We start from the raw sequence: 44,258 nt of genomic DNA on the forward strand, positions 1-44,258 counted from the left end.
CCGGAGCAGAAGGCCCAGCCGCCGTCCCTGGGACTGGGGCCGTTCCCGGTGAGCAGCACCGCACCGACGTCGGGGCTCATCCGGGCATGGTCGAGAGCGCGATACAACTCGTCGACGGTGTGCGGCCGGAAGGCATTGCGTACCTCGGGGCGATCGAAGGCGATCCGTACCGTGCCCTGCTCGATGTGCCGGTGGTACGTGATGTCGGTGAGGTTCTCGAATCCCGGGACGGGCCGCCACAGCGTCGCATTGAAGGTCACGGGAGTGAACATACTGTTCCGGTTCCCGGCGTGGTGCAGACCCACCGCAGTTCGGCGCGGGGTTTTGCGCGTCACCCCGGAGTGACGGCGGCGGAATTCGGCCATCCGGCAAGCACGCTGATTGTTAGCGGGCGGGGTTGTCCGAAGCTCGGTCGGATGCTTGCTATCGGTACGGAGAGAACTCCGACCGATCGGTAACCGAAAGTGAAACGCTGCCAATCGATTGCGGAGGGCTTACAGTGCTGTTGCTGCTGAGGCAGTAGCAGCGCATTGGCATCGTGTGTGCGGGGACACCGGTGCGTATAGTTGCGTGCGCTCGTTCATCGAAAATCTATCCGGAGGAACCTGAAAGTGGTTGCAGCACTGTCTGAATCCCTGCTCGATGACGCCAAGCGTCCGGCCTTCATCGCCGACGCGGAGAAGGTTCTTGACGAGGAGGTGTCGGACAAGGGCGGCGCGTCGGGCCTCGTCGTCAAGGGCGGCTACGCCGCGATCAAGAAGGTCAGCCCTTCGATCGTGAGTGACGCACTGGAGTCCTTCGCGCCCAAGTTCGTCGAGCAGCTGGAGCCGTTCTGGGCGGAGTACAAGAACGGTGGCGCCGGGTCGTTCGCCGATCTGCTGGTCTCCAAGCAGGACGAGGTGGCCGACGCGCTGCTGTCGGTGACCGACGCGCGGGCCGAGGCGTCCTCGCGCCCGGCACTGACCAAGGTCTACAACTCCATGCGCTCGTCGGCGAAGAAGCATGTCGCCGAGGCCCTTCCGCGCCTGGGTAACCTGGTCCAGAAGCACGCTGGTTAATCAAGAGCGACCGGTTCGCGGCCCGGCGAGGGGCCGCGAACAGTCATGGTCCGCGGCACTGCCGCACGTGGACAGCGAATGCCCGCCGAGGTGGTTCGGGGGCACTCGCCTTCTTCCGGCCCGTGAGCCGGTTCAGCCCTGGGACCTGCCCACCCGCCAATAGCCGGTGAAAGTGATGTCCGCCTTGGGGATTTCGCGCTCCTGCGCCAGCTGCCGCCGCACTCCCGCGGCCAGCTTCTGCTCGCCCGCGACGAAGGCATAGACGCCCGCACCGGGCAGGTCCGCCCCGCGCACGGCTTCCGCCGCCAGTGCGCCGATCTCGCCGTGCGGATCCGTGCGGACCAGCCAGTTCACCTGTACGCCTTCGGGTTCGCCCAGTTCCTGCCGGTCCTCGGCGGATGGAAGCTCGAGATACGCCGCGCCCCTGGCATCCCGCGGCAGCGACCGCAGCACACCCGCGATCCCGGGTAGCGCGCTCTCGTCACCCACCAGCAGTGTCCAATCGCTGTGGTCGGGAGCCTGATACGTGATGCCCTCGTCCAGCAGGCCGACCTGGCAGCCGGGCGTGGCGCTGTTCGCCCACACGGAGGCGGGGCTGTCGTCACCGTGTGAGACGAAATCGATGTCGATCTCGGCCGTGCTGCCGAACTCCCCGAAACCGGCCGCTCGGTAATTCCGCACCGTGTAGTTGCGCGCCAGCGGACGGTGTTCCTTGCCCATCATCAGGTACTGCGCGAACCAGCCGAGGTTGCTCGCGGAGGTGGGCAGGCGCAGGTTGCCGTCGCGTCCGGGCATGAACAGCCGGAACCACTGGTCGTAGCCCATTGCGGTGAATCCCGCCAGGCCCGGGCCGCCGAGGGTGACGCGGACGAAATGGGGGCTGATCCGTTTGCTGGCCAGAACCTCCGCGGTGAGGATCTCACGGTGCTCGGGCTTGACATGCTTGCTGCGCTTTGCCATTGGCTTAGGTTAGCAAACCCTAACTTGCTGGCGCGGGTGTGAGCGGGCCGACGCAGCACGGCAGGCCGCTGTCTGAGAGGCTGGAGGCGTGAATCCTTCGACAGCCCAGGCGCACGTCGTCGTCGACGAGCTCGCGCGCGGCGGAGTGCGGGATGTCGTCCTGTGCCCCGGATCTCGAAATGCGCCGCTGGCCTTCGCATTACAGGCGGCCGACCAGGCCGGGCGGATCCGGCTGCACATGCGCATCGACGAGCGTTCCGCGGGTTTCCTGGCCGTCGGCCTGGCTGCCGCCGGCGGCCGCGCGGTGCCTGTCGTCATGACCTCCGGCACCGCCGTGGCCAATCTGGGCCCGGCCGTCCTCGAGGCCAACTACGCCCGCATCCCGCTGATCGTGCTGAGCGCGAACCGCCCGTACGAGATGCTCGGCACCGGGGCGAACCAGACCGTCGAGCAGTTCGGCCTCTTCGGCAGCCAGGTGCGCGCCGCCATCAGCCTGGGGCTGGCCGAGACCGAGCCCGGCGACGATCAGTACTCGAAGCAGAACAGCGTGTGGCGCTCCGCGGTCTGCCGCGTGCTGGCCGCCGCCCGCGGCACCCGCTCCGGCAATGCCGGGCCGGTGCACTTCGACATTCCGCTGCGCGAACCGCTGGTGCCGGACCTGGCCGCCGGTGACCTGCTACCCCCGGGCCGGCAGGACGAAGAGCCCTGGACGGCAACGCAATACGCGACCCTCGATGTCCCGCTGGACATCGATCTGACCCCGGACACCGTGGTCATCTCCGGTCACGGCGCGGGCCATCGCCCCGAACTCGCGGCCCTGCCCACGGTCGCCGAACCCACCGCGCCCATGCACGGCCCGGCGCTGCATCCGCTGGCACTGCCGCTGCTGCGGCCCCGGCAGGCCATCATCACCGGCCGGCCCACGCTGCACCGGCAGGTGTCGCGGGTGCTGTCGGACCCGGAGATCACCGTGTATGCGCTGACCACCGGCCCGCGCTGGCCCGATGTGTCCGGCAATGTGGTGGGCACCGGCACCCGCGCGGTCACCCACGGCGCGCCGCGGACGGAGTGGCTGGAGCTGTGCCGGGATCTGAACGAGAAGGCCGTCACCGTGGTGCGCGCGGAGCTGGCCGGACACCCGAAGCCGACGGGTCTGCATGTCGCGGCCGTGGTGATGGACACCCTGCACGACGGCGACCAGTTGCTGCTCGGCGCCTCGAACCCGGTCCGCGACGCCGCGCTGGTCTCCCAGCCGCGGCCCGGCGTCCGGGTGCTGTCCAACCGCGGCGTGGCCGGCATCGACGGCACCGTCTCGGCGGCGGTCGGCGCGGCCCTCACCCATCCGGGCCGCACCGTCGCGCTCATGGGCGACCTCACCTTCCTGCACGACGCGTCCGGCCTGCTCATCGGCCCGGGCGAGCCGCGGCCGGAGGACCTCACCATCGTGGTCGCCAATGACGACGGCGGCGGCATCTTCGAACTGCTCGAGCAGGGCGACCCGCAGTACGCGGGTGTATTCGAGCGGGTCTTCGGCACCCCCCACGGCATGGATCTGGCCGCGCTGTGCGCCGCCTACCGGATTCCGCACCGGCAGGTCGATCCGGTGGAGCTGGCCGTCGAGCTGACCAGAAACGCGCACGGGATCCGCGTGCTGGAGGTCGCCACCGAGCGGTCGAGCCTGCGAGAGCTGCACGCGACGGTGCGGGCGGGCGTATCGAATTAGGTTGGACGCGAACGGCGCCGGTCAGTACCCGCCGCCGGCCTCGTCGTCGTAGTCGTCGTCCAGAGGCACGGGGATCGCCTGTTCGACGAGGTCCCCTTCGGAGGCGGTCCAGCCATTGTCGTCGGCGGGAAGCGATGTGATCTCGGAATCCGATTCCGGCGTCTCGGAGTTCACGTCGTCCGCCGGATAGGCGGGAGTGCTCTGCTCTACGTAGTCGGCCTCGGGCACTGCGTCGATGCGATCGATCATCGCTGGCTCCTCTCTGCCGAGGTGGGCGGGCCGTGCGGCCGGGCACCTTCGAGCATCCCCCTGTTCCACCCCGGTCGGCAACCGTCCGGCAGCACTCGCCCGGCCTCACTCGCCCGGCAATGCCGCGTCCTCGGCGGGGTATTCGACCAGGGCCAGCACCCGGCCCGCCATGAACCGGGCGGTGCGGACGGAGCTGCCGGTTCGCGTCACTTCGCTGACTTCCACGATTCCCCGCGCGATGCGGGTCTCGATGCGCCGGCCCGCTCTGGTGGCAATGATTTCGTAGTTCCGAGATCCGTCGCCGGTGTCGACGACGATCTCCACGCGATCACCTTTCATCTATCAATTCTCCTCCCTACCAGCGTCTTTCGCTGCTGATACCGGCTAACGAACCGGTTGCGACGTCGCGCTGCAAGCACATTCCGGGCCACCGCGATGAATTCCGCGGCCCCGCCCCGTCCTTATCGGTGACCGGGCCGCACCGGGTGGTTCGGCATGTCCCCGGGAGGAACCATGACAGCTCCGGCATTCGATCTGGAGGCCGCGGCGGGTGCGGTGGAGGCGGTCGTCGCCGCCATCTCCGAGGCCGACTTCGACCGCCGCACACCGTCCGAGATCACCGTGCGCGACATGCTCGTTCACGTGGTGGGCTTCACCGAGGCCTTCCGGCAGGGCGCCACCAAGGAGATGATCGGCCGCTCCCAGCCGCCGGCGCCCGGGGTCGGGACGCTGCCCGAGGATTGGCGCGACCGGATTTCCGTGCAACTGAAGGCCCTGGTGGCCGCCTGGCGCGAGCCGGTGGCCTGGTCCGGCGAGACCGAGGTGGGCGGGGTGCTCGGGCCCGCGCAGCAGATGGCCATGTTCGCCCTGGACGAGTTGGTGATCCACGGCTGGGATCTGGCCCGCGCGACCGGGCAGTCCTACGATCCGTCCCCGGCCGATCTGGCCGTGCTGCTCGGCATGCTGCGCGATACGCCCCGCGAGGGGATTCCGGGGCTCTTCGGTCCCGTCGTCGACATTCCCGCGGAGGCTCCGCTGTTCGATCGCGTTCTCGGACTGACGGGCCGCGATCCGTCCTGGAGCCGGGACTGATCCGCGCCTCGGGGACGCGGCCCGCGGGCGCGGCGAGGGGTGGCGCGCGCGGGCCTCAGGTCGCGGACGTCCGTGCGTCCCGGTGCGCGGATGTCGCTGCGCCGGAGGCGAATACGCCCTGTTCCGCGGCGAGTGCGGCGGCCGTCGCCGCCGTGCTGATCGCCGCCTCGTCGACCGGATCGCCGCTGACCAGCAGACGGTAGTAGAGCGGGGCCGAGACGGCGGAAAGCACTGCGCGCGGATCGGTTCCGGGTGGGACCTCGCCGCGCGCGACGGCCGCCTCGACGCAGGGGGACCATTCGGTCAGCCGGGTGTCGTAGAAGGCGCGCAGGGCCGCGGCGGCGGTGTCGTCGCTGGTGGCGGCGGCGATGACGGCCCGGAAGAGGCGTCCCTGCCGGGCATCGGTGAGCGTCTTCCCGACCAGCCGCGCATTGGCGAGCAGGTCCCCGCGCAGGCTGCCGGTATCGCTGCGGGGGAGTGAGGTTTCGGCCATGTCGGCCAGCAGGTCGGCGACCAGTCCCGCCGGGGTGCGCCAGCGGCGGTAGACGGTGGTCTTGCCGACCTCGGCGTGCGCGGCCACCTCGGCGAGATCGAGGGTGGCGAAGCCGCGTTCGGCGAGCAGGTCACCGGCGGCGCGCAGCACGGACTCGCGGATGCGGGCGGTGCGCCCGCCCGGGCGGACCGAGCCGGGGGTCGGGTCGGCATGGTCCGCCGTGGGCGTCTCGCTGCCCTCTGCGCGGGTGTCGCGGCTCATAACGGTTCTCCAGTTCCATTTGTGGCGAGACGAGTGTAGCGTCGACCAGGTTAATGAAACTACAGTTCCGTTAGGAGTGCGGTCATGGAATACCGTCGGCTCGGCGCCTCGGGTCTGCTGGTTCCGGCATTGAGCTTCGGTGCGGGCACCTTCGGCGGCCGCGGCGAACTCTTCTCCGCCTGGGGTGACACCGACGCCCGGCAGGCCCGTCGCCTGGTGGACATCGGCTTGGACGCGGGCATCACCCTGTTCGACACCGCCGACGTCTACTCCGACGGCGCCTCGGAAGAGGTGCTGGGCGAGGCGATCCGGGGCCGCCGCGATCAGCTGCTGCTCTCCACCAAGGCCTCGCTGCCCACCGGTCCCGGCCCGTCCGACGCCGGATCCGGTCGCGCCCGGCTGATCTCGGCGGTCGAGGGCTCACTGAGGCGGCTCGGCACCGATCGCCTCGACCTGTTCCAGCTGCACGCCTTCGACGCGGGCACGCCGGTCGAGGAGGTGCTGGCGGCGCTCGACGAGCTGGTGCGCTCCGGCAAGATCCGCTATGTCGGCGCCTCCAATTTCGCGGGCTGGCAGCTCATGAAATCCCTTGCCGCCGCGGACCGGTACGGCTTCCCGCGCTATGTCGCGCACCAGGTCTACTACTCGTTGGTCGGCCGTGATTACGAGTGGGAACTGATGCCGCTCGGCCTGGATCAGGGGGTGGGCGCGGTGGTCTGGAGCCCGCTCGGCTGGGGCCGTCTCACCGGCAGAATCCGTCGCGGACAACCGCTTCCGGCCGGCAGCCGCCTGCACACCACCGCCGAGGCGGGTCCGCCGGTGCGCGACGAACTGCTCTACGACGTCGTGGACGTCCTCGACGAGATCGCCGCCGAAACCGGCCGCACGGTCCCGCAGATCGCCCTGAACTGGTTGCTGCGCCGGCCGAGCGTGGCCACGGTCATCGTGGGCGCGCGCAATGAGGAACAGCTGCGCCAGAATCTCGGAGCGGTCGGCTGGAGTCTCGACGCCGACCAGCTCGCCCGGCTGGACAAGGCGAGCGCGGTGACCCCGCCCTATCCCTATTACCCGTACTACCGGCTCCCGGACTTCGCCCGGCTCAATCCGCCGGCGGTGTAAGGGTTCACGGGTTCGGGAAGAGTCCCTGCGCGAGCACCGGCCAGGAGGTCTTCAGGTCGTCCTGCCAGTAACCCCAGATGTGGGTGCCGCTGCTGCGGAACTCGAATGTCGCCGGAATATTCAGGGATTCCAGGCGTTTCTGCAGAATCGCCGTGGACAGTTCGCAATTCGCCTCGATGAGGGAGCCCAGTGCCACGGTCTTGGGAGTGTCCGCGGGCGCTTCCATCCGGCCGCGCGCACCGGGCATGTCGAAGGCGCCCGGAATGCCGTTGCCGGTGGAGATGAAAAGGTTGGTACCGCGCAGTTTCTCGGCATTGAGGGTGGGGTCGTTGGCCACCCACAGTGGTCCGCCCTCGGGGCCCCACATGTTCTCGACCTTGCCGCCGCCGTAGAGCTCGGTGACCATCTTGATGGCTTCCCGGGCCATCGGCGTGATGGTCTGGAAGAAGCCGCTGTACACGGCCGCGCTACGGAACAGCCCGGGATTGAAGATGACCGAATTCAGTACGGGCAGACCGGCCATCGAGATGCCGGCGATGGCATTGTTGCCACTGCTGGTCAGTGCGGCCGTCATCAATGGCGGCAATTCCTTGCCCAGGTAGGTCGACCATTTGTTGACCCCGAGCGCGCGGTCGGGCTGGAGCCAGTCGGTGTACCAGCTGAATCTGCCGCCGATGATCTGCACGACATTGATGTTCTTGTCGCTCAGGAAGTCCAGTGCGTCGGTGCGCAATTGCCAGGTGGCGGCGTCCTCGCCGCCGCCGGCGCCATTGAGGAGGTAGAGGGTGGGCCGCGGCTCGGAGGTGTCCGCCGGGCGCAGCACCTCGACTGGGAAGGTCTGGTTCATGGCGGCGGAGTAGACGGTGAAGGTGACGTGGCGGTCGTCGGTGACGGCCACGCTCTTGATGAAGGAGCCGTCGTCGGTCTTCATATCCGGGACCGAGACACCGGGTGCGGTGGGATCGTCCGCAACGGCGGGTATGGGGCCCGACAAGCCCAGTGCGGCGACGGTCGCGAGCACCGCCACCGTCAATCGTCCGGTGACTCGACTGATCCGACGGTTCAAGGCACCTGCCCTCAGCGTTCCTGGCAACCGCCCCGGTGACGGCCCGCCCATCCACATGAGCCTGGACAGGCGAGTTACAAATACCACAGTTTCACATTTGTGGAGGCCGGAATCGGCGGACCGATGCCGCGGCGGGCAACCGGATCAGTACACGTCGCGTACGTAGCGCTTCTCGGCCACCAGCTGCTTCTTGAATGCCAGCGCGCCGTCCTCGCCGAGCTTGCCGTGAATGCGGGCAATCTTCAGCAGGGTGTCGTCCACATCCTTGGCCATGCGCGCGGCGTCACCGCACACATAGAAATGACCGCCCTCGCGCAACCACGCCCACAATTCCGCGCCGTGCTCGATCATCCGGTGCTGCACATAGATCCGCTCGCGCTGATCCCGGGAGAACGCCAGATCCAGCCGGGTCAGGAATCCCGAACGGAACATGTCCTCGAGTTCGGCGCGGTAATAGAAATTGTCCTTGGCGTGCTGATCGCCGAAGAACAGCCAATTGCGCCCCCGGCAGCCGAGGGCACGGCGCTCCTGGAGGAAACCGCGGAACGGCGCGATACCGGTACCCGGACCGACCATGATCATCGGCGCGTTCGGATCCAGCGGCGGCCGGAAATGCGGCGCCCGCTGCAGGAAGATCGGCACCTCCGCGTGGGCGCGATCGGCCAGGAACGTCGAACTCACCCCGCCGCGCCGAGCCGCCGAACCGATGGCCGTCGGGTCGCCGTAGCGCACCACGCCGACCGTCAGCTGCACCTCGCGCGGACTCACCAGCGGACTCGACGAAATCGAATACTGGCGCGGCTGCAGCTTTTTCAGCGTGCCCAGCCACTCGACCAGATCGGCCCGCACCGGGAAATCGCGCAGCACGTCGACCGCCTGCCGATCCCACAGATACCCGTCCAGCTCATTGCGATTGTCCCGGCGCAGCAGCTTGGCCAGCCGCGGGCTGGCATTGTGCTCGGCCACGAACGACAGCAGATCCGTGCTCACCCGCGTGATGTCGTAGTGCGTCCGCAGCGCCTCGGCCAGCGCCACCTCACGGTCCTCGACCTCGATGAGCCGCCGTCCCTCCAGACCGGCCACCGCCAGCCACTCCGCCACCAGCGCTTCACAATTCGCGGGCCGCACCCCGAGCGAATCCCCGACCTCGTAGGTCGCCTCGGGATCACTCAGATCGAAACCGAACTGCCGTACCTCTTTTCCGGAACCGCCCCGGGAAAGCAGTTCATTGCGGACCAATTTCGCCAGCACCGGCGAATTCCGGGTGAAGGGCGTGGCGGCGGTCGCGCGTGTCCGCCGCCCCGGCGCGAGGCCGGTGATCGTGTCGGATCCGGCCCGCGGTGCGGTGGACCCCGGCGTGATCGCATCGGACCGGTGCGGCCGCGCCGACCCGGCCGCGCCGAGTTGGCCGTCACTGCCGATGGGGGTGGAATTCGGGCCGAAACCGGGGGAACCCCACCCCGGCGGCACGTCGCCAGGCCGGGCGGCCGAACCATCCGAATTCTGAGCACCCGCTGCGGGCCCGCCGAACCCGGTGACGCCGCCCGACCGGTCGAGATTGCTGCCGCGGCCCGGTGTGGTACCGGCTCCACCGGCGGAACGGTCGTCCGGTCCCGAACCAGCCGACGTGGCGGCGTGGTCCGCGACCCGGGCGAGGACGTCGGCCACGGCGTCGAACCAGGCCGCGGACAGGTCCTCGTGATCGGGTTCGCTGTCGACGCGCGGCAACAGGCGAGTGGCTCCGCGCTTCTCGAACAGTTCGTCCAGTTTGCGGCCGTGGCCACAGAAGTCGTCGTACGAGGAATCGCCCAGCGCGAAGACCGCGTACCGCATGCCGGTCAGCCGGATCGCGCTGTCGTTCAGGCGTTCCCAGAAGTCCGCGCCATTGTCGGGCGGTCCGCCGTCGCCGAAGGTGCTGCTGATGACCAGCACATCACCCGTCAGGTCGGACAGTTCGGCGGAATCCATGTCCAGCAGGCGCGGTGTGAATCCCGAATCGGCCAGATAGGTCGCCAGGGCGGCGGCCAGTTCCTCCGCCGTCCCGGTCTGCGACGCCCACAGCACGGTCACCGTGCGCGTCGCCGCGGTCGTGGCCGCACCCGTGGTGTCCGACGGGCTGCTGCCCGCTGCACCGTCGAGCGCCGGTGAGTAGTGCTGCGCCCCACGCGAATACATGCCGCCCAGCAGTCCGTCGATCCACACCCGGCTGCGCTCCGAGATCGGCGCGGTCTCGGGCAGCACCGGGACGCCACTGACCGGCAGGCTCTGCAGCGCCGCGAGATATCCACCGAGATAGATGCGCTCGGTCTCGGTCAGCGTCGGTGCGACACCGGTCTCCAACCCGAGCATGAGCGCCAGGGGATGCGGTCCGCTCGCGGTACCGGGGGCGACAACAGCCGACCAGTCGGGTTCCCCGAAGCCCGCGATGAACGGTGCGCCGAAACCCGCCGGCACCGAACCGGTGAGGGCGGAGCCACTACCCGCCCCGGCCGGATAGAGGTCCGCGAACAACGGGTCGGCGTGCGCGGCGCGGCGGCCGCCGGCATCGGCGACGCGGCCGGTCAGCCCGCCCTCGCTGCCGGTGCCACTGGGCACCGCCGCGGTCAGGGCCGCCACCTTCCGCAGCCGGACCGCGCAGGCCTTGAACTCGGGTTGCAGGGAGATCGGGTCGACCGCGTCGTTGGTGACGGCATTGATGGTCAGGTATTCGCCCTGCTCGTCGTTCCAGTGGAACGGGGCGAAGCAGGTGCCGGGGAGGACACGGTCGCTCACCTGGACGGGCAGCACGGCGCGGCCGCGGCGGGAGGTGATTTCGAGCTGGTCGCCCGTGTGCACCTCGAGGCGGGCGGCGTCCCCGGGGTGGATTTCCAGGAAGGGCTTGCCATTGAGCTTGGTCAGTTTCGCCACCTTCCCGGTTTTGGTCATGGTGTGCCACTGGTGTTGCAGGCGGCCGGTATTGAGCACGAAGGGGTGATCCTCGTCCGGCATCTCGTCGGGCAGCAGGTGCGGGCGCGCCCAGAACACGGCCTTTCGGCTGGGTGTGGCGAATGCCAGTCGCGGGGTGTGCCCGTGCGCGTCGGTGTGCAGGGTCTGGCTGACCCCGTCATTCAGGTAGCGAATCGGGTTGCGGCGCTGGGTCGGATCGGGGCACGGCCACTGCGCGGGCCCGGCCCGCAGCCCGTCGTAGTCGATGCCGCGCAGGTCGTAGCCGGTGGCCGGGTTGGCGAATCGCCGGATCTCGTCGAAGATCTCGGCGCTGGAGGCGTATTCGAACCCGGGGAAGCCGAGCGCCGTCGCGACCTGCGCGATGAGCTGCCAGTCCGGGCGCGCGTCGCCGATCGGTTCCACCGACTGCTGCAGCAGGGTCAGGTTGCGTTCCGAGCTCACCTGCACCCCGTCGGCCTCGGCCCACAGGGTGGCGGGCAGCAGCAGGTCGGCGTAGGCGTTGGTGGCGGTGTCGGTGAACACGTCCTGGGCGATCACCAGCTCGGCGGTCTCCAGACCGGCGATGACGGTGCGCCGATTCGCCATGGAGGCAACGGGATTGCTGCACATGATCCAGCAGGCTTTGATCTTCCCGTCGGCCAGTTCCCGGAACATCTCGATGGAGCCGGGCCCGGCCTCGGCGCGAATGGTGCCCGGCGCCAGCCCCCATTCGGCCTCCACGAAGGCCCGGTCGGCGTCGGCGAGCACGCTGCGCTGTCCCGGCAATCCCGGTCCCATGTAACCCATTTCGCGCCCGCCCATGGCATTGGGCTGCCCGGTGAGCGAGAAGGGGCCGCTGCCGGTGCGGCAGATGGCGCCGGTGGCCAGGTGCAGGTTGATGATGGCGTTACTGGCCCAGGTGCCGTGCGTGGACTGGTTGATCCCCATGGTCCACAGCGACATCCATTCGCCGGCCGCACCGATCCAGGCGGCGGCGGTGCGGATGTCGGCCTCGGGGATGCCGGTCTCCTCGGACACCATCGACGGGGTGTATGCGGCGAGGAACTCGGGCATGCCCGCCCAGTTCTCGGTGTGCTCGGCGATGAATTCGGCGTCGATGTCGCCGTTCTCGACCAGCAGGTGCAGCAGCCCGTTCAGCAGCGCGAGATCCGTGCCCGGCTTGATCTGGAGGAACAGGTCGGCGCGCGCCGCGGTGTCGGTGCGCCGCGGATCCACCACGATCAGCTTGGCGCCCGCCTTCAGCCGGTCGGCCATGCGCAGGAACAGGATGGGGTGGCAGTCGGCCATATTCGCGCCGATGACGAAGAACAGGTCGGCATGATCGAGGTCGTCGTAGGACCCGGGCGGCCCGTCCGCGCCCAGCGACAGCTTGTACCCGCTGGCCGCGCTGGCCATGCACAGCCGCGAGTTGGCCTCCATGTGCACGGTGCGCAGGTGGCCCTTGGCGAGCTTGGTGGCCAGGTACTGGGCCTCGATCGACAGCTGGCCGGACACGTAGAGGGCGATGGCGTCCGGTCCGTCTGTGTCGAGAATCACGCGAAGCCGCTGTGCGGCTTCGTGAATCGCCTCGTCGACGGGCATGGGCACCGGCGGCTGGCCGCGTTCGGGCCGGCGGTAGGCGGTCTCCATGCGGCCGGGCGCGGCCATCAGTTCGGCGTGCGTATTGCCCTTGGTGCACAGCCGCCCGGCATTCACCGGGTGGTCCTTGTCGCCCTTCACCTTGGCGATCACGGGCAGTCCGTGCGTCCCGGGCTTGGTTTCGACGGTGATGCCGCAGCCCACCCCGCAGTACGAGCACGCGGTCCGGGTACTCGTCGGGGGAGTGGGCTGTTCCGGCATGGTTCCGAGTTAAGCCACCCCGGGTTGCAGCGGATTTACCGAACGTTATCGCCAGATGACAATCCACCTCACAGCCGTTTTTCGTGACCGTGAGGCCCAGGTCGGGACGCTGCCGTGAGCAACGCCACAGGTCAGCGCTCCGGACTCGGTTTCGCTCAGCCCAGCTTGTACGCCCGGTGCAGGGCCACGGCCCCGCCCGAGAGATTGCGCCACTGCACCGAGGACCATCCGGCGTCGGCGATCCGCAGCGCCAGCTGCGGCTGGTTCGGCCACTCCCGAATCGACTCGGCCAGATACACATAGGCGTCCGGATTGCTGGAGACAGCGCGCGCCAGCGGCGGCAGCGCCCGCATCAGGTACTCCATGTAGATGGTCCGGAAGGGTTCCCAGGTCGGTGTGGAGAACTCGGCCACCACCAGCCGCCCGCCGGGCTTGGTGACGCGCAGCATCTCGCGCAGCGCCAGATCCGGGTCGGCCACATTGCGCAGGCCGTAGGCGATGGTCACCGCGTCGAAGGAGTCGTCGGCGAAGGGCAGTGCCATGGCATCGGCGGCGACCATGGGCACATTGCGGTGCCGTCCGGCCGACAGCATGCCCTGAGAGAAGTCCGCGGCCAGCACCCACGCGCCCGACTTGGCCAGGTCCAGGGTGGAGACGCCGGTCCCCGCCGCCAGATCCAGCACCCGCTCGCCGGGCCGCAGGCCCAGTGCCTTGCGCGTCACCCAGCGCCAATACCTGTCCTGGCCAACGGAGATCACCGAATTGGTCAGGTCGTACCGCTTGGCAACACCGTCGAACATGGATGCGACGTCGCGCGGCTGCTTGTCCAGCTGGGCCCGAAACGATGCTCTGTTAATTTTGCCCTCCGCTTCGCTCCGGGCGGGTTCGTGGCCCCGGAGGTCTCGATTCTTCCCTCCTCCGCTCCTCCGCTTCGCTCCCCGTCTCGCTCCAAGGCGCTGGCCTATGGAGCCGCAGTCCAGAATCGAGACGGGCCGCGAACCTGTGGGTGGTGGCCGGGTTCTTCTACCGCCGCAGCTTAGTTCGCAGTTTTGCTCGCAACGCGCCCAGCCACCGGGTCGGGGGCGAGCCGAGGAGCCACAGCACGGGGATGGCGACGGCCCAGGAGACCACGATGACCGACAGCGCCGGGATGATCGCAACACGCGCATCGCGACCCGCCACGCGTACGAGATCGGGATCACTGCGCCGGTATTCGACATTGATGCGTTCGCCGACGGTCAGTTTGGTGGGGTACAGCACCCCGGTCTTCGGATTGTGCGTCTCGCCGTCGGGCGTCACGAAGATGACCGCGGACCGCAGCGTGCCCGCCGAGAGGACTTCAGCGCTGGTCACGCCCTTGTCGGAGTTGATCAGGTGGTCGTCGCGCCAGGCCGCCAGCACCAGCAGCACAGCCAGGAAGCTGATGGTGGCCGCGGCGATCACGACCCCGATCCGAGCCCTCCGCAACCGAACCGCCCGCCGCTGTTCAGCGCTATGAGACTGGCTAGTTTCCGACACTTCAGCAGGCTATTCCATCGCTGGGCTACGGTCTTCGCCATGTCCCGAAAATTCAGCTTCACCGTGCAGTACAGCGTTCCGGTCGAAGAGCTTCACCGGGCACTGATCAATGACGAGATGTGGCAGGCCCGCTTCGCCGAGGCGACCACCGCCACACTCGAGCTCACCCACCCGGACGGCCCGGGCACCATCCGGATCCGCATGACCGAGAAGGTGTCCGAGGACCAGATTCCCGGCATCGTCAAGAAGGTTCTCAAGAGCGAGCTCATGCTCGAGCGCACCGACACCTGGGGCCCGCTCGCGGACGGCGTCGCCAAGGGCGGCTTCAGCGGCCGCTCGGGCGGCATCACCACCAATCTGGCGGGCGCGTTCGAATTGCGACCCATCGCCGGAGGCTCCGAGATCGAGGCCACCGGCACGGTGGACGTGAAAGTCCCGCTGGTCGGCGGGGCCATCGAACCGCTGGTCGAGAACCTGTTCAAGAAGATCATCCACAGCGAGCGCAAGTCCGTCGAATCCTGGTTCGCCGCGCAGGACGCCTGATCCCGGTAAACCGTGGATGCGGGGGTGGTCCCGCATCCACGAGAGGTGTTCGATTGCCCTCCGCTTCGCTCCCCCGCTCCGAGCGTGGGATGCGGAGCGCAGTCCAGACCGAGCCGGGCCGCGAACGTTCAGCGGTCATTATCGAGCGAACGTTCAGCGGTCATTCGAGAGGCGTCGTCCCTCGTCCGGCTCATTGTCGGTGCCTGGTTTACTGTGGGCCGAACTGGGCCGTGGCGGGGTCGAATTCGCGGGGTTCGACGAGGACCAGCCAGTTGCCGGAGTTGTCGCGGATGATGGCTTCGACGCCGTAGGGGCGTTCCGAAGGCGGCTGCACGAACTCCACGTTCTTGGCGGTGAGTTCTTCGAAGGCCTTCTGGCAGTTGTCGGTTCGCAGGCCCAGCGCGCCGTGCGTGCCGTTGGCCATGGACCGCCGGATGGCCTCGGCCAGATTGTCGTCCAGCGGGGGACCGGGGATCATCAGCGTGATCTCGAGCTCCGGATGGTTCGGGTGCACCACGGTCACCCAGCGGAAGCCGTTGTCGCCCATGGTCACATCGCTGGCTTCCACGAAACCCAGCTTCTCGATGTACCACTGCTTCGCGGCGGTCTGATCGATCACGTACACGGTCACGAGCGAGACATTGGTGATGGTCGTCATGCCTAGAGCCTATGGACGGCCGGCCCGCGCGGGCTTCTCCGAAATTGCGCGTTTCCGTGCCGGGCGGATTCGCGTCCCGATAGCCGAGTTCACACACTCGGAACCTCGGTGAGCCTGCCGTAACAGCCGCGCAATGGATCGGAAAGCCGAGATCAACATTCGGTGACCACCCTCGAATCGGAAAAAAGCTCGTGACGAGCCCGAACGAGGAGTGCCGGTGGTTCAAGTCGAAACACCCGCGGCCAATGCGGTCGCCGCGTCGAAAGAGACGCTGGAGGATTACACGCTGCGGTTCGCACCCCGCAGCTACCGCAAATGGAGTCCGGCGGTGGTCGGAGTCTCGGCGCTCGGCGGCATCGCCTACCTGGCCGACTTCTCGATCGGCGCGAACATCGGCATCGCCAACGGCACCGGCAACGCCCTGCTGGGCATCGGCATCTTCGCAATCGTGGTCATGCTCACCGGCTTCCCGCTGGCCTACTACGCGGCGCGCTACAACATCGACCTGGACCTGATCACCCGTGGCAGCGGCTTCGGTTACTACGGGTCGGTGGTGACGAACATCGTGTTCGCCTCCTTCACCTTCATCTTCTTCGCCCTCGAGGGCTCGATCATGGCGCAGGGCCTGAAACTCGGCCTGCACGTGCCGCTGCCGATCGGCTACCTGGTGTCCACGGTGATGATCTTCCCGCTGGTCATCTACGGCATGAACACCCTGGCCAAGCTGCAGGTGTGGACCACTCCGCTGTGGCTGATCCTGATGGTGCTGCCGTTCGGCTTCCTGCTGGTGCGCCACCCGGACTCGGTCGGCGCCTTCCTGTCCTACGGCGGCCAGGACGGCAAGGGCGTGAGCCTGTCCGGCGCGCTGCTGGCCGCCGGCGTCTGCCTCTCGCTCATCGCCCAGATCGCCGAGCAGATCGACTACCTGCGCTTCATGCCGCCCCGGACCCCGGAGAACGCCCGTAGGTGGTGGGGCTGGATGCTGCTGGCCGGACCCGGTTGGGTGCTCTTCGGCGCCATCAAGCAGGTGGTCGGCCTGTTCCTGGCGGTCTACCTGATCGCGAATCTGCCCGGCGCGCAGAACATCGCCAACCAGCCGGTGCACCAGTTCCTCGAGATCTACCGCGACATGATGCCGTCCTGGCTGGCCATGACCCTGGCCGTGGCGCTGGTCGTCATCAGCCAGATCAAGATCAATGTGACCAATGCGTATTCGGGTTCGCTGGCGTGGACCAACTCCTTCACTCGCGTCACCAAGACCTACCCGGGCCGCATCGTCTTCCTCGGCCTGAACCTGGCCATCGCGTTGATCCTGATGGAAGCCAACATGTTCGACTTCCTCAACAACATCCTCGGCTTCTACGCAAACTGCGGCATCGCCTGGATCGTCACCGTCGCAACGGATATCGCGATCAACAAGTACGTGCTGAAGATCTCGCCCAAGGAGCCGGAGTTCCGGCGCGGCATGCTCTACGACTTCAACCCGGTCGGCCTGGTCGGTTTCGGGCTGTCGGCGGTGCTGTCGATCATGACCTTCTTCGGCATCTTCGGCGAGACCCTGAAACCGTACTCGCCCATTGTGGCCGTGGTGGTTTCGTTCCTGGCGACCCCGCTGACCGCGATCCTCACCAAGGGCGAGTACTACCTGCGCCGCGACCACGACGGCATCGAGCTGCCCATGTTCGACGAGCACGGCAACCCGTCGGGGGAGACCCTCACCTGCGCCGTCACCGGCATGGAATTCGAGCGCCCCGACATGATCGCCTCGGCGGTCCCGGGACCCGAGGGCGAGATCCAGTACATCAGCTCGCTGGCGCTCTCGACGGACAAGACCGGCACTCATGTCCTGCCGTCGAAATAGCTGCTACACAGGCGGTTTCCGATCCGAGAGACCGTGCATGAAGATGTAGCAACCCGGGATATGGGGTGCGCCCTCGGCCGCGAATTTCGCTTGATACTCCGAGGGCGACATCCCCACCAGCTCGGTGAATTTGCTGCTGAACGACCCGAGACTGCTGTAGCCGACGAGCATGCAGGCCTCGGTCACCGTCACGTTGGTGGCGCGCAACAGATCCTGTGCCCGCTCGATCCGGCGCTCGGCCAGATACACCGCGGGCGTCTTGCCGTATGTCGCCGCGAAACATCGCAGGAAGTGAAACTTCGACACCCCCGCGGCCGCCGCCAGACTGTCCAGATCCAACGGCTCCGCGTAGTGCCGGTCGGCCAGATCCCGCGCTCGCCGCAGATGCGGCAGCAGCCCTTCGGGAACCGGCCGGGCGCTCACGAGAACGGCTGGATCTTGTCGATACGCAGAGAGGCCCGGCCCGCACCCCGCCACAGCCGGGCGGTCAGGTCCACGTCCTCGTCGGTGACCAGATTGCCCATCACCCGGACCGCGGTGCGCTGCAACAGCTTCGACCGCATCATCGGCGGCCCGCCCAGCGGCACCGTGCGCGGGTGGGTGGCCAGCCCCGCCAGCCGCCGCGCCACCGAATAGGTGCGGCCGTAGCGTTCCCGCAGCAGCTCCGGCCAGATATGGGTCAGATCGTGCTGGTCCAGGATTCCGGCGAGCATGTGCCCGCCCTCCAGACCGTAGTCGATGCCCTCGCCATTGAGCGGGTTCACGCATCCGGCCGCGTCGCCCACCAGCGCCCAGTTGCGCCCGGCCAGATTCGACACCGCGCCGCCCATGGGCAGCAGCGCCGACGCCACCGCCCGCGCCTCGCCCTCGAATCCCCACTCCGCGCGGCGTTCCGAAACATAGTGCTGCAGCAGTGGTTTCAAGGCGATATGCGACGGACGCTTTTCGGTGGCCAGCGAGCCGACGCCGATATTCACCTCGCCATTGCCGAGCGGGAAAACCCAGCCGTATCCGGGAATCAATTCCCCGTTCGCACTCCGCAATTCGAGATGTGAGGTGATCCACTCGTCGTCACTGCGCTCGGACTTGATGTAGGCGCGCGCCGCGGTCCCGTACGCGTACCGGCGATGCCAGGTGCGGCCCAGCAGTTTTCCGACGGGGGAGCGTACGCCGTCGGCGACGATGAGGATGTCGCACGACACCGCCCGCAGGCCGGCGTCGGTCTTGACGGTCACCCCGGTGACCCGGTCGCCCTCGCGGGCCACCTCCACCACTTTGACCCCGTCCACCATCCGCACGCCGGACTTGATCGCGGTCTCGCGCAGCTTGTCGTCGAGTTCGGTTCGCGGAACGGCGCTTCCATAGCTGGGGAACGACCCGTCCGGCCAGGGCAGCAGCGCCTCCCGCCCGAACCCGGCCATCCGCAGGCCGCGATTGACCGTGTGCGCCCGCACCCAGTCGCCCAGCCCGAGATGCTCGAGTTCGGCGGTGGCACGCGGGGTCAGCCCGTCACCGCAGGTCTTGTCGCGCGGGAACACCGCGGAATCGGTCAGCAGCACATCCCGGCCCATCCGCGCGGCCCAGGCGGCCGCCGCAGACCCGGCAGGCCCCGCCCCGACCACCAGGACCTCGGCGTGCGCCGGCAGAGCGGTGTCTGATTTGGCCTCCGTTTCGCTCCGGGCGGGTGCTGTGTCTAATTTGCCTCCGCTGCGCTCCGGCGGGTTCGCGGCCCTGGAGGTCTCGTTCTTCCCTCCCTCCGCTCCTCCGCTGCGCTCCCCCGCTCCGCTCAGTCCAGAACGAGACGGGCCGCGAACCTGCAGGCGCGGCATACTCGGGTCGTCATCCGGTGAGCGCATGGCGTCAATACTTGCAGCACATCACAATCGCTGTCGACGCGGTCCGCCTCCACCGCGGATCCCCCAACACGGACTGACTGCCCGAACAAGATCCGCCCAAAGGTTCGCGGCCGTCTCGATTCTGGACCGCGGCTGGAATAGACCTCCGCCTTGGAGCGGGGGAGCGAAGCGGAGGAGCGGAGGAGGGAAGAATCGAGACTTCAGGTCCGCGAACCTCGCCCGGAGCGAAGCGGAGGGCAATCGAACACAGTGTTTCGTGCGTCGCACTACGGTGGTGTCCATAGGGGGTGATCGGTCCACACGCTAGGTTCTTTGGCGTGGGGTCGGACGCGGCACTGGGAGATGAAATGAGCGCATCAGCTGTGAGCGAGGAGAGCACCGTGGTCGCGGGGGTGGATCTGGGCGATCCCGAGCTCGCGGCGACCGTGCGCAAGGGCCTGATCGAGGTCGAGGATCTGCTGATCACCGAGCTGTCCGACGGCGAGGAGTTCCTGCAGGAAGCGGCGCTGCATCTGGCCAAGGCCGGCGGTAAGCGGTTCCGTCCCCTGTTCACCATCCTGACCGGTCAGCTGGGCCCCGACCCGACCAGCCCCGACCTGGTCACCGCCGGCACCGTGGTGGAGCTCGTGCACCTGGCCACCCTGTACCACGACGACGTCATGGACGAGGCGTCCATGCGCCGCGGCGCGCCCAGCGTGAACTCGCGCTGGGGCAACAGCGTCGCCATCCTGGCCGGCGACTACCTGTTCGCCCACGCGTCGCGACTGGTCTCCACCCTCGGCCCGGACGCGGTCCGCATCATTGCCGAGACCTTCGCCGAGCTGGTCACCGGCCAGATGCGCGAGACCATCGGCGCCCGGCAGTCCCAGGACCCGGTCGAGCACTACCTGCGCGTGGTCTGGGAGAAGACCGGTTCGCTGATCGCCGCCGCCGGCCGTTTCGGCGGCACCTTCTCCGGCGCGGATCGCGACCACGTGGAGCGGCTGGCCCGCCTCGGCGACGCCGTGGGCACGGCCTTCCAGATCGCCGACGACATCATCGACATCTCCTCGGTGTCCGAGCAGTCCGGCAAGACCCCCGGCACCGACCTGCGCGAGGGCGTCCACACCCTGCCGGTCCTCTACGCCCTGCGCGACGAGGGCGCCGAGGGCGACCGCCTGCGCAAGCTGCTGGCCCGCCCGCTGGAGACCGACGCCGAGGTCGACGAGGCCCTGTACCTGCTGTCCCGCTCCCGCGGCCTGGTGCTGGCCAAGGAGAAGCTGCACGGCTACGCCGACATCGCCCACGCCGAACTTTCGGCTCTCCCCGCCGGCCCGGCCAACGAGGCCCTCGAGCACCTGGTCCGCTACACCATCGAACGCGTCGGCTGATCCGAAACCCATCAGTCGAACAACTGGGAACTTCAACGCGGCTCGAGATCGTTGACCTGGTGTAACGGAACGACTGATTTGGTGAGGATCCGGGTAACTCACCGGGTACGCCCAGAACTGGTTCGGTGCCCAGCGTGAGTCCGGTTGCCAAGTCTCCGGGCACCCAACTGCCGGCAAAAGTCGCGGAGAGGCGGGTAAGCATGCATGGGCACGGGTATGCGAACGGGTTGAAGACGTTCGGGCTGCTGGTAGGGATGTCGGCGCTGATCGTGTTCGCGGGAGCGATGTTCCGCAATCCCACGATCCTGATCCTGTCGATCGTGCTGGCCCTGGGCATGAACGCCTACGCCTACTTCAACAGCGACAAGCTGGCGTTGAAGGCCATGCACGCGCAGCCGGTGACGGAGCTGGAAGCCCCGGCCATGTATCGCATCGTGCGCGAGTTGGCCACGGCCGCACGGCAACCCATGCCGCGCCTCTACATCAGCCCCACCAATGCGCCGAATGCCTTTGCCACCGGCCGCAATCCGCGCAATGCCGCGGTCTGCTGCACTACCGGCATCCTGCAGCTCCTCGACGAGCGGGAACTGCGCGCGGTGCTGGGGCACGAACTGTCGCACGTCTACAACCGCGACATCCTGATCTCGTCGGTGGCCGGCGCGCTCGCCTCGGTCATTTCCGGCCTGGCGAACCTGGCCTTCTTCGCGGGCGCCTTCGGCGGCAGCCGGGACGGCGAGGGCCCGAATATCATTGGCATCCTGCTGGTTTCGCTGCTGGGCCCGATCGCGGCCTCGCTCATCAAACTCGCCGTCTCCCGCTCCCGGGAGTACCAGGCCGACCAGGACGGCGCCGAACTCACCGGCGACCCGCTGGCCCTCGCGTCGGCCCTGCGCAAGCTGGAACGCGGCACCCAGGCCGCCCCGCTGCCCCCCGAACCCCAGCTGACCGCTCAGTCGCACCTGATGATCGCCAACCCGTTCCGCAACGGCGATCGGATGGCCCGCTGGTTCTCCACCCACCCCCCGATGGCGGACCGTATCGCCCGCCTCGAGGAGATGGCTGGTGGAAACCGCAATTACTAGCGGTAGTTCACGAACTGCAGGGCGATATCGAAGTCGCCGCCCTTCAGCAGCGAGATGACCGCCTGCAGATCGTCGCGGCTCTTGCTGCTGACCCGCAGTTCCTCGCCCTGGATCTGCGCCTTGACGCCCTTGGGGCCTTCGTCGCGGATCTTCTTGGCGATCTTCTTCGCATTCTCCGTGGTGATGCCCTGCACCAGGGTTCCTGTGATCTTGTACACCTTGCCGGAGGCCTGCGGATCACCCGCGTCGAACGCCTTGAGTGAGATGTCGCGGCGAATCAGCTTCTCCTTGAACACATCCAGGGCGGCCTTGACGCGATCCTCCGACTCGGCGCTGAGGATGATCTTCTCCTCGCCCGACCATTCGATGCTCGCACCGGTGCCCCGGAAGTCGTAGCGCTGGCTCAGCTCCTTGGCGGCCTGGTTCAGGGCGTTGTCCACCTCCTGGCGATCGATCTTGCTGACGACATCGAACGACGAATCCGCCACACTCTTCTCCTGTCCGAGACTCGGATATTCGGGATGTTCCACGCCGACGCTAGCCCCTTCGGCATGGCTGTATCCAGCCGGTTTGCATTCCGGGCGTGGGTTCGTTGTATTCTGCTGGAGCGCTGCAAGGCGTACCCCGGCGGATTGCCCGAGCGGCCAAAGGGAGCTGACTGTAAATCAGCCGCGTAATGCTTCGGAGGTTCAAATCCTTCATCCGCCACCAGAGAGCCCCGTGGATAAGAGTCCACGGGGCTCTTTTTTGGCCTCCGCTTCGCTTCGGCGGGTTCGCGGCCCTGCAAGCTCGATTCTTCCCTCCTCCGCTCCTCCGCTTCGCTCCCCCGCTCCGTCAGTCCAGAATCGAGCCGGGCCGCGAACGTTTGGGTGGCCGCTCCGTCCGCTTCGCTCCCGCGCTTCGTCGGTCCGGAATTGAGCCGGGCTGCGAACCTTTGGGTGGCTCAAAACTGCTCTGACCACACGGTTTGGATAGTCGGCGAGGATGTGTGTAATCTCGTTCAAGTCGTCAGCGCCCCGGCCGAGACCGGAGCAAGACAGACACGCCCCCTTAGCTCAGTCGGCAGAGCGTTTCCATGGTAAGGAAAAGGTCAACGGTTCGATTCCGTTAGGGGGCTCGCCGGATTGCCGGTGGTGACCGACTCGGCGTCTCGTTGCAGGACCCGGGACCTTCCCGCCGTCAGTACCGACAACAGATGGCGGTGTAGCTCAGTCGGTAGAGCAAACGACTCATAATCGTTGTGTCGCCGGTTCAAGTCCGGCCATCGCTACATACTGATATCCCAATCAGGCTGACCGGAAAGAAGGCAATCGTGGCCGCGAAGTCCACTGATATCCGGCCAAAGATCACCTTGGCCTGCGAGCAGTGCAAGCACCGCAACTACATCACCAAGAAGAACCGGCGCAACGACCCGGACCGCCTCGAGCTGAAGAAATTCTGCCCGAACTGCGGTACCCACCGGGCGCACCGAGAGTCTCGCTAACTTAAACCCGCGCGATCTACCGCGTGGATGACAGTGCCGGATCGGCAGGTCACTTAGTCTCTTAGAAAGAGACAGTGGCGCCGGTCCGGCATTTGGCGTATATAGCGGTGGTTCAGCGCTCTCGCCCGATCCCGTTCCGGGGATCAGATAGGGACTTCCTGCCGTGACGAGCAACATCGACATTGACACCGAGGCCGACATGGTCGATTCCAGCGAGGTCTTCGACCCCGCCGCACACGCTGCCGCCATGGTCGGCCACCACTACCGCGTCGACGACTACTACGAGGTCGGTCGCGAGAAGGTGCGTGAGTACGCCCGCGCGGTGCAGGACTACCACCCGGTCCACTGGGACGAGGACATCGCCAAGAGCCACGGTCACGACGGGCTGGTCGCCCCCCTCACCTTCATCTCGCTGGTCGGAATCCTGGCCCAGCGCAGGCTCTTCGAGCAGATCATCACCGGCTACGACCTGAGCCAGATCATGCAGACCGATCAGATCCTGGAGTTCCACCGGCCCATCCGGGCCGGCGACCAGCTGTCCTGCATCGTCTACCTGCACTCCTTCCGGCAGGCCTTCGGCGGCGACATCATCGTCACCCGCAACGATGTGGTCGCCCAGAACGACGAGCTGGTCCTCACCACCTACACCACCCTCATCGGCCGCAGCGGCGGTGACATCGATCCCAATATGGGTGCCGCCGTACGCAACGTGCTCATGCACGGCGTCGGCCCGGAGGAGCGTCCGGAGCACCACCCGCGCACCGCCGACGTGCCGCCGCCCCCGCCGCCGGCCGAGATCGCGACCACCGGCACGATCGTCGCGAGCAAGCACGTCCGCCGCTTCGAGGATGTGACCGTCGGCGCCGAACTGCCCGCGCGCGTGGTTCGTCTCACCCGCGGTGATCTGGTGAACTACGCCGGCGTCTCCGGCGACGCCAACCCGATCCACTGGAGCGACGATGTCGTGAAGCTGGTCGGCCTGGAAAACGTTGTGGCGCACGGCATGCTGACCATGGGCCTGGGCGGCGGCTTCGTCACCTCGTGGCTCGGCGACCCGGGCGCGGTCAAGGAGTACAACGTCCGCTTCACCAGCCCCGTCTACGTCCCGATCGACCGTCCCGCGGAGATCGAGTACACCGGCAAGGTCAAGTCCGTAGACCCGGAGACCCGCACCGCCGTCGTCGCCATCGTGGCGAAGTCGGAGGGGCGCAAGATCTTCGGCCGCGCCACCGCAACGGTGCAGCTGGCCTGACTCTCGACCCGAGGTACGCTGCGACACCCCGATTGGCGGTCGCCACGCGGGGTAACGTACACTCGGGAATCTGGGGTCACCAGCCGATGCGCGCTGCTCCGAGGAGCGGCGCGCGTGTTGTGTGAAAACCCGTGTACAACTGAATAGAACAGTGGCTGGATTCGTTACCCCGTCCAGCCGAAGGGGCGTAGCTCAACTGGCAGAGCAGCGGTCTCCAAAACCGCAGGTTGCAGGTTCAAGTCCTGTCGCCCCTGCCCTGGATGCCGACGTAGAGAGGATCGACGTGAGCGACGAGCGGGACACTCGCCACGAAGATGGCGATGACACCGCCGCGGTGGCTCGGCCGAGCGGCAAGCGGTCCGCCCGGCGCACGCGCGCCGCGTCGTCGAGCGCCGTCGCGACGATCGACCGACCGTCGGACTCGACCAAGGCAACCACCAAGCAGTCCGGCAAGGACAAGAAGGCCGGGCGAGGCGGTACGGGCAATCCGTTCAAGCGCCTGGTGAAGTTCCTCAAGGAAGTCATCGCGGAACTTCGCAAGGTCATCTGGCCCAACCGCAAGCAGATGGTCACCTATACGAGCGTTGTCCTGGTGTTCGTGATTTTTATCGTCGCGTACATCAGCGGGTTGGATCTGGCGTTCATCAAGGGTGTCAACTGGCTCTTCGGCTAGGCGGCACGATGACCGCATCTGACCGTCGCGGCCGGTGAGCGGCCCCCCGGGCAGAGGCGGGGAGCGGGACCATCCGCCGGGCGTATTGTCCCGGCGCGCAGAGGATTACGTGACGACTAAGGAAGCGAGTGCCCCAGTGAGCACCCCGGAGAACGGCACAACCGAGGAATTCCCGGTGGATGACGTGGTGATCGAAGAGACCACCGCGGACGTCGAGGACGCTGAGGGCTTCGCCGACGAGGCCGAGACTTTTGCCGCCGACGCGGAGGCTGGCGAGTTCGCCGCCGATGCCGAGGAGGACGAGCCCGCCCGCCCCGCCGCCGAGCTCTCCGACGAGCCCGCCGATCCGGTCGCCGAGATGACGGCCGCGCTCCGGCGCGCGCCCGGTGACTGGTACGTCGTCCACTCCTACGCCGGCTACGAGAACAAGGTGAAGACCAATCTCGAGACCCGCGTGCAGAACCTTGGTCTCGAGGACTACATCTTCCAGGTCGAGGTGCCGACCGAAGAGGTCACCGAGATCAAGAACGGCCAGAAGAAGAACGTCAACCGCAAGGTGTTGCCGGGCTACATCCTGGTCCGCATGGAGCTGAACGACGAGTCCTGGGGCGCGGTGCGCAACACCCCCGGTGTCACCGGTTTCGTCGGCGCCACCTCGCGGCCCTCGCCGCTCACCATTCCCGAAGTGGTGAAGTTCCTGGTCCCGGCCGCGCAGCAGAAGAAGGCCGCCCCGGCCGCCGCCGCTGCCGCCGCCGCGGCCCCCGGCGAGGCCCCGATCGTGAAGCCGGTCATCGAGGTCGACTTCGAGGTCGGCGAGTCGGTGACCGTCATGGACGGCCCGTTCGCGACCCTCCCGGCCAGCATCTCCGAGGTCAATGCCGAGCAGCAGAAGCTCAAGGTGCTGGTCTCGATCTTCGGCCGCGAGACTCCGGTCGAACTGGGTTTCACGCAGGTCGCCAAGATTTAAGTGCGTCAGGGCGGTGGCCCGGCCCTCTTCCGGGCCGGTGTCACCGCCTTTTTCGCGTTCGCATAGACTTGACGGGTTGTGCCGCGGGCGTCCGCGCCCGGGCGCACGGTCCGGAGAAGGCTTACGGGAATCCGTAAGGAACCTAACCCAAGGAAGAAAGATGCCCCCGAAGAAGAAGAAGGTCGCTGGGCTCATCAAGCTCCAGATCCAGGCCGGCCAGGCCAACCCGGCTCCGCCGGTCGGTCCGGCGCTGGGTCAGCACGGCGTCAACATCATGGAGTTCTGCAAGGCGTACAACGCGGCGACCGAGTCGCAGCGTGGCAACGTCATCCCGGTCGAGATCACGGTCTACGAAGACCGCTCGTTCGACTTCAAGCTGAAGACGCCGCCCGCCGCGCGTCTGCTGCTGAAGGCCGCCGGTGTGCAGAAGGGCTCCGCCGAGCCGCACCGCACCAAGGTCGCGCAGATCACCATGGACCAGGTCCGTGAGATCGCCAAGACCAAGCAGGAAGACCTGAACGCCAACGACATCGACGCCGCGGCGAAGATCATCGCTGGTACCGCCCGTTCGATGGGTATCACCATCACGGAGTAGGGCTCTCCGCGGCGAGCGTGTCAGGCCCGGAGGCAGCAGTCTGCGTAATCCTGTAGGGCCCGCGATCGCCGCAGTTGGATCAGAGCTCTTGTGGAAGGGACCGCCTGTCCCGCACCACTTCTGACTTAGACAAGGACAGAGAATCATGGCAAAACGAAGCAAGGCTTATCTCGAGGCGGCCGCCAAGGTCGACCGCGCCGCGCTCTACGCTCCGCTGGCCGCCGCGCGCCTGGCGAAGGAGACTGCGACCACCAAGACCGACGCGACCGTCGAGGTCGCGGTCCGTCTGGGCGTCGACCCCCGCAAGGCCGACCAAATGGTCCGTGGCACCGTCAACCTGCCGCACGGCACCGGTAAGACCGCCCGCGTCATCGTGTTCGCGGTCGGCGACAAGGCCGCCGAGGCCGAGGCCGCCGGTGCGGACGCCGTGGGCGCCGAGGACCTGATCGAGCGCATCCAGGGCGGCTGGCTGGAGTTCGACGCCGCGATCGCCACCCCGGACCAGATGGCCAAGGTCGGTCGTATCGCTCGCGTGCTGGGCCCGCGTGGCCTGATGCCGAACCCGAAGACCGGCACCGTCACCCCCGATGTGACCAAGGCTGTCAACGAGATCAAGGGCGGCAAGATCAACTTCCGCGTCGACAAGCAGGCCAACCTGCACTTCGTGATCGGCAAGGCTTCCTTCGACGAGAAGAAGCTGGCCGAGAACTACGGCGCCGCGCTCGACGAGATCCTGCGTGTCAAGCCCTCCACTGCGAAGGGCCGCTACGTCAAGAAGGTGACGTTCTCGACCAACACCGGACCGGGCATCCCGGTGGATCCGAACCGCACCCGCAACTTCGCCGAGGAAGACTGATTCCTCGACGCGGTAACGCGTAGCAACGCTTGAAGCCCGAAGGGCCGGTACGAATCTCGTACCGGCCCTTCGCTTTGTTCGTCAGAGGTCACTGGGGTTGCAGAGGGCGCGGCCGGGATTCAGCCGAGCTTGCCGCTGCCGCTGGCGAGATTATCGAGAGCCACGCAGACCGGGCGGGGGTCGGGCTGGGAACCGGCGTAGATGCCGCAGACGAGAAGGTAGACAACACCCACCGGGAGGGCGAGGATCTGGCCGGAGCCGGACGCGGAGCCCGAGTCGGCGACGGGCTGCGGGGCGGGAGCGGGGGCTGCGATCGCGGGGGCGACGGCCACGCTCGCGAGAGCTGCGGAAAGTGCCACTGTGGCAAGCGTTTTGGTGAGAATTCGGCTCATGGTGTTACTTCCTGTATTGCAATCGGAGGTTGGAGTTGCCGACGGCCGGGTTGGAGACGGCCGGGTGAGGCAGTGAGGGTTACGCGTTCCGGCCCAGGTTGTTCACAGGTCGCCGAGGTGGCAGATCGAACTACCGGTGGATATGGCGCAGAGCAATCCGTACAGCGGGTTGATGACTGCGGCCGAGCCCGATTGGAGTGCCGAGGATCCGGTCTGGATCAGTGACGAACCGGATCCGGTTCCGGGCGTCGGGGTGTCGGCGGTGGCGGGGGCGGCGGCCATGCCTGCGATGGCGGTGGAAAGTGCCACTGCGGCAAGGGCTTTGGCGAGTATTCGGCTCATGGCGACTCCTCTGGGGTGAGTTCGCCGTACTCTAACGGGGGGATTGTTCTTTCTGAAATACCCCAGTTTCGCAGTCTTGTAGCGGAGCTTCGGAGCATCGCTTCCCGGGGTCGTGCCCCCGTTTTGGCAGATAGATGCACGTCCGCTATATTGGACGACGGTCATCGACGTGCTCCTCGGAGCATGCAGTCGGTGATCACCCCCAAATCGTTCTACCGAAGACCGTTGGTTGCCGCCGTCAGGCGGCTGAAGGTCCGGCGATATTGCCGGCGGCCCACGCAGGGAGAGCCGAGGTCGGGAAACCCGCGAGAAATCGCGACTGTTTCTTGTGCGCCCCGGGACCACCTTGCGTCCGGGGCGTTTGCTTTGTCGCCGGCCCCTGTGGCGGAACTCGGTAGTTCATACGAGAACCGACCATCCAGAGAGGAGGCGAAGTATGGCAAAGGCTGAGAAGGTCACCGCGGTTGCGGAGATCACTGAGCAGTTCAAGTCGTCCACCGCGACTGTCGTCACGGAATACCGTGGCCTGTCCGTCGGCAAGATCACTGAGCTGCGTCGTGCCCTCGGCGCGAACGCTACCTACTCCGTCGCCAAGAACACCCTGGTCAAGCGCGCTGCCGCCGAGGCGGGCGTGGAAGGCCTGGATGACTTGTTCGTCGGTCCGACCGCTATCACCTTCATTACGGGTGAGCCGGTCGACGCCGCGAAGGCGCTGAAGGCGTTCGCCAAGGACAACAAGGCGCTCATCATCAAGGGCGGCTACATGGACGGCGCTGCGCTGTCCGTGTCCGAGGTCGAGCGCATTGCCGACCTGGAGTCGCGCGAGGTGCTGCTGGCCAAGCTGGCCGGCGCGATGAAGGGCAACCTGTCGAAGGCTGCCGGGCTGTTCGCCGCCCCGGCCTCGCAGATCGCCCGCCTGGCCGCGGCCCTGGAGGAGAAGAAGCGCGCCGAGGGTGGCGCCGCCGAAGCTCCGGCCGCAGACGCCGAATAAGTCACTACCCCAAACCTCTTCGTCGCCGTTCGCGCGGTGACGGAACTACCGAAAGGAAATATCAATGGCCAACGTTGATGAGCTGCTCGAGACCTTCGCCGGCATGACCCTGCTGGAGCTGTCCGAGTTCGTGAAGGCGTTCGAGGACAAGTTCGAGGTCACCGCTGCCGCTCCGGTCGCCGTCGCCGTCGCCGGTGGCGCCGCTGCTCCGGCCGAGGCCGCCGAGGAGCAGGACGAGTTCGACGTCATCCTCGAGGGTGCCGGCGACAAGAAGATCCAGGTCATCAAGGTCGTGCGCGAGATCGTTTCGGGCCTGGGCCTGAAGGAAGCCAAGGACCTGGTCGAGGGTGCCCCGAAGCCGATCCTGGAGAAGGTCGCCAAGGATGCCGCCGAGGCCGCCAAGGCGAAGCTGGAAGAGGCCGGCGCCAAGGTTTCCGTCAAGTAAGACGGGCTTGTGGCGGGGCACAGCCTCGTAACGCCTCGATTGTGAAAAGGGTGGTTCCCATTGTGGGACCGCCCTTTTCGCGTATTGTGCCGTCGTGATTGGCGCATAATCGGTAATTCGATTCGAATTTTCCTACCGACCAGTCAGGTCCCGGTGTCCGAGACGGTGTATATGCGATACAGTGACCGCACCTACTGTGATGCGCCACACCGCGCGAATTTTGTGGCCCGTAGTCACACGTAGTGCGCTCGTCGGAGAAAGTGGAGGTTGGCGTGGGCGTCGAGGTCAGAACCGAAGGCATCACGAAGTCGTTCGGTTCGCAGCGTATTTGGCAGGACGTCACGCTGACGCTGCCGCCGGGGGAAGTCAGCGCTCTGCTCGGCCCGTCGGGTACCGGTAAGTCGGTCTTCCTGAAGTCGTTGATCGGTCTGCTGCGCCCGGAGAAGGGCTCGATCTACATCGACGGCACCGACATCACCACCTGCTCGAACAAGGAGCTCTACGAGATCCGCAAGCTGTTCGGCGTCCTGTTCCAGGACGGCGCGCTGTTCGGGTCGATGAACCTGTTCGACAACACGGCCTTCCCGTTGCGTGAGCACACCAAGAAGAGCGAATCCGAGATCAAGAAGATCGTCATGGAGAAGCTCGAGCTGACCGGTCTGCTCGGCGCCGAGGGCAAGCTGCCCGGTGAGATCTCCGGTGGTATGCGCAAGCGTGCCGGCCTGGCTCGCGCGCTGGTGCTGGACCCGCAGATCATCCTCGTCGACGAGCCGGACTCCGGTCTGGATCCGGTTCGCACCACCTATCTTTCGCAGTTGTTGATCGATATCAACGCGCAGATCGACGCGACGATCCTGATCGTCACGCACAACATCAACCTGGCTCGTACGGTGCCGGACAACATCGGCATGCTGTTCCGCCGCAACCTGGTCATGTTCGGCCCGCGTGAGGTGCTGTTGACCTCGGAGGAGCCGGTGGTCAAGCAGTTCCTCAACGGTCGTATGCAGGGCCCGATCGGTATGTCCGAGGAGAAGGACGAAGCCCAGATGGCCCGCGAGCAGGCCATGTTCGACTCGGGTCACCACGCCGGTGGCGCCGAGGAGATCGAGGGCATCATCCCGCAGATGCGGGCCACCCCGGGCATGCCCGTGCGCGGGGCGGTCCACCGCCGTCGTGAGCGGGTCCGCCAGATCATGCATACGCTGCCGCCGGCCGCCCAGGAAGCCATTCGCGAGTCGATGTCGCAGAACGGCGATGATGAGGCCGACACGACGGTGATGCCCGCGTATCAGGGTGGCTATGACGCCACGGTTCGACAGAACCTGACTAACGGGTAACATACGCGGCGTGAATCCCACCCTGACGCGACTGCGCACCCCGGTCGAGTCGGGACTTGCCCAGGCCGGCAACATTTTCGCACTGTTTCTGGACGTGTTCCGGAAGACATTCCGCCGGCCCTTCCAGTGGCGGGAGTTCATCGAACAGTCGTGGTTCATCGCGAGTGTCTCGATCCTCCCTGCCGCTCTGGTGGCAATCCCGTTCGGTGCCGTGGTGGCCCTGCAGACCGGCTCGCTCATCAAGCAGCTGGGGGCGGAGAACTTCACCGGCGCGACCAGTGTTCTGGCCACCGTGCAGCAAGCTGCACCGGTCGTCACCGCGCTGATCATCGCCGGCGCCGCCGGCTCGGCCGTGGCCGCCGATCTCGGCTCGCGCACCATTCGCGAGGAGATCGACGCCATGGAGGTCCTCGGCATCGATCCCATTCAGCGCCTTGTGGTTCCGCGCGTGCTGGGCATGATGCTGGTGGCCTTCCTGCTCAACGGCATGGTCTCGGTCGTCGGCATCTGCGGCGGCTACTTCTTCAACGTCGGGCTGCAGGGCGGCACCCCGGGCGCGTACCTCGCGTCCTTCTCCGCCCTCGCGCAGATCCCCGACCTGGTCATCGGCGAGATCAAGGCCCTGATCTTCGGTGTCGTGGCCGGCGTGATCGCCGCCTACAAGGGCCTGCATCCGAAGGGGGGACCGAAAGGAGTGGGTGACGCGGTGAACCAGTCTGTGGTGATCACGTTCCTCGTTCTGTTCTTCCTGAATCTGATCCTCACCCTGATCTACCTTCAGGTCGTCCCCGCAAAGGGCGCGTGACCCATGGTTGTTTCGCAGCGCTCCACCGTTTTCTCCCGGTCGGCGCGCCGGGTCAGACCCGTGCTCATGGCGCCGGTCGACCTGGTCGACAAGGCCGGCGATCAGATGTCGTTCTACTCGCGGGCGATCGGCGCGATCCCGAAGACGATCGTGCACTTCCGCAAGGAGGTCATGCGGCTGCTGGCCGAGGTGACCTTCGGGTCGGGCGCCCTCGCGGTCATCGGCGGCACCATCGGCGTCATCGTGTTCATGTCGGCCTCGGTCGGTGTGGTCGTCGGCCTGCAGGGCTTCAAGGCCCTCGACGCCCTGGGCTCCGGTGTCCTCACCGGCTTCCTGACCGGGTACATCAATACCCGCGAGCTCGCACCACTGGTCGCGGCACTGGCACTTTCGGCGACGGTCGGCTGTGGTTTCACCGCGCAGCTGGGCGCGATGCGGATCTCCGAGGAGATCGACGCGCTCGAGGTGATGGCGGTGCCCTCGGTGCCCTTCCTGGTGACCACGCGCGCCATCGCCGGCTTCCTCGCCGTGATTCCGCTGTACGTGGTCGGCCTGCTGGGCACCTACCTGGCCTCGCGGATGATCAGCATCTACTTCAACGGGCAGTCCAGTGGTTCCTATGACCACTACTTCAGTCTGTTCCTGCCACCGGAGGACGTGCTCTATTCCTTCGTGAAGGTGCTCGTCTTCGCGTTCGTGATCATCCTGGTGCACTGCTACTACGGCTACAACGCCAGCGGCGGTCCCGCGGGCGTGGGCGTGGCCGTGGGCCGCGCGGTGCGCGCCGCCATCGTGCTGATCAACGTGCTCGATTTCTTCCTGTCCCTGGCGATCTGGGGCACGACCACGACGGTGCGGGTGGCCGGATGAGCGGTCAGGGGCCGGAGGCGGCAGCCTGCGTAACCACGCAGGCCCCCCGCTCATCCGGAATGGAGGCAGCATGAGCAACCCGCAGCGCGCGCAGGTCTGGCGTTCCACCGAGAAACTGCGCAGCCGTACCCTCGGCGTGCTCTTCTTCGTACTGGTGGCGCTGTTCCTGTGGACCACCATCGCCATCTACAACAAGCAGTTCGTGGACACCGTCCGGGTCAATCTGATCACCGACACCGTCGGAAACGCGCTGACCCGTAACGCGGATGTGAAGGTCCGCGGCGTGACCGTCGGCGAGCTGCGGTCGAGCTCCTACGACGGCAAGAACGTCACGCTGGATCTGGCCATAGACCCGGGCAAGGCCGACAAGATCCCGTCCAATGTGAAAGCCCGCCTGCTGCCCAAGACGCTGTTCGGTGAGCGCTACATCGATCTGGTGTGGCCGCAGAGCCCGCAGGGCCATCTCACCGCGGGCGTGACCCTGCAGCAGGACACCAGCGGCAACGCCGTCGAGGTGAGCCAGCTGCTGGACCACATCCTGCCGCTGCTGCAGGCGATTCCGCCGCAGTACCTGTCCTCCACGCTGGGCGCACTGTCCAATGCGCTGCAGGGGCAGGGCGAGGAGCTGGGCAGGACCATCGACCGGCTCGACGACATCGTCACCCAGGTCAACGGCGAAATGCCGACGCTGCAACAGGATCTGAAGAGCCTGGCCGACGTGGCGACCACCTACGCCGATGCCGCGCCGCAGTTGGTGTCCGCGCTGGACAACCTGCGCACCACCAATGCCACCATCGTGCAGAAGCGTTCGCAGGTCGACACCCTGCTGGCGACGCTGACCCCGAGCGCCTCGACCACCGCCGACTTCCTGGTGGCCAACCGCGACAACATTATCGACGTGGCGGCGGACTCGCGGCCCGCGCTGGAGGCGCTGGCCAAGTACTCGCCCAGCTACAGTTGCGCGCTGGCCGGTTTCGCGGAGCTGAAGCCGCGCATCGACCAGATCTTCGGTAAGGGCACCAACCTGCCGGGCTCGCGCGTGACCGTGCAGATCGTGAATCCACGCGGCCGCTACGTGCCCAACCAGGACGAGCCGCGTTGGTTCGACCCGCGTGGGCCGCTGTGCGTTCCGATGTACCCGCCGGGCACCGACCCGGGCCAGTACACCGACGGTTCCGCCAATGACGGTTCCTACCAGCCGCCGAGCCGTAATCCGGGTGACCAGAACATCGGCCGCATGCCGGAGCCGCAGAACAAGGTGTACGGCCCGCAGGCGCCGACCACCGCCTACTCGCCGCAGGAGGCTCAGGCCCTGGGTGCGATCTACGGTGCGGCACACGGAGTTTCGCCCGAACAGGTGCCCACCTGGGTGACCAAGATCGCCGCCCCGGCCTTCCGCGGCAGTGAGGTGAGCGTCAAGTGAAGGATCTGTTGCGCGGCCTCGGGCCGACGCTGACCAAACTGATCGCCTTCATTCTCGTCACGGTCTTCCTGACGGGCGTGCTGGCACTGACCATCGCCAATTACGGTGGCGGCGGTACCAAGTTCAATGCCCGGTTCACCGATGTGACCTCCCTGAACAAGGGCGACGAGGTCCGGGTGGCCGGCGTCCGGGTGGGCAAGGTGACCAATGTGTCCATCGTGGACAAGCGCCTGGCCAATGTGGAATTCGAACTGACCGACCGGGATTGGCTGCCCGCCTCCACCACCGCGACCATCAAGTACCGGAACCTGGTGGGCCAGCGCTATATCGCGCTGGAGCAGGGCACCGGGCAACAGGGCCGCAAGATGAACAAGGGCTCGACCATCCCGCTGGAGCGCACCAAGCCGGCGGTCAATCTGACCGAGCTGTTCAACGGCTTCCGGCCGCTGTTCCAGACGCTGACCCCCGAGGACGTCAACAAGCTGTCGTCCGAGATCATCCAGGTCTTCCAGGGCGAATCCGGCACCATCGCGGACCTGGTGGCCAATACCGCCTCGCTCACCAACAAGGTGGCCGACAAGGACGCGGTGATCGGTGAGCTGATCAAGAACCTGAATGCGGTGCTGGACAGCATCAATTCGCGCGGCGACCAGCTCGACCAGCTGATCGTCAACACCGAGGCGCTGGTCACCGGGCTGAACGCCGATCGCGGCACCATCGGCTCGGCGGTCACCTCGCTCGGCAACCTGGCCTCGGCCACCGCCGACCTGCTGGTCCCGGTGCGGCCGAACCTGCAGGGTGCCATCGCCGGTCTGAACCAGCTCACCGGCACTCTCAACGACCGCAAGGACGAGGTCGACGAGGGGCTGACCAACCTGCCCATCAAGATGGAGAAGCTCGGTCGAGCGGCGTCCTACGGTTCCTGGTTCCAGTTCTATCTGTGCGGCATCGACATCGTCGCCGGACCGGGCACCAAGGACGCGCCGCAGCTGAACTTCCCGCCCGCACTGCAGAATATGCCGACTGTGAACCAGCCGATCTACACGAATCCGGCCCCGCGCTGCCATGGGAAGGGAGGCCGCTGATGGACGACCGCGCTGTATTGGGCAAGCGCAGTCCGGCGTTCATGGGTGGGCTGGGCCTGATCCTGGTGCTGCTGGTGACCCTGTCCGCGTTCAACCTGGACAAACTGCCGATCATCGGGGCAGGCATCAAGTACACCGCCGAGTTCTCCGAGGCCGCGGGCCTGAAGAAGGGCAACGAGGTGCGCATCGCCGGCGTCAAGGTCGGCGCGGTGTCCGATGTCCGCCTCGACGGCGACAAGGTGTTGGTGGACTTCCGCACCCAGGACGCCTGGGTCGGTGACGAGACCACCGCCTCGATCCAGATCAAGACCCTGCTCGGGCAGAAGTACCTGGCGCTGGATCCCAAGGGCACCAAGGTCCTCAACCCCTCGGACCGGATCCCGCTCTCGCGCACCGTGTCTCCCTACGACGTGGTGGACGCGTTCAGCGACGCCGCCAAGAACATCGAGCAGACCGACACCGCGCAGCTGGCGAAGAGCTTCACCGTGCTGTCGGACGCCTTCTCGGCCACCCCGCCGGAACTGCGCAGCTCGATCGACGGCGTCGCCCGGCTCTCGGAGACCCTGGCCAAGCGTGACGATCAGCTCAAGAAGCTGTTCGAGGCCACCAAGACCACCACCAAGGTGCTGGCCGACCGCAATCAGGAGTTCGAGCGGCTCATCTCCAACGGCGGCGAGCTGCTGGCCGAGTTGAACGTGCGTCAGCAGGCCATCCACCAGCTGCTCACCGGCGCGAAAACCGTTGCGGCGGAACTGACCGCGCTGGTCAAGGACAACGAGGCCCAGATCGGCCCGGCGCTGACCAACCTCAACAAGACCATCGACCTGCTCAACGACCACCAGGCCGACCTGTCCAAGACCCTCACGCTGGCCGCGCCCTTCTACGGGCTCTACTCCAACGTGCTGGGCAACGGCCGCTGGTTCGACTCGGTCATCACGAACCTGATTCCGCCCGCGCTGCCGGACATCCCGGGTGACCGCCAGCCGATCCGAAAGATGGGAGGTTAACTCGTGGCGAGTAATCCGCTGACCTTCCTGCGTGGCACCAGCACCAAGAGCAAGATCATCGCCGGAGTGACCGTCCTGGCGGTGGTGCTCGCTGGCGTCGCATGGTGGAGCTTCGATCGGCTCAACACCACCACCATCACCGCGTACTTCGACAAGTCCATCGGCATCTACAAGGGTTCCGACGTGCGCGTCCTGGGCGTGCCGGTGGGCCGGGTGGATTCGGTGGACCCGCAGGGCGACGTGGTCAAGGTCGTCATGAAGGTCGACCGCGGCTACGACATCCCCGCCGACGCCAAGGCCGCCCAGATCACCCCCTCGGTGGTGTCGGACCGGTACATCCAGCTCGCGCCCGCCTACAAGGGCGGACCGAAGATGGCCCGCAACGCCACCATTCCGAAGGACCGCACCGCTACCCCGGTCGAGGTTGACCGGCTATACAACAGCATCACCGAACTGTCGAAGGCACTCGGCCCGGAGGGCGCGAACAAGCCCGACGGCGCCACCGGCGAAGGCGCGCTGAACCAGCTGGTGCGCACCGGCGCGGCGAACCTCGCCGGCAACGGCGACGCGCTGGGCAACAGCTTCACCCAGCTGTCCAAGGCCGCGCACGTGCTCTCCGATTCGCGCACCGACATTTTCGATACGGTCAAGAACCTGCAGACCTTCGTGCAGACCCTGGCCGACAACGACGCCCAGGTGCGGACCTTCAACACCCAGCTGGCCTCGCTGGCCGGGTTCCTGTCCGACGAGCGCCAGACCCTCGGCCAGGCGCTGAACCTGCTGTCGGTCGCGCTCGGCGACGTGGCCCGGTTCATCGACAACAACCGGGACCTGGTGCAGTCCAACGCCGATGCGCTGACCAAGCTCACCCAGACCCTCGCCGACCAGCGCGACGACCTGGCCAAGGCGCTGCCGCTCATCCCGACCGCGCTGAGCAACCTGGTCAACGTGCACAACGGTGAGTCCGGCACGCTCGACATGCGCCCCAACTTCACCGACCTGCAGGATCCCTTCGGCGTCATCTGCAAGATGCTGGACCTGGGCAAGCTGCGTCCCGGCGACCCCAAGTTCGACGCCATCTCGCGTCAGCTGCAGCCGATCCTGAACAACTGCAAGGTGATCACCGATCAGCTCACCGCGGGCGTGAAGACACCCTCGCTGGTGCTGCCCTTCGGCATCCTCAGCGGCGAGAACGAACAACACAACACGGTCCCCGGTACCGTCCCCGGCAATCCGTCCGACCAGCTGCCGCCGTCGCAGCAGGAAGGTGGGCAGCGATGAGCGCCAACCGGATTCGCGGCGGCCGGGTCCGGCGCACCGCCCTCCTGGCCACCTCGCTGGGCGCGGTGACGCTGATGGCGGCCGGCTGCGGTGCGGACAGCATTCCGCTGCCCGGCGGCCCGGATATCGGCAAACACCCGCTGCACCTCGACATCCGCTTCTCCGACGTGCTGGATCTGGTCTCGCAGTCGTCGGTGAAGGTGGACGGTGTCGCCGTGGGCCGGGTCGACAAGATCCGCATCGCCCCCGACAACGCCTGGGAAGCCAGCGTGCAGGTGCTCGTCAACGACAGCGTGAACCTGCCCGCCAATGCCCACGCAGAGGTCAAGCAGACCAACCTGCTGGGTGAGAAGTACATCGAACTGTCCGCTCCCCCGCAGGGCGCCGATTCCGCGCGGTTGAAGGACGGCGCCAGGATCCCGGTCGAGAACACCCGCACCGCCACCGAGGTGGAGCAGGTGCTGGGCGCGCTGTCGCTGCTGCTCAACGGCGGCGGCGTGGCGCAGCTGCAGCCGATCGTGGTGGAACTCAACAAGACTCTGGGCGGCCGCGAGGGCAAGGTCCGGGACCTGCTGAGCCAGGCCAACACCCTGATCAAGGGCCTCGACGACCAGGTCGACAACATCACCCGCGCACTGGACAGCCTCGACACGCTGACCAGCCGGGTGGGACAGCAGACCACCCAGATCTCCAAGATCCTCGACGAGCTACCGGGCGGCATCAAGATCCTCAACGAGCAACGGCCGCAGCTGATTCAGCTGCTGGGCCAGCTGGATCGGGTGGGGCAGGCCGGATTCGACGTGCTCAACAAGTCCAAGGACAACCTGATCACCGACCTGTCCTCGCTGCGGCCCACGCTGCAGGCGCTGGGTTCGTCGGCGGGTGACCTGGTGACCGCGTTCCCGCTCATCCCGACCTACCCGTTCCCGGACGAGGCCATCAAGTCCGCGTTCGGCGGTCAGGTCAACACTTGGCTCTCGGTGGACCTGCAGATCGGGACCCTGCTGTCGAATCTCGGTGTGGGCAAACAGGATCCGCAGTACGTGCCGCCCGAGGGCCGCCAGGTCAACGTGGATCCGACCAACCCGTACTACAACGGCAACGGGCCGCGCGGCGGCTGGCCGACCGTCTCGCTGCTGCCGCTGCCGCCCACCGTGGCGCGGCCGATCGGGCAGCCGGGACCGACCGATCCGCTGGGATCGATTCTCGAGCAGCTGGGAGTGGGTGGTCCGCGATGACTCGTCTGGTGCGTAATCAGCTGATCGCCTTCGCGGTCATCGCGGTGCTCGGCGTCGTGTTCGTCGGCGCCAAGTACGTGCGGCTGGACAATATGCTCGGCTTCGGGCTGTACAAGGTGAAGGTGGAGGCCGCCGAAACCGGCAACCTGTCCAAAGGTGCGGAGGTCACCTACCGCGGCGTTCCGGTGGGCCGGGTCGGCGACCTCGACGTCACCTCCGACGGCGTGCTCATCACCCTGGAGATGAACTCCGGCAAGCCCAAGGTCCCCGCCAACGCCAAGGCGGTGGTCGCCGACCGCTCCGCCATCGGTGAGCAGTACGTGGACCTGCAGCCCACCAGCGACGGCGGGCCGTACCTGAAGGACGGCTCGGTCATCGTCGGCGCGCAGCTGCCCGTCCACGTCGAGGAGCTGCTCTCCAGCGTGGACCACTTCGCCAGCACCACCGACCTGAAGGCGCTGTCCACCACCATCACCGAGCTGGGCAAGGCCTTCGACGGCAAGGGTGACGACCTCAAGATCCTGGTCGACTCGCTCAACAAGTTCACCGCCACCGCCAGTGGCGACAACCTGCAGCAGACCCTGGCGCTGATCCGCTCCGCCCGCACCGTGCTGGGCACCCAGGCCGAGCAGTCCCCGGCGATCCTGCAGTTCAGCGACGGCCTCGACAAGCTCACGGCGCAGCTGAAGTCCAACGACCCGGACATCCGCCGGCTGATCGGCACCGGCACCGACGCGGGTTCGGCGATCCAGCATCTGCTCACGGAGAGCGGCCCGGCCCTCACCAAGGACCTCACCAACCTGCGCACCCTGCTGCTGGCCGTCTCGCCGAAGTTCTACGCCCTCGGTCCGGTGCTGCAGATGCTGCCGCTGCTGCCGCTGGGTGGCTCGTCCACCGCGCCCGGTGACGGCACCACCCACTTCGGCCTGGTGCTGGAGACCAACAACCCGCCCGCCTGCACCCTGGGATACGAAGGCACGCAACGGATTCTGGACCAGATGAAGGCCCAGAACCCCAACTTCGACGACACCCGCGACGACTTCCCGTTCAACACGCAGGCCCGGTGCGCCGCGCCGCAAGGCAGCGAGACCGGCGTCCGCGGCGCCGATCGCGCGGAACTGGCCGACCCCAGCGTCGGGCAGCCCTGGGACGACAAGCCGAAGTACGACCCGGACAAGCTCAACCTGAACCCGGTGGCCACCCAGCTGGCCACGCTCATGGGCGTCACGCCCAAGCACTGACCGATCTGCCCGGCCACGGTCCGGCAGCGAGATGGCACACAGTCCCAGCCAGGGCGCGAAGAGAGGAAAGTATGGTGGCGGCGTGAGTCAGCACAAGGACAGCGAATCGGGGGCGAACCTCGAGAAGCCGGCAACCCCGCCGGTTCCCGAAACAACCCCGGACGCGTCCTTGGCGGACGTCGCGCCGGAGCGGGCCGAATCCGAGACGGAGACGGCCGAATCCACCGCCGAGCCGGCCATCGTGCCGGACGAGCCCGCCGAGCCGGCCATAGTGCCGGACGAGCCCGCTGAGCAGGTCGCCGAGCTGCCGCCGACGCCGGGCGTCGCGGGCTCTGACCGGCGGAAACTCGTCACCGTCGGCGCGGCCGCGCTGCTGGTGGTGTCCGTGATAGCCGCCGCCGTGGTCGGATTCATCTGGTTCGGCGACGCCAAGGACAGCTCCCGGGCCGATGCCCGCGACGCCGTTCTGACCGACGCCCGCCAGGCCGCCGTCAACCTCATGTCCATCAACCCGGACGACATCGACGGATCGCTGGCGAATATCCGGTCATCCATGACCGGCGACCTGCTCAAGCAGCAGGAGGACGGGCAGGACCAGCTCAAGCAGACCGCCCAGGACTCCAAGACCCGCATCCAGGCCGCCGTCGAGGGCATCACGGTCACCGCGCTCAACAGTGAGCTCGACCACGCCTCGGCCTTCGCGGTCCTGAAGATCACCCGCAGCTGGCCCGGTGGCCAGCCCGCGTCCTTCCGCCAGCTGTGGACCCTCGACCTGGTCAAGGTCGGCAGCACCTGGAAGGCCGAGAAGGCGCAGAACCTCGGCGAGCCGGTGCCCCTGGGCTCGGCCGCGCCGCAGCAGGACGCGCCCCAGCAGCCGACTTCGACCCAGCCCACCCCCAAGCCGGGCAACTAGGAGGGAGTGACCATGGCCAACCGGAAACGACCCGTCAACCGCGTCACCCCGCGCCGCCCGGCCGCCCAGCGCGGCACCGCGTCGCGCACAACCGCCGCCGACGTCCAGCCCGGGAGCACCGAGCGGAAGACCACGAGCGCCCGGTCCACCTCCGAGCGTTCGGATCGGACCGCATCGCGCACCACCCCGCCGCGCGGTCCGGGTCTGTCCAAAGACAGTGCCCCGCAACAGTATTCCAGGCCGACCCGTCAGGGCGGGTTTTGGCGTAACTGGGGTGTCGCCACGGTGTGCGCAGCGCTCTCCGCGCTGCTGCTGGCCTTCGCGATCACCGGCGCCGTGAATCACTGGGTGAGCAAGCCCGACTCGGACTCGGGCAATCTGGCCTACGTCGACAACAAGGCCACCGACGAGGTGAAGGCCGCCGGCGACCACGCGCTGACCACGCTCTACGGCTACAAGGCCGCCGAGATCGACAAGTGGAAGGCCTCGGTCAACTCGGTGCTCACCGACAAGATGCAGAAGGACTTCGCCAAGTACGTCGACACCACGGTCGAGACCATCAAGCAGACCCAGACCGACACCGACGTCAAAACCGATCCGATCGGCGTGACCCTTCTCACCGGCGACCGCGCCGAGCTCCTGGTCAATCTGAACATCTCCGCGGTCAAGGACGGCAAGCCCGAACCCCTCGCCTCGGGTCCGATCGTGCTGCGCATGCAGAAGGTCGGCGGTCACTGGCTGGCCGCCGAGATCACCGACAAGTAAGCACCTCCCCGCCGCCGCCTGCCGGTGTCTTTCCGGCATCGCACGACGTCGGAAGGTGATCTTGTAGGGGGACAGGCGATCTCGCGATTTGTCAACTCGGGCCGCCACTTGACGAGTTTCGTCCGACCCGTCACGCTATTCACAACAGCGGCGGCTGTCACAGGGGACAGAACGCCGGCGAGGGTCTTGCGAACGCAGCCAGCGGACTTGCGGCCCGGCCGGAAAACCGTGTGGAGACCGTCACTCGGCTGTGGTGATATCGGCGTTCTGATCGCCGGGATATCGACACGGACACACCGGGGCGAAGTTGCCGCCCACGGATCGCCACGGGTGGTACTTTGACACCCCCGTAGGTTTGGGTGTAGTTTTGGACGTTGCGCTGGCTGCCTCCTGTCCATACCTCGATCGCATCACGAAAGTTCCACCTTCCGGTGTTACTTCCGCTGTTTGCTGTTCGGGTTTCGTTCGGGTCGTAACCAGCGGAATTCGTAGCAGACAAGCGACGGTCGCGGACCACCACGCGACGCGCGTGAGGTGCTGGAAGGACGCATCTTGGCAGTCTCCACCCAGACCAAGGCCGGTATCCCCGGAGCCCCGAAGCGGGTGTCTTTCGCGAAGATTCGTGAGCCCCTGGAGGTTCCCGGACTTCTCGATCTACAAACCGAATCGTTCGCCTGGCTGGTCGGTTCAGCAGACTGGCGTGAGCGTGCCACCGCGCGCGGCGACGTCACCGATCCCGTCGGGGGCCTCGAAGAGGTGCTCGAGGAGCTGTCTCCGATCGAGGACTTCTCCGGCTCCATGTCGCTGTCCTTCTCCGACCCACGCTTCGAAGAGGTCAAGGCCTCCATCGAGGAGTGCAAGGACAAGGACATGACCTACGCGGCGCCGCTCTTCGTGACCGCGGAGTTCATCAACAACAACACCGGTGAGATCAAGTCTCAGACGGTCTTCATGGGTGACTTCCCGATGATGACCGACAAGGGCACGTTCATCATCAACGGCACCGAGCGCGTCGTCGTGTCGCAGCTGGTCCGTTCCCCGGGTGTGTACTTCGACGAGTCGATCGACAAGTCCACCGAGAAGACGCTGCACTCCGTGCGTGTCATCCCGTCGCGCGGCGCGTGGCTGGAGTTCGACGTGGACAAGCGCGACACCGTCGGTGTCCGCATCGACCGCAAGCGTCGTCAGCCCGTCACCGTGCTGCTCAAGGCACTGGGGATGACCACCGAGGAGATCACCGAGCGCTTCGGCTTCTCCGAGATCATGATGTCCACCCTCGAGAAGGACTCCACCCCGGGTCAGGACGAGGCGCTGCTCGACATCTACCGCAAGCTGCGTCCGGGCGAGCCGCCGACCAAGGAGTCTGCGCAGACCCTGCTGGAGAACCTGTTCTTCAAGGAGAAGCGCTACGACCTGGCTCGCGTCGGTCGCTACAAGATCAACAAGAAGCTCGGCCTGAACCTGGACAAGCCGGTCACCGGTTCGACGCTGACGAAGGAAGACATCGTCGCGACGATCGAGTACCTGGTGCGTCTGCACCAGGGCGATCGCCTGATGACCGCCCCCGGCGGCTCCGAGGTCCCGGTCGACGTCGACGACATCGACCACTTCGGCAACCGTCGTCTGCGGACGGTTGGCGAGCTGATCCAGAACCAGATCCGCGTCGGTCTGTCCCGCATGGAGCGCGTCGTGCGTGAGCGCATGACCACCCAGGACGTCGAGGCGATCACCCCGCAGACCCTGATCAACATCCGCCCGGTCGTGGCGGCGATCAAGGAGTTCTTCGGCACCTCGCAGCTGTCGCAGTTCATGGACCAGAACAACCCGCTGTCGGGTCTGACCCACAAGCGTCGTCTGTCGGCGCTGGGCCCGGGTGGTCTGTCCCGTGAGCGCGCCGGCCTGGAAGTTCGTGACGTCCACCCGTCGCACTACGGCCGCATGTGCCCGATCGAGACCCCGGAAGGCCCGAACATCGGCCTGATCGGCTCGCTCTCGGTGTACGCGCGGGTCAACCCGTTCGGTTTCATCGAGACGCCGTATCGCAAGGTCGTGAACGGCCGCGTCACCGATGAGGTCAAGTACCTGACCGCCGACGAGGAGGACCGCCAGGTTCGTGCGCAGGCCAACTCTCCGGTCGACGCCGACGGCAACTTCCTCGAGGACAAGGTGCTCGCGCGCCGCGGCAACGAGGAGATGGAGTACGTCGCGCCGACCGAGGTGACCTTCATGGACGTCTCGCCGCGCCAGATGGTGTCGGTCGCGACCGCCATGATCCCGTTCCTCGAGCACGACGACGCCAACCGTGCCCTCATGGGCGCGAACATGCAGCGTCAGGCCGTGCCGCTGATCCGTTCCGAGTCGCCGCTGGTGGGCACCGGCATGGAGCTGCGCGCCGCCGTCGACGCCGGCGACGTGGTCGTGAACCAGAAGGCCGGTGTGGTGGAGGAGGTTTCGGCCGACTTCATCACCGTCATGCACGACGATGGCACCCGCCGTTCGTACCGTCTTCGTAAGTTCGAGCGTTCGAACCAGGGCACCTGCGCCAACCAGCGTCCGATCGTGGACGAGGGGATGCGGGTGGAGGCCGGGCATGTGCTCGCCGA

Annotated in this window: 43 protein-coding genes and 4 tRNA genes; 32 read left to right on the forward strand and 15 right to left on the reverse strand. The window is 66.9% G+C overall.

Features of this window, described 5'->3' with window-relative positions:
* Window positions 1-260: enoyl-CoA hydratase-related protein (locus ABZ909_RS40700; protein ID WP_357011254.1), on the reverse strand; the 260-nt coding region annotated here is incomplete at its 3' end.
* 351 nt (window positions 261-611) lie between these two features.
* Here ABZ909_RS40700 and ABZ909_RS40705 point away from each other — a divergent pair.
* Window positions 612-1,058 (forward strand): hypothetical protein, encoded by a 447-nt coding sequence (locus tag ABZ909_RS40705; protein ID WP_357011256.1) that lies wholly within the window; start codon window positions 612-614, stop codon window positions 1,056-1,058.
* Window positions 1,059-1,190: 132 nt separating this feature from the next.
* On the opposite strand, the gene ABZ909_RS40710 is transcribed toward ABZ909_RS40705, so the two are convergent.
* A complete protein-coding gene (locus ABZ909_RS40710; RefSeq protein ID WP_357011258.1) occupies window positions 1,191-2,018 on the reverse strand; it encodes a siderophore-interacting protein in 828 nt (275 codons plus the stop codon).
* Between the two features lie 88 nt (window positions 2,019-2,106).
* On the opposite strand from ABZ909_RS40710, the gene menD reads away from it, so the two are divergent.
* Complete coding sequence (menD, locus tag ABZ909_RS40715; protein WP_357011260.1) at window positions 2,107-3,741, forward strand: 2-succinyl-5-enolpyruvyl-6-hydroxy-3-cyclohexene-1-carboxylic-acid synthase; 1,635 nt, start codon at window positions 2,107-2,109, stop codon at window positions 3,739-3,741.
* 21 nt (window positions 3,742-3,762) lie between these two features.
* On the opposite strand, the gene ABZ909_RS40720 is transcribed toward menD, so the two are convergent.
* Both ABZ909_RS40720 and ABZ909_RS40725 read right to left on the reverse strand, forming a co-directional pair.
* Window positions 3,763-3,990 carry a hypothetical protein gene (locus ABZ909_RS40720; RefSeq protein ID WP_357011262.1) on the reverse strand — a complete coding sequence of 76 codons (228 nt, stop codon included), beginning with the start codon at window positions 3,988-3,990 and terminating at the stop codon, window positions 3,763-3,765.
* Window positions 3,991-4,095: 105 nt separating this feature from the next.
* Complete coding sequence (locus tag ABZ909_RS40725; RefSeq protein WP_357011264.1) at window positions 4,096-4,314, reverse strand: hypothetical protein; 219 nt, start codon at window positions 4,312-4,314, stop codon at window positions 4,096-4,098.
* 189 nt (window positions 4,315-4,503) lie between these two features.
* Here ABZ909_RS40725 and ABZ909_RS40730 point away from each other — a divergent pair, with 189 nt between their 5' ends.
* A complete protein-coding gene (locus ABZ909_RS40730; RefSeq protein WP_357011266.1) occupies window positions 4,504-5,082 on the forward strand; it encodes a TIGR03086 family metal-binding protein in 579 nt (192 codons plus the stop codon).
* A 55-nt stretch (window positions 5,083-5,137) separates the two neighbouring features.
* On the opposite strand, the gene ABZ909_RS40735 is transcribed toward ABZ909_RS40730, so the two are convergent.
* Window positions 5,138-5,836, reverse strand: coding sequence for a TetR/AcrR family transcriptional regulator (locus ABZ909_RS40735; RefSeq protein ID WP_357011268.1), 699 nt, complete (start codon window positions 5,834-5,836; stop codon window positions 5,138-5,140).
* An 84-nt stretch (window positions 5,837-5,920) separates the two neighbouring features.
* Here ABZ909_RS40735 and ABZ909_RS40740 point away from each other — a divergent pair, with 84 nt between their 5' ends.
* Window positions 5,921-6,955 (forward strand): aldo/keto reductase, encoded by a 1,035-nt coding sequence (locus ABZ909_RS40740; RefSeq protein WP_357011270.1) that lies wholly within the window; start codon window positions 5,921-5,923, stop codon window positions 6,953-6,955.
* 4 nt (window positions 6,956-6,959) lie between these two features.
* Here ABZ909_RS40740 and ABZ909_RS40745 read toward each other — a convergent pair whose 3' ends face one another.
* From ABZ909_RS40745 to ABZ909_RS40760, 4 genes are all read right to left on the reverse strand, one after another.
* Window positions 6,960-7,982, reverse strand: coding sequence for an alpha/beta hydrolase family protein (locus ABZ909_RS40745; RefSeq protein WP_357011272.1), 1,023 nt, complete (start codon window positions 7,980-7,982; stop codon window positions 6,960-6,962).
* Window positions 7,983-8,165: 183 nt separating this feature from the next.
* Window positions 8,166-12,806: a molybdopterin-dependent oxidoreductase gene (locus ABZ909_RS40750; protein ID WP_357011274.1), complete on the reverse strand. Its 4,641-nt coding sequence runs from the start codon at window positions 12,804-12,806 to the stop codon at window positions 8,166-8,168.
* Window positions 12,807-12,961: 155 nt separating this feature from the next.
* Entirely contained in the window at window positions 12,962-13,663 is a 702-nt protein-coding gene (locus ABZ909_RS40755; protein WP_357011318.1) for a demethylmenaquinone methyltransferase, read from the reverse strand.
* Window positions 13,664-13,829: 166 nt separating this feature from the next.
* The gene (locus ABZ909_RS40760; RefSeq protein ID WP_357011320.1) at window positions 13,830-14,273 is read right to left on the reverse strand and encodes a DUF3592 domain-containing protein; all 444 of its coding nucleotides are present in this window, start codon (window positions 14,271-14,273) and stop codon (window positions 13,830-13,832) included.
* 90 nt (window positions 14,274-14,363) lie between these two features.
* Here ABZ909_RS40760 and ABZ909_RS40765 point away from each other — a divergent pair, with 90 nt between their 5' ends.
* Window positions 14,364-14,867, forward strand: coding sequence for a DUF2505 domain-containing protein (locus ABZ909_RS40765; protein WP_357011275.1), 504 nt, complete (start codon window positions 14,364-14,366; stop codon window positions 14,865-14,867).
* A 208-nt stretch (window positions 14,868-15,075) separates the two neighbouring features.
* Here ABZ909_RS40765 and ABZ909_RS40770 read toward each other — a convergent pair whose 3' ends face one another.
* The gene (locus ABZ909_RS40770) at window positions 15,076-15,525 is read right to left on the reverse strand and encodes a VOC family protein (protein ID WP_357011277.1); all 450 of its coding nucleotides are present in this window, start codon (window positions 15,523-15,525) and stop codon (window positions 15,076-15,078) included.
* Between the two features lie 217 nt (window positions 15,526-15,742).
* Here ABZ909_RS40770 and ABZ909_RS40775 point away from each other — a divergent pair, with 217 nt between their 5' ends.
* Window positions 15,743-17,386 carry a hypothetical protein gene (locus ABZ909_RS40775; protein WP_357011279.1) on the forward strand — a complete coding sequence of 548 codons (1,644 nt, stop codon included), beginning with the start codon at window positions 15,743-15,745 and terminating at the stop codon, window positions 17,384-17,386.
* A 3-nt stretch (window positions 17,387-17,389) separates the two neighbouring features.
* Here ABZ909_RS40775 and ABZ909_RS40780 read toward each other — a convergent pair whose 3' ends face one another.
* Both ABZ909_RS40780 and ABZ909_RS40785 read right to left on the reverse strand, forming a co-directional pair.
* Window positions 17,390-17,809, reverse strand: coding sequence for an AraC family transcriptional regulator (locus ABZ909_RS40780; RefSeq protein ID WP_357011281.1), 420 nt, complete (start codon window positions 17,807-17,809; stop codon window positions 17,390-17,392).
* Window positions 17,806-19,032, reverse strand: a complete 1,227-nt coding sequence (locus tag ABZ909_RS40785) for a geranylgeranyl reductase family protein (RefSeq protein WP_357011322.1) — start codon at window positions 19,030-19,032, stop codon at window positions 17,806-17,808. The genes ABZ909_RS40780 and ABZ909_RS40785 overlap by 4 nt, the downstream gene beginning before the upstream one ends.
* A 557-nt stretch (window positions 19,033-19,589) precedes the next feature.
* On the opposite strand from ABZ909_RS40785, the gene ABZ909_RS40790 reads away from it, so the two are divergent.
* Window positions 19,590-20,612: a polyprenyl synthetase family protein gene (locus ABZ909_RS40790; RefSeq protein ID WP_357011283.1), complete on the forward strand. Its 1,023-nt coding sequence runs from the start codon at window positions 19,590-19,592 to the stop codon at window positions 20,610-20,612.
* Window positions 20,613-20,812: 200 nt separating this feature from the next.
* Window positions 20,813-21,694: a zinc metalloprotease HtpX gene (gene htpX / locus ABZ909_RS40795; RefSeq protein ID WP_357011285.1), complete on the forward strand. Its 882-nt coding sequence runs from the start codon at window positions 20,813-20,815 to the stop codon at window positions 21,692-21,694.
* Here htpX and ABZ909_RS40800 read toward each other — a convergent pair.
* Window positions 21,691-22,182, reverse strand: coding sequence for a YajQ family cyclic di-GMP-binding protein (locus tag ABZ909_RS40800; protein ID WP_354850771.1), 492 nt, complete (start codon window positions 22,180-22,182; stop codon window positions 21,691-21,693). The two genes, htpX and ABZ909_RS40800, sit on opposite strands and share 4 nt — an antisense overlap.
* A gap of 138 nt (window positions 22,183-22,320) precedes the next feature.
* On the opposite strand from ABZ909_RS40800, the gene ABZ909_RS40805 reads away from it, so the two are divergent.
* The 10 genes from ABZ909_RS40805 to rplA all read left to right on the forward strand — a co-directional run bounded on the left by ABZ909_RS40805 (window position 22,321) and on the right by rplA (window position 27,520).
* Window positions 22,321-22,405 (forward strand) — tRNA-Tyr (locus ABZ909_RS40805).
* A gap of 333 nt (window positions 22,406-22,738) precedes the next feature.
* Window positions 22,739-22,811, forward strand: a tRNA-Thr gene (locus tag ABZ909_RS40810).
* Window positions 22,812-22,891: 80 nt separating this feature from the next.
* A tRNA-Met gene (locus ABZ909_RS40815) sits at window positions 22,892-22,964 on the forward strand.
* Between the two features lie 42 nt (window positions 22,965-23,006).
* Complete coding sequence (gene rpmG / locus ABZ909_RS40820) at window positions 23,007-23,177, forward strand: 50S ribosomal protein L33 (RefSeq protein WP_029925945.1); 171 nt, start codon at window positions 23,007-23,009, stop codon at window positions 23,175-23,177.
* A gap of 199 nt (window positions 23,178-23,376) precedes the next feature.
* Window positions 23,377-24,429, forward strand: coding sequence for a fused (3R)-hydroxyacyl-ACP dehydratase subunits HadA/HadB (locus tag ABZ909_RS40825; RefSeq protein WP_357011324.1), 1,053 nt, complete (start codon window positions 23,377-23,379; stop codon window positions 24,427-24,429).
* Between the two features lie 181 nt (window positions 24,430-24,610).
* Window positions 24,611-24,683, forward strand: a tRNA-Trp gene (locus tag ABZ909_RS40830).
* A 29-nt stretch (window positions 24,684-24,712) separates the two neighbouring features.
* Complete coding sequence (gene secE / locus ABZ909_RS40835) at window positions 24,713-25,102, forward strand: preprotein translocase subunit SecE (RefSeq protein WP_357011287.1); 390 nt, start codon at window positions 24,713-24,715, stop codon at window positions 25,100-25,102.
* Between the two features lie 136 nt (window positions 25,103-25,238).
* Entirely contained in the window at window positions 25,239-26,069 is an 831-nt protein-coding gene (gene nusG, locus ABZ909_RS40840) for a transcription termination/antitermination protein NusG (protein ID WP_357011289.1), read from the forward strand.
* A gap of 160 nt (window positions 26,070-26,229) precedes the next feature.
* A complete protein-coding gene (gene rplK / locus ABZ909_RS40845; RefSeq protein ID WP_357011291.1) occupies window positions 26,230-26,664 on the forward strand; it encodes a 50S ribosomal protein L11 in 435 nt (144 codons plus the stop codon).
* 145 nt (window positions 26,665-26,809) lie between these two features.
* Window positions 26,810-27,520 (forward strand): 50S ribosomal protein L1, encoded by a 711-nt coding sequence (gene rplA / locus ABZ909_RS40850; protein WP_357011293.1) that lies wholly within the window; start codon window positions 26,810-26,812, stop codon window positions 27,518-27,520.
* 119 nt (window positions 27,521-27,639) lie between these two features.
* On the opposite strand, the gene ABZ909_RS40855 is transcribed toward rplA, so the two are convergent.
* The gene (locus ABZ909_RS40855; protein WP_357011295.1) at window positions 27,640-27,879 is read right to left on the reverse strand and encodes a hypothetical protein; all 240 of its coding nucleotides are present in this window, start codon (window positions 27,877-27,879) and stop codon (window positions 27,640-27,642) included.
* 135 nt (window positions 27,880-28,014) lie between these two features.
* Complete coding sequence (locus ABZ909_RS40860; RefSeq protein WP_357011297.1) at window positions 28,015-28,254, reverse strand: hypothetical protein; 240 nt, start codon at window positions 28,252-28,254, stop codon at window positions 28,015-28,017.
* 436 nt (window positions 28,255-28,690) lie between these two features.
* Here ABZ909_RS40860 and rplJ point away from each other — a divergent pair, with 436 nt between their 5' ends.
* The 14 genes from rplJ to ABZ909_RS40930 form a co-directional block, all read left to right on the forward strand.
* On the forward strand, window positions 28,691-29,245 hold the full coding sequence (gene rplJ, locus ABZ909_RS40865; protein WP_354850760.1) for a 50S ribosomal protein L10: 555 nt from the start codon (window positions 28,691-28,693) through the stop codon (window positions 29,243-29,245).
* A 64-nt stretch (window positions 29,246-29,309) separates the two neighbouring features.
* Entirely contained in the window at window positions 29,310-29,690 is a 381-nt protein-coding gene (rplL, locus tag ABZ909_RS40870; RefSeq protein WP_040862028.1) for a 50S ribosomal protein L7/L12, read from the forward strand.
* 272 nt (window positions 29,691-29,962) lie between these two features.
* Window positions 29,963-31,027, forward strand: a complete 1,065-nt coding sequence (locus ABZ909_RS40875) for an ATP-binding cassette domain-containing protein (protein ID WP_357011299.1) — start codon at window positions 29,963-29,965, stop codon at window positions 31,025-31,027.
* A 10-nt stretch (window positions 31,028-31,037) separates the two neighbouring features.
* Window positions 31,038-31,832 carry an ABC transporter permease gene (locus tag ABZ909_RS40880; protein WP_357011301.1) on the forward strand — a complete coding sequence of 265 codons (795 nt, stop codon included), beginning with the start codon at window positions 31,038-31,040 and terminating at the stop codon, window positions 31,830-31,832.
* Window positions 31,833-31,898: 66 nt separating this feature from the next.
* Entirely contained in the window at window positions 31,899-32,702 is an 804-nt protein-coding gene (locus ABZ909_RS40885) for an ABC transporter permease (protein ID WP_354850825.1), read from the forward strand.
* A 70-nt stretch (window positions 32,703-32,772) separates the two neighbouring features.
* The gene (locus ABZ909_RS40890) at window positions 32,773-34,125 is read left to right on the forward strand and encodes an MCE family protein (protein WP_357011303.1); all 1,353 of its coding nucleotides are present in this window, start codon (window positions 32,773-32,775) and stop codon (window positions 34,123-34,125) included.
* Window positions 34,126-34,133: 8 nt separating this feature from the next.
* On the forward strand, window positions 34,134-35,210 hold the full coding sequence (locus tag ABZ909_RS40895) for an MlaD family protein (protein ID WP_354850823.1): 1,077 nt from the start codon (window positions 34,134-34,136) through the stop codon (window positions 35,208-35,210).
* Window positions 35,210-36,217, forward strand: coding sequence for an MCE family protein (locus ABZ909_RS40900; protein ID WP_357011305.1), 1,008 nt, complete (start codon window positions 35,210-35,212; stop codon window positions 36,215-36,217). The genes ABZ909_RS40895 and ABZ909_RS40900 overlap by 1 nt, the downstream gene beginning before the upstream one ends.
* Window positions 36,218-36,220: 3 nt before the next feature.
* Window positions 36,221-37,498, forward strand: a complete 1,278-nt coding sequence (locus ABZ909_RS40905) for an MCE family protein (RefSeq protein WP_357011307.1) — start codon at window positions 36,221-36,223, stop codon at window positions 37,496-37,498.
* Window positions 37,495-38,736 carry an MCE family protein gene (locus ABZ909_RS40910; protein ID WP_357011309.1) on the forward strand — a complete coding sequence of 414 codons (1,242 nt, stop codon included), beginning with the start codon at window positions 37,495-37,497 and terminating at the stop codon, window positions 38,734-38,736. The genes ABZ909_RS40905 and ABZ909_RS40910 overlap by 4 nt, the downstream gene beginning before the upstream one ends.
* Window positions 38,733-39,977, forward strand: a complete 1,245-nt coding sequence (locus ABZ909_RS40915) for an MlaD family protein (RefSeq protein WP_357011311.1) — start codon at window positions 38,733-38,735, stop codon at window positions 39,975-39,977. The genes ABZ909_RS40910 and ABZ909_RS40915 overlap by 4 nt, the downstream gene beginning before the upstream one ends.
* Before the next feature lie 82 nt (window positions 39,978-40,059).
* Window positions 40,060-40,890: a hypothetical protein gene (locus tag ABZ909_RS40920; protein WP_357011312.1), complete on the forward strand. Its 831-nt coding sequence runs from the start codon at window positions 40,060-40,062 to the stop codon at window positions 40,888-40,890.
* Between the two features lie 12 nt (window positions 40,891-40,902).
* A complete protein-coding gene (locus ABZ909_RS40925) occupies window positions 40,903-41,655 on the forward strand; it encodes a hypothetical protein (RefSeq protein ID WP_357011314.1) in 753 nt (250 codons plus the stop codon).
* A gap of 534 nt (window positions 41,656-42,189) precedes the next feature.
* Window positions 42,190-44,258: DNA-directed RNA polymerase subunit beta (locus ABZ909_RS40930; RefSeq protein ID WP_357011316.1), on the forward strand; the 2,069-nt coding region annotated here is incomplete at its 3' end.

The sequence above is a fragment of the Nocardia sp. NPDC046763 genome (genome assembly GCF_040645495.1).
GTDB lineage: Bacteria > Actinomycetota > Actinomycetes > Mycobacteriales > Mycobacteriaceae > Nocardia.

What these genes read in the sequence shown, in the direction of transcription:
- ABZ909_RS40710 (WP_357011258.1), bottom strand. Translation starts at nt 2,018, where the DNA reads ATGGCAAAGCGCAGCAAGCATGTCAAGCCCGAGCACCGTGAGATCCTC.
- ABZ909_RS40720 (WP_357011262.1), bottom strand. Translation starts at nt 3,990, where the DNA reads ATGATCGATCGCATCGACGCAGTGCCCGAGGCCGACTACGTAGAGCAG.
- ABZ909_RS40730 (WP_357011266.1), top strand. Translation starts at nt 4,504, where the DNA reads ATGACAGCTCCGGCATTCGATCTGGAGGCCGCGGCGGGTGCGGTGGAG.
- ABZ909_RS40735 (WP_357011268.1), bottom strand. Translation starts at nt 5,836, where the DNA reads ATGAGCCGCGACACCCGCGCAGAGGGCAGCGAGACGCCCACGGCGGAC.
- ABZ909_RS40740 (WP_357011270.1), top strand. Translation starts at nt 5,921, where the DNA reads ATGGAATACCGTCGGCTCGGCGCCTCGGGTCTGCTGGTTCCGGCATTG.
- ABZ909_RS40750 (WP_357011274.1), bottom strand. Translation starts at nt 12,806, where the DNA reads ATGCCGGAACAGCCCACTCCCCCGACGAGTACCCGGACCGCGTGCTCG.
- ABZ909_RS40765 (WP_357011275.1), top strand. Translation starts at nt 14,364, where the DNA reads ATGTCCCGAAAATTCAGCTTCACCGTGCAGTACAGCGTTCCGGTCGAA.
- ABZ909_RS40770 (WP_357011277.1), bottom strand. Translation starts at nt 15,525, where the DNA reads ATGACGACCATCACCAATGTCTCGCTCGTGACCGTGTACGTGATCGAT.
- ABZ909_RS40790 (WP_357011283.1), top strand. Translation starts at nt 19,590, where the DNA reads ATGAGCGCATCAGCTGTGAGCGAGGAGAGCACCGTGGTCGCGGGGGTG.
- htpX (WP_357011285.1), top strand. Translation starts at nt 20,813, where the DNA reads ATGCATGGGCACGGGTATGCGAACGGGTTGAAGACGTTCGGGCTGCTG.
- ABZ909_RS40825 (WP_357011324.1), top strand. Translation starts at nt 23,377, where the DNA reads ATGGTCGATTCCAGCGAGGTCTTCGACCCCGCCGCACACGCTGCCGCC.
- rplK (WP_357011291.1), top strand. Translation starts at nt 26,230, where the DNA reads ATGCCCCCGAAGAAGAAGAAGGTCGCTGGGCTCATCAAGCTCCAGATC.
- rplA (WP_357011293.1), top strand. Translation starts at nt 26,810, where the DNA reads ATGGCAAAACGAAGCAAGGCTTATCTCGAGGCGGCCGCCAAGGTCGAC.
- ABZ909_RS40860 (WP_357011297.1), bottom strand. Translation starts at nt 28,254, where the DNA reads ATGAGCCGAATACTCGCCAAAGCCCTTGCCGCAGTGGCACTTTCCACC.
- rplJ (WP_354850760.1), top strand. Translation starts at nt 28,691, where the DNA reads ATGGCAAAGGCTGAGAAGGTCACCGCGGTTGCGGAGATCACTGAGCAG.
- rplL (WP_040862028.1), top strand. Translation starts at nt 29,310, where the DNA reads ATGGCCAACGTTGATGAGCTGCTCGAGACCTTCGCCGGCATGACCCTG.
- ABZ909_RS40885 (WP_354850825.1), top strand. Translation starts at nt 31,899, where the DNA reads ATGGCGCCGGTCGACCTGGTCGACAAGGCCGGCGATCAGATGTCGTTC.
- ABZ909_RS40890 (WP_357011303.1), top strand. Translation starts at nt 32,773, where the DNA reads ATGAGCAACCCGCAGCGCGCGCAGGTCTGGCGTTCCACCGAGAAACTG.
- ABZ909_RS40900 (WP_357011305.1), top strand. Translation starts at nt 35,210, where the DNA reads ATGGACGACCGCGCTGTATTGGGCAAGCGCAGTCCGGCGTTCATGGGT.
- ABZ909_RS40910 (WP_357011309.1), top strand. Translation starts at nt 37,495, where the DNA reads ATGAGCGCCAACCGGATTCGCGGCGGCCGGGTCCGGCGCACCGCCCTC.
- ABZ909_RS40915 (WP_357011311.1), top strand. Translation starts at nt 38,733, where the DNA reads ATGACTCGTCTGGTGCGTAATCAGCTGATCGCCTTCGCGGTCATCGCG.
- ABZ909_RS40925 (WP_357011314.1), top strand. Translation starts at nt 40,903, where the DNA reads ATGGCCAACCGGAAACGACCCGTCAACCGCGTCACCCCGCGCCGCCCG.